The following is a 56795-nucleotide window of genomic DNA, read 5'->3' as shown; positions in this document are numbered from 1 at the left end:
TTCATTCTTAGTTACTATTGTAATTGCTATTTTTGGCTCAAAAATGTTTAAATTAGTTCCTATTTTAATAGGTGCTATTTGTGGATATATTTTAGCCTTTATTTTAGGCTATGTTGATACTAGTGCAATTAAAGCTGCACCTTGGTTTGCAATACCACATTTTGAAACACCTAGCATTAATTTTAGTGCAGCAATTTTTATGATACCTGTTGCAATTGCTCCTGTAATTGAGCATATTGGTGCAGTTATGGCAATAGGTGCAGTAACTAAAAAAGATTACACAAAAGACCCAGGTCTTCATAGAACTTTAAGCGGAGATGGTGTTGGAGTTTGTGTTGCAGGTTTAATAGGTGGTCCTCCAGTTACAACTTATTCAGAAGTTACAGGTGCAATAATGATTACAAAAAACGCACAAGTTAAAATTATGACTTGGGCTGCAATATTTGCAATATTACTTGCATTTGTGGGTAAATTTAATGCTATTTTACAATCAATTCCATTGCCTGTAATGGGTGGAGTTATGATACTTTTATTTGGAACAATTGCTAGTCTTGGGATTAAAACCTTAGTTGATGCTAAAATAGATTTAACTAATAATAAAAACCTAGTAATTATTAGCTCTACTTTGATTGTAGGTGTTGGTGGGCTTAGTGCTAGTTTTGGAAGCGTTTCGTTTTCAGGAGTTGGACTTAGTGCCTTACTTGCAATTATTCTAAATCTAATCTTACCTAATAAACAAGATTAATTATTAATTCAAATTCTTTTTAGAATTTGAATTATTATTTTTTAATTTTTTCTTAAATTCTAAAATTTGTTACGAAACTTAACACTTTTTAAAAAAATTATCCATTTTCAATTATTTCAAATTGTAACTTTGTTAAAATCTAACATTTTTTTATGGAGGTTAAAAATGGATTTATTTTTATCACTTACAGGCTTTATTGGGCTTGGATTTATTGTATGGCTACTCTTAAAAGATAAAACCACTCCTGCGATAGCATTTATTTTAGTTAGCTTTGTAGTTGCTGCAATGCTTATGATAATGGATTATTGTGGGTTAGAAGTCGGAAAAGCTTTAGGAGTTAAAGGAGATGTTTTAAACTTTAAAGCAATGAAAGGTTTTATAAAAGATGGTGTAAACACCGTTAGCGATACAGCGGCTTTATTTGTATTTTCTATTCTTTTTTTTAGTGTGCTTAGTGCTAGTGGATTTTTTAATAAAATTATTAATTTCTTACTTAGCAAAGTTACACCAAATGTATTTGTAATCACAATTCTTACTTCACTTATGGCAATGTTTGTTCATCTTGATGGTAGTGGAGCAGCTACATTTTTAATAGTTATTCCAGCTATGCTTCCAATTTATGAAAGACTTGGAATGAGAAAATCATCGCTTTTATTAATTTGTGCTAGTGCAATGGGTGTTATGAATGTTCTTCCTTGGGGAGGTCCAACTCTAAGAGCTGCAACGGTTATTAAAGCTGACGCGAATGATTTATGGCATCAATTAATCCCTATGCAAGTTTTAGGTCTTGTTTTAGCACTAGCTTTAGCTATTTTTATCGGTTATCAAGAAAAAAGGCGTGGTGCTGGTGGTAATCTTGAAGGAATTAAACTTGAAATTGAAAAAAGCGAATTTCAAAACGATAAATTTTTCTTAGTAAATGTATTTTTACTAATAGCTGTTATTGCTGCTTTAGTAATTAATGTATTACCTTCTTATGTTTGCTTTATGATAGGTTTTGCAATTGCGTTGCCACTAAATTATCCTAATTTAAAAATAGCTAAAAAAGTTTTAGATAAAGCAAGTGGTGGAGCAATAATGATGTATATTACTTTAATTGGTGCAGGAATTTTAATCGGTGTATTTGATAAAAGTGGAATTATGAATAAAATGGGAGCTTCAATTCTAACTCTTGTGCCTAATGAATATGGTAATTTAATTCCTTTAGTAGTAGGCTTGCTTGCTGTTCCTATGGCATTAATCTTTTGCACGGATTCTTATTTTTATGGCGTTATGCCTGTGGTTTTAAGCGTTACAAATGCTTTTGGAATTGACCCAATGAACCTTGCTATTATTATGGTTTTAGCTAGAAATTGTGCTACATTTATAAGCCCTGTTGTTCCTGCTACATTACTTGGATGTGGTCTTGCTGATGTATCTATAAAAGACCATATTAAACGCTCATTCTTTTATATTTGGGCAATTAGTATTATTTGCTTGATTTTTGGATATATTGCAGGAATAATCCCACACTTATTTTAATATCTCTCCTAAGAGAGATATTAGATATTTGCTAGTATATTTTGAGCTTTCTTAATTACTGGCAAATCTATCATATTGCCTTTATAATTAAATACAATATCATCAGTATTTTTTGCCAATTCTACTATTTCTTTAGCCCATAGAATTTGTTCTTTAGTAGGACTAAATACTTGATTGATTATTGGAATTTGATTTGGATGAATGCTTAAAGACCCGCCAAAACCCATAGAAGATACAAATTCTAATTCAGATTTTAAACCAATTTCATCTTTAATATCAGGATATACTCCATTAATTGGTGGTAATAATTTATATTTTGCACTTTTTATCACTATTTGATTTCTTATGTGATTTAATAAATTTTCTCTTCCACTGCCTTCTTTTAATCCTAATTCTAAAGAAATATCTAAAGCACCAAAACTTAATAATTTAATTAATTTTGAACTTGCAATATCATCTAAATTATCAACGCCCAAAGCACTTTCAATAATTGGAATTATTATTAAATCTTTAAAATCTTTAAATAATTCAAATTCTTTTGAACTCTCACTCTTAGGCAATACAATTGCATATAATTTTTTCATTTTATTTAATTCATCTAATAATTTCATATCATCATTAAAATATTCACTCTTAGTATCATTAATTCTTATAAAAAAATTAGCATCTGTATTGTTTGCAAATTCTAAAATATTAGCCCTGCCTTTATCTTTTTGATTAGGGCTAATTGAATCTTCTAAATCAATAATAATATAATCAGCTCCGCTATTTAAAGCCTTATTAAATCTATCATTTTTAATTGATGGAACAAACAAAAAACTCTTAGTTTTCATCTCTTACCTTTATTATGTTTTTTGATTGTAATTGAGAAATCTCATCTTTAAATCCAAATTCTTTTAAGATTTTATAAGTATGTTCTCCTAACGCTGGGATTTTATCCATTCTAGGCTCATAATTATTATTTGTAGCCGGTGGCAATAATGCTGGGATTTTACCTACTTCAGTATCAACTTCTCTCCATCTATTTCTACTTTTTAATTGAGAGTGATTCCACACATCTTTTAATTCATTTACATTACCATTTGCAATTTTTGCTTTTTCTAATCTATCCACAACATCTTTTGCCGTTAGATTTTTAAATTTATTTTCTATTATTTCTTTAATCTTTTGTGCGTTTTTTGTTCTTAATGTGTTATTTTTAAATTCTTCATCATTAATTAAGCTTTCATCTTCTAATACAATCTTACAAAAATTACTCCATTCTCTTTCATTTTGAAGACCAAACATAACAACATTACCATCACCAGCCTTATAAGGACCATAAGGGGTAATACTAGCGTGAAAAGCACCTTTTTTAATAGGCGGATTAGCACCCTTATAAGTATAATATATTGGATACCCCATCCATTCAGCCATACATTCTAACATTGATATTTCTATTCTTGAACCTTTATTTGTTTTTTCAAGATATAAAAGTGCTTGTAAAATTCCACTATAAGCATACATTCCAGCAGATATATCAGCTATACTAATTGGCACTTTTACACACTCATCACCATTTCCTGTTATAGATACTAAGCCACTTTCTGATTGAATTAATAAATCATAAGCTTTTTTGTGTTCGTATTCTCCACCTTCTCCATAGCCAGAAATATCACAAACAATCATTTTTGGATTATATTTAATTAAATTTTCATAATCTAATCCTAGTCTTTTTGCAGCCCCAAATGCTAGATTTTGAACGAAAATATCCACCTTAGGTAAAATTGATTTTATTATTTTCATACCTTCTTCGGTTTTTAAATCAATAGCTAAACTCTCCTTACTTCTATTAGTCCATACAAAATGACTTGCAAGTCCATCTACTCTAGTATCATATCCTCTTGCCAAATCCCCTACATCAGGGCGTTCTATCTTAATAACTCTAGCACCTAAATCAGCTAATTGTCTAGTGCAAAATGGTGCTGCTATTGCTTGTTCTATACTTAATACTAATTTTCCTTCTAATGGCAACATTTTTTCTCCTTTATTTATAATTTATAACGCCTTGATGAGCTATAAAGCCATCTTTATTTATCCACACATTTGCTTCGTTTTCACTAATTATTTTTGACTCAACGCAAAAACTACTAGGAGTGCAAACTGCGTGTAATCCTCTATAACTATATTTTATGATTTTTTTATCTTTATGATTTTTTGCAAAACAACTAATCATCTTAGTAGCTAATAAAGGTCCGTGAATTACTAAGCCACTATATCCTTCAACCATAGTAGCGTAAGGATAATCATAATGAATTTTATGCCCATTAAAAGTAAGTGCTGAATATCTAAATAATAAAGTAGAATCAGGGCAAAAACTTTCAGAAAAATCAGCTTCGCTTACAGGTTTATTGCTAGTTAATTTTGGTGGAGTTGGCTCTTTATAAACTATATCTTGTTCTTCAATAATTTTTAAATCTTCATCTTGATAATATTTATGCTCTAAAGTAACAAAAATTAATTTTCCTGTATTTCCAACTTTTTCTTGAATATCTTTTATAGTAGTAATTTTAGTAGCGATTTTGCCTATAATCAACGCTGAATTAAAAGTAAATCTACCACCAGCCCACATACGATTAACATTTCCAAAACTAGGTAAAAAACTATCATCGCTTCCGCCTAATTTAGGGTGTCCGTCTTTGCCTAATTTATCTTTACTTAAAGCCTTATTAAAAAAGCACCATTGCCATAAATAAGGTAATTCATCACCTAATTTTAAATCTTTATAATCAAGTGTTGCGACTATTTTTTCAACTTGAGTAAGACTTATTTCTTCTTTTATAATTTCTTGTTTGCCTATATAATTTTTAAATTCCATAATTTTCCCTTTCATAAATTAATTAATAACACCTAAAAACAATAACAAAAACCCAAATAACACAAGCAAAATAGGTAATATTAATAACCTAATAAATAAATATTTTCTTTCTTGCTCATCTTGTGTCCCTGCTAAAACCAATGCTCCACCTGATGAAAAACTTGAATATCCCGTAAATGTTGCAAATGTTGCAATAATAGAAAATGCCAAAGATGGCTCTAATACGCTAAGACTTGGAACAATAGGAAAAAATGTCGGCATTACAACGCCCATACTAGAAGCAAACGCACTCATTGAAGAAGATAAAACGCCTAATAAATAATATATCCAGCTACTATCATTGCCACCTTGAGCACTTAAAAAATTGCTTATTATTTGCATAGCACCAGTAGATTTTCCAAGTGCTATTAGCATAGTTAATGCACCAATCATAAAAATTAAATTCCAAGGTATATTTTTAAAAGCTTGTGTTTCATCTCCTATCTTAAATACAATAGCTAAAATAATTCCTAAGAATGAAACAAAAGTAGGATTAAAAAATATAGTCATTTTATTCATCAATAAATTTTCAGGTTGAAAAGATAAATAAATTGATGGAACCATAACCAAAGAAAATACAAATGTAACTATTAAAATCGTTTTAATTTGTATAGAATTTAGTTTTTCAGGTTTATCAATATTTGATGAATATACAACCTTATACCCCTTTAATAACACATATCCTAAAATAAAAATTAAAGTATGTGCTATAAACATATTTTTTCCAAGATTTAATTGCATAATTGCTGATTGTTCAGGTGTAAAACCTAAATTCTCAATTAGATTATAAGTAACCCTACCACCTAAAGTAAAAGGATTAAATCCCCCAGCACAAGAACCTGAATAAATTATAATAGCAGCTAAAATTTTATTCATTTTAATCTTATTAGCTATGTATAAAACTAATGGGCTCATAAAGGCAAATCCAGCATAATGCCCTGGTCCAATACCGACAAAAATTACAACAACAATATATAAAACTATAGGAATACTCCAAGGATAGTTTCTTACCCCATAAACTGCTTTTGAAGCTAGATTATTTAAAGTTCCATTATTTATGACAAAGCCATAAAAATAAGTAATAGAAACTAAGATAAAAAATAAATCAAGCCCCCATAATTTTACAATTTCACTAGGTTTTAAGCCATAAATATAAGCAGCAATAAAGCATAAAACAATTGCAAAAATACCAATATTTGCTTTAAATAAATAGCCTAAAACTATTGACAATAATAAAAAAAATAAAATGATTAAGTTAATTTGTTCAATCATAAATCCTCCTTACTTAAATGTTATAAGAAAAGAAAATCATTAAGATTAATATAAGAATAAAATATAATAAAAATAAAAATCATTGTTACAATTTTACACAATTAATAATAATTTTTATCCTTTAATATATTTTCTTAAAAAATTATAATTATTTTATTAATTTGATATTTTGATTTTTTATTTAATTGAAAGAATTTATTTAAAAGAATTTAAAACTAACTCGTTTTAAATTCTTAAAAGGTTATTTTTTTAATTCGTTAGCTTTATCGCAACCAATTGCTAAGCCAAAAGAACAAGCTAATTGATAGTAATAACCTGCTGCTTGAATGTTTTGAGAAGTTGAAGTGCCTTGTAATAAAACATTTGCAATATTTAAACAAGAGCTTGCATTTTTGTTAGTAATGCAGTTAGTTTGCTCGTCTTTTAAGCTAGGATTTAAAGCAGTTTGTAATGCAAGATTCATTAAATTGCTTTTTACAACTTCATTTTCTTGACTAACACAAGCACTAAAAATAAATAAAGAACTTGTAATTAAAATTAATTTTTTCATATAATCTCCTTAAAAAATCGCTAATTATATGCAAAATAACATAAATTTATATTAATTTTGTATGATAAATAAAATTTATTTTAAAGGCTTTTAAATGACATTTTCAGAAATTATTTTAAACTTACAAAAGTATTGGTGCGAGCAAGGTTGTGCTTTAATTCAGCCTTATGATTTTCCTGCAGGTGCAGGGACTTTTCATCCACAAACATTCTTAAAATCACTTGGAACAAAACCACATAATGTTTGTTATGTTGCTCCATCTCGCCGTCCAACTGATGGAAGATACGGAGAAAATCCAAATCGTTTAGGTGCTTACTATCAATTTCAAGTATTAATGAAACCAAGTCCAGCGAATATTCAAGATTTATATTTAAATAGCTTAAAAGTTTTAGGAATTGATTTAAATAAACACGATGTAAGATTTATAGAAGATAACTGGGAAAGCCCATCTTTAGGAGCTTGGGGGCTTGGCTGGGAAGTATGGCTTGATGGAATGGAAGTTACTCAATTTACTTATTTTCAACAAGTTGGTGGATTTTCTTGTGATTTAATTAGTGCAGAGATTACTTACGGACTTGAACGCTTGGCAATGTATATTCAAGATATTGATAATGTTTATGATATTAATTGGGGCGGTGGGCTAACTTATGCTGATGTTCATAAGCAAGGTGAGTTTGAATACTCTAAGTTTAATTTTGAATTAGCAAATGCTTCAAGACTTAAAGAAATGTTTGATATTTCATATAATGAAGCAAGAAGTGTGCTTGATAGTGGTTACTCACTACCTGCGTATGATTATTGTCTAATGTGTGCGCATTTATTTAATACCCTTGATGCTAGGGGTGCAATTAGCGTTACTCAAAGACAAGATTTTATGCTAAAAATAAGAGAACTTAGCAAAGATTGTGCTAGTGTGTATTTAAAAAGCCAAGAGAATTTAAAATAAATTATAATTTGCTTATTTTGGTTTATATTGATTTTTCAATATAAACCAAGTAAAAATATTAAAATCAAATTCCATAAACTAAAAAATTGAATATTTAATTTTGTTACTTTTAGTAACAAATAAATGGTTAAAACAAACGCAAACTCATCTTTTTCAATCTAAAATATTAAAATAAAATCACTATTTAAAATTAGGAGTTTAAAGGTGATTAGTAAGGTTTTAATAGCAAATAGGGGAGAAATTGCTGTTCGTATCATAAGAGCTTGTAGGGATTTGCATATTCAAAGTGTAGCTATCTATACAAAGCCTGATGAAAATTGTCTGCATGTAAAAATCGCAAGTGAAGCAAAATGTATAGGTGAAGATGCCATTAAGGGCTATTTAGACGCAAAAATAATAATTCAAACTGCAAAAGAATGTGGTGCTGATGCAATCCATCCTGGATATGGGTTTTTAAGTGAAAATTATGAATTCGCAAAAATGGTAGAAGATGCAGGATTAATTTTCGTTGGACCAAAATCTCAAGTTATTAAAAATATGGGAAATAAAAATATAGCAAGAGAATTAATGCAACAAAACGGCATTCCAGTAGTTCCAGGAACAAAAGTATTAAATGAATGCAAAGAAGAAGAAATAAAAGAATTTGCCAAAAAAATTGGCTATCCTGTAATATTAAAAGCTAGTGGAGGTGGAGGTGGTCGTGGGATTAAAGAAGTCTGGAATGAAGATGAATTAATACCTGCATTTAATACTTGCAAAAGAGAAGCTAAAGCATATTTTAATAATGATGATGTCTTTATGGAAAAACTCATAGAAAATCCACGCCACATAGAATTTCAAATATTAGGCGATAATTATGGCAATATAATTCATTTATGCGAAAGAGATTGTTCTATTCAAAGACGCCATCAAAAAATAATAGAAATCGCACCTTGTCCATCAATAAGCGAGCATTTAAGAAAAAGTATGGGAGCTACTGCAGTAGCAGCCGCAAAAGCGGCTGGATATACTAATGCAGGAACGGTTGAGTTTTTATTAGATGATTACAATAGATTTTATTTTATGGAGATGAATACTAGAATACAAGTTGAACACGGCGTTACAGAAGAGATAACAGGGGTTGATTTAATAGTAAGGCAATTAAGATATGCAGCAGGACAAATTCAAGAATTAGAACAAAGTGATATTAAATCAAATGGTTTTGCTATTGAAGCTAGAATTACTGCAGAAGATGCTAATAAGAATTTCATACCAACACCAGGAATGGTTACAGAATATTATCCTGCTTTAGGACCTTCAGTTAGGGTTGATAGCCATCTTTATAAAGGTTATAAAATCCCGCCATTTTACGATTCTTTAGTCGCAAAATTAGTTGTAAAAGCGTCTAGTTATGATTTAGCGGTAAATAAATTAGAAAGAGCTTTAGAAGAATTTACAATAGAAGGCGTAAAAACAACAATTTCATTTTTAAAAACTATTGCAAAAAGTAAAGAATTTAGAAAAGGTATTTTTGATACGAGTTATATAAAAACAAATTTAGAAAAAATTCTAAGCAATATTGATGATAAAAATAAAAAAGATAAAGATGAAATAATCGCTTCAATTTGTGCGGCATTAAAAGATAAATTAAATTAAAGGAGAGAAAAATGGCTAAAAAATATATAGATATTATGGATACAAGTTTTCGTGATGGCTTTCAATCAGTTTATGGAGCTAGAGTTTTAATGAATGATTTTTTCCCAGCATTACAAGCTGCAAAAGAAGCTGGGATAAGACATTTTGAATTTGGTGGCGGGGCAAGATTTCAAAGCCTTTATTTTTATACAAACGAAGACGCATTTACTATGATGGATAAATTCCGTGAAATTGTAGGAGATGGTATTAATCTTCAAACCCTTGCTCGTGGAGTAAATACCGTTACACTTGATACTGGTAGTCGTGAAATAATAGATTTACACGCAAAATTATTCGCAAAACACGGAACTACTACGATTAGAAATTTTGACGCTTTAAATGATGTTGAGAATTTAAAATATAGTGGCGAAAGAATAGTGCATTATGGTTTAAAACACGAAATTGTAATAACTATGATGGATTTACCAATAGGTTGCAAAGGCGCTCACGATACTAAGTTTTATGAAAAAACCCTAAAAGAAATTTTAAAAGCTAATATCCCATTTCATAGCATTTGTTTTAAAGACGCATCAGGGACAAGTAATCCACAAAAAGTATATGAAACAATAAAAATGGCTAGAAAACTTTTACCTGCAAATACTCATATTAGACTTCATACTCACGAAAGTGCAGGTGTTAGTGTAGCTTGTTATTTAGCAGCACTTGAAGCTGGTGTTGATGGAATTGACCTTGCAGCAGCTCCTGTTAGTGGTGGAACAAGTCAGCCTGATATTCTTACAATGTTACACGCTGTAAAAGGTAAAAATTATGATTTAGGTGGGCTTGAAGTTGAAAAAATCTTAAAATATGAAGAAGTATTTAAAGATTGTATGAAAGATTATTTTATGCCACCTGAAGCTATACAAGTTAGTCCATTAATACCGATTTCACCTATGCCAGGTGGAGCATTAACAGCGAATACTCAAATGATGAGAGATAATAATGTATTAGATAAATTCCCTGATACTATAAAAGCGATGAGCGAAGTGGTAAAAAAAGGTGGCTTTGGAACTAGCGTAACTCCTGTTAGTCAATTTTATTTCCAACAAGCATTTAATAATGTAATGTTTGGCGAATGGAAAAAAATCGCAGAAGGCTATGGCAAAATGGTTTTAGGCTATTTTGGAAAAACTCCTGTAGCACCAGATCCAAAAATAGTAAAACTTGCAAGTGAGCAATTAAATCTAAAACCAACAAAAGAAAAAGCAATAGATTTAGCCGACCTTGATGAAACCAAATCACTTAAATACATTGAAAAAATACTTAAAAAAGAAGGTATTTTAGTAACTGATGAAAATCTATTCATAGTTGCAGCTTGTAAAGAAAAAGGATTAGCATTTTTAAAAGGTGAAGCAAAAGTCAATGTTAGAAAAATTTCTCAAAATACTAAATCAAATTCTAACAATCTTTATTCAGTGCAAGTCAATGATAAAACCTATGATGTAGAAATTGAAAAAGACAAAATTTTCGTAAATGGCAATAGCTACGAAGTAAAAGTAAAAGAAAAAGAAAATACTTCAAAAATTATTGAAAAACAAGAAATTTCACAATCAATAGCTAATGATAAAAGCATTTTAGCCTCAATGTCAGGAAATGTGTTTAAAGTGCTTGTAAAAGCAGGAGATAAAGTAAAAGCAGGGCAAGAATTATTCATTCTTGAAGCTATGAAAATGGAAGTTCCAATTGAAGCAACGAGTGATGGAATAATAGATAAAATACTTGTAAAACAAGGAGATAATGTAGAAGCTATGCAAATTTTAGCTAGTTTAAAATAAATTTTAGAATCTGTTTTTACAGATTCTAATATATCTTTAAGTTAATATTTTAAGTATTTTTTATATAAAAACTATGAGTTAATGCAACCGCCATTGCGTCGGTTATATCAAGTGGTTTTATTTCTTTATTGATTTTTAAAAGCTTTTTAACCATAAAAGCTACTTGTTCTTTCTCTGCTTTTGCTTTGCCTGTGATTGTTTTTTTAACTTGTAAAGCTGTATATTCACTAAAATTCCCATAAGTTTGTAAGATTTTAAGCAACATTGCTCCACGAAATTGTGCGAGTTTTAAAACACTTTGCGGATTATAAGCAAAAAATATATTTTCAACTGCCACACTAGCATTTGGAACTTTTTTAAAAATCATTTCTAAAGCTTCGTTTAATTCTAAAATATTATCTATTAATTCTTTACTCTTAAATCTTATTAGACCTGCTTCTAAAAGAGTATTTGTGCTGCCATTTTTTTCTAAAAGGCAATATCCACAAAATCTAGTTCCTGGGTCAAATCCTAAAATTTTCATATGTGAAATCCTTGTGAAATTTAAAATTATTTTTTTATGAAATGCTTATTATTACGATAAATTTCTTAATGAAATAGAATTTCACATAAACTGATTTTTATAGAATTTCACGAAAATTTATAAGAATTTTAAAAATTACAATAAAAATTCATAAAAAAATTTCACTAAATTAAAGAATTTTTTAAAGAGCTTGTGAAATTTATGATGAAATATTGTAAATTGTTTGTATATTTTTGGTATATTTTTTCACTATTAAAAGCATTGATATATAGGTGTTTTAAATATTTTTAAACAAATATTACTAGATTTTCACATCATCAAAGGTAATAACAAAAAAGAGGAATAAATGTTAAATAAAATTCTAGAAGAATTAAAAGTATTAATTGGAGAAAATCAATATAAAAATTATTTTGAAATTTTACAAATTAATGAAAGCAAAAATAATGAAATAATTCTAAATGCACCTAATCAATTCATAGCTAAACATATTCAAACAAAATACCAAAGTATATTAGAAAAAATAGCAGAAAAAACAAATAGTAAAAAATATAAAATTACAATTCAAGTAAATAATGAAAAAATAAACAAACCACAAGAAACTCAACCAATAGTAGCTAAAAAACAAATTTCAATATTAAATCAAAGCCTTACTTTTGATAATTTCATAGTAGGACAAAGTAATGAGTTTGCTTATAGAATTTGTAAAGCAATAACAGATGAAAATAAATTTGGAAAAGACTTTAATCCAATTTTTATATATTCAAATACAGGTTTAGGAAAAACTCACTTATTACAAGCTAGTGGGCATGAATGTTTAGAACTTGGAAAAAAAGTAATATATAAAACTTCAAAAGGTTTTATGAAAGACTATCAAAATGCAATATTAGCAAATAAATTTGATAGTTTTAATAGTGAATATAAAGATTGTGATTTATTATTAATTGATGATATTCAGTTCTTAGGCACTACTGATAAAATACAAGAAGAATTCTTTCATATCTTTAATGATATAGTAGAAAGAAATGGTCAAATAATAATGACTTCAGATGTAGCTCCTATAAATTTAAATGGAATTGAAGATAGATTAAAATCAAGATTTAACAAAGGAGTTCTTGCAAATATTAGTGTCCCTGATATAGAAACCAAAAAAGCAATTATTAAGAAAAAAAGCCTTGTATATGATATAGAATTAAATGATGAAATGATTAATACTATTGCTAATTATATAGGTGAAAATGTAAGGGATTTAGAAGGAATTATAAATTATATTTACGCTTTTCAAAGTATAAGAAAACAAAAAATAACCTTAGATGATTTAAAAAATCAAATAAAAGAATACATTAAAGAAAATCAATCAAATATTGAAATTGAAGATATTTTTGATATAGTAAGTTCAGAATTAAATGTAAAAATAAGCGAAATAAAATCAAGTTCTAAAAAACAAGAAATAGTAAAAGCTAAAAGAATAGTTATATTTTTAACTAAAGAATTAATTTCAAATTCAGTAAGCCAAATAGCAACTCATTTTCAAATGAAAGACCATAGTGCTATTTCAAAACATATTAAAAAAATAAATGAAATGATATGTCTTGATGATGATTTTAGAAGCCTAGTAGAACATTTAAAAAATAAAATAATAAACTCAAAAAATAAAGATTATTAAATATAATAAAGCGAAAAAGGAAGAATATGGAAATACAAATAGACAAAAAGAGATTAGAAAATATAGCTTTAATAGTTAGCAATTATGTTGAGAAAAAAGATAATACAAGTTTAAATTCTAATATTTTATTATTAGCTTATAACAATGAATTAATTTTAAGAGCAAGTGATAGTGAAATAGGAATTGAATATAAAATCCAAGAATGTAATATCATAAATGAAGGGCAAATTTTTATCAATGCTAAAAAATTAATTGATATTTTAAAAAGCCTTGATAATAGCGATATTAAAATCAAAAAATTAGAAAAATCTATCAAAATTACCCAAAATAAAACTAATTTTTCATTGCCAATAAATAGTGAAAATAATTTTTCTTTCTTAGAAGATGAAAATAGCAAAACACCTATTTTAATAAGTGCAAAAGAACTAAATATCGGCTTTAAAATGATTTTACCTGCTGTTGATAATAATGGTATTTCTTTTCAATTTAATTGCTGTTATATAGATATTTTAAAAGATAGCATTGTTTTTGTAGGAAGCGATTCTAAAAGAATTCACAAATATTCATTCATAGCTCAAAATGAATACGAACAAAGATTAATAATTACAAAAAAATCAGCTCAAGAACTACAAAAATTATTAAATGAAGAAGTAAGGGTTTATAAAACAAATAATTATTTAATCATTGAAAATGATAATTTTAAATTCTTTACAAAATTAGCAACTATTGATTTTTTAAGATATGTTGAAGTAATGCCACATAAATTACCTACAAATGAAATTATCATTAAAAACGAAGACTTTTTAAATGAAATAAAAAAACTAAGTGCAGTTTGCACAAAATGTCAAATAGAATTTGAAACTGGTAAAATCACATTTAAAAATAATGCTTTAAGTGATGATTTTAACGAAACAAATGCTACAAGTGAGCTAGAAACAAATATTACTATAGAAGATAAATTTGAAATAAATCTTACAAACAAACATATGATGGATTTTTTACATTTAAATGAAAATGAATATTTCACATTTAAATTCTATTCATCAGCAGCTCCTGTTGTGTTAGAAAGTAAAAATTTCTTATCACTAATATCAGCAAATAAAAACTAAGGATAAATAATGCAAGAAAATTATGCAGAAAGTAAAATTAAAGTATTAAAAGGACTAGAAGCAGTTAGAAAACGCCCTGGAATGTATATTGGCGATACTAACTTTAATGGTCTTCATCATATGGTTTATGAAGTAGTTGATAACTCTATTGATGAAGCTATGGCTGGCTTTTGTAATACTATTGATATTGAAATTACCAAAGAAGGTTCTTGTATAGTTACTGATAATGGTCGTGGAATTCCTGTTGGAATTCACCCAACTGAAAATATCTCAACTCTAACCGTTGTTTTAACCGTTCTTCACGCTGGTGGAAAATTTGATAAAGATACTTATAAGGTTAGTGGTGGTTTGCACGGCGTTGGTGTATCGGTTGTAAATGCACTTTCATCTAAATTAATTGCAACCGTTAAAAGAGATGGAAATACTCATAGACAAGAATTTTCTAAAGGTATTCCAACAAGTGAGCTAGAAATAATTAAAACAACTAATCGCACAGGAACTAGCATAGAGTTTTTCCCTGACCCTGAGATATTTGAAGTAGTTGAGTTTGATTATGATACTTTAGCTAAGAGATTTCGTGAATTAGCATATTTAAATCCACAAATTACTATTAATTTTAAAGACCAAAGAAATGGTAAAAGCGAAACTTATCATTATGATGGTGGTATTTCTCAATTTGTAACTGATTTAAATAAAAAAGAAGCTGTTACAAATGTAATTGCATTTAATGATGAAGCAGAAGATGTAGTTGTAGATATTGCACTAATGTATAATGATACTTATAGTGAGACTTTATTTTCATTCGTAAATAACATTAAAACTGCAGATGGTGGAACTCACGAAGCAGGCTTTAGAATGGGTCTTACAAAGGTAATTACAAGTTATATTGAAGCAAATGCAGCCGCTAGAGAAAAAGATATAAAAATAACAGGAGAAGATACTAAAGAAGGGCTTATTGCAATAGTTAGTGTAAAAGTTCCTGAACCACAATTTGAAGGACAAACTAAAGGTAAATTAGGTAGTTCTTATGTTCGTGGTATAGTAAATAAAATTACAAACGATGCTTTAACTAAATTCTTTGAAGAAAATCCAAACGATGCTCGTGCTATTATGAATAAAGCTTTAATGGCTGCAAGAGGTCGTGAAGCAGCAAAAAAAGCAAGAGAATTAACTCGTAAAAAAGAAAGCATAAGTGTAGGGACTTTACCTGGAAAATTAGCTGATTGTTCTTCAAAAGACCCTGAAATTAGAGAAATATATTTAGTAGAGGGTGATAGTGCGGGTGGTTCTGCTAAACAAGGAAGAAATAGGGAATTTCAAGCGATTTTACCTTTAAAAGGAAAAATCTTAAATGTTGAAAAATCACACCTTGATAAAATCTTAAAATCTGATGAAATTAAAAATATGATTACAGCATTTGGTTGTGGAATAGGCGATGATTTTGATATAGAAAAATTAAGATACCATAAAATTATCATTATGACAGATGCTGATGTTGATGGTTCTCATATTCAAACTCTAATTCTTACATTTTTCTTTAGATTTATGCAAGAATTAATTAGAAATGGACATGTATATTTAGCTCAACCACCATTATATCGCTATAAAAAAGGTCAAAGAAAAGAAATATATTTAAAAGATGAAAAAGCTTTAAATGATTATTTGATTGAAACTGGAGTTGAGAATTTAGAATTTAGTGGAATTGGGACAAATGATTTAAAAGATTTCTTAAAAGTTGTAGCAGCTTATAGAAGTATTTTAAATGAGCTTAAAAAACGCTTTAATGTGATTGAATTAATTAGACATTATGTTGAAAATCCTGATATTTTAGCTCTTAATATGCAAGAGATTTTTAAAGTATCAAAAGAATTTTTAGAAGCAAAAGGATTTAATATATTAAATCATTATCTTAGTGAAGATGAGATTAAAATCTATGTTCAAACTCAAAATGGTTTAGAAGAAATAGTTGTAAATAATGATTTATTTTATAGTCCATATTTTGAAGAAGCTTCTTATATTTATAAAAAAATTGAAGAAAGAAATATTTTTAATGATAAAGATTTCTTAGAAGTTCTTGATGAAGTTGAAAAAAATGCTAAAAAAGGAACTTATATTCAGCGTTATAAAGGTCTTGGTGAGATGAACCCAGAACAATTATGGGAAACTACAATGGACCCTGAAAATCGCCGTTTAATTCAAATTAGTGTTGATGATTTTGATAGGGCTAGTGGAGTGTTTAATTTATTTATGGGAGATGAAGTTGAACCTCGCCGTGAATATATTCAAGCACACGCTAAAGATGTAAAACACTTAGATATATGACAATTAGTAAAAAAATTGAAAGAAAAAATAGGCAAGATGCAGCTATTAAGCTCATTATGCCTTTATTACTATTAGTTTTTGCTTTTGTATATTTGCAAGAATTTAACGAAATAGTTTTTAAACCATTAGATATATTAGTAATTTTATGTTTTATATTTTTGTATTTTTATTATTTTGTTTTTGTAATTTATAAATCAGTAAAGCATAATGTAATTGATGAAAAAACTGGGACTTTATTACAAAGTGAATTTACAAAATATCTAAATAATGATGATTTTATAGTGTTTTTTACAATTTCTAATATAAACGAAATTAAATTAATGCTAGGGTTTAATAAAAGTGATAGATTATTGAAAAAATTAATTGATAAATTCTATGCGTGGGATGAAAATCTAATAATAGGTAGGATTACTACTGCTGATTTTATGATTTTAAGTAGTTCAAAGCATAAAACCTTGCAACACGAAATTAAAAAAATATTTTTAGAAATTAAAAGAGAAAGAATAGATGGAGTTGATTTTAAGTGCTATTATTCTATTATAAAATCAAGTATTAATTTTAATAAACTTTATTTAGAAGCACAAAATAGATTAAAAGATGATGTAGATGTAGCTACTGAAAATATCATTACTAATAGTGTTGTAAGCTCTATAAATAAGAGTGATTTTTTCTTAAAAATCCAAAGGCTAGAAGGCGAAGAAGAAATATATTATTTAAATTATAGGATTAATTCAGATTATCCAGAGAAAATATCTCAAGCAAAATTAGAAGAAATAATTATTAAAAATAATTTAGAATTTAATTATTATAAAAATCTTTTAGAACTTTTAGCGAAAGAATATCATTTTGATAATAGGATTATTATTAAAATATCTCCTGATTTTTTAAGGAATTTAAATTTCTTATTTTATTTAGGAGAATATTTTATTAAGCACCCTAATACAAATGGGAAAATTATTTTTGAATTTTTTGAAAATGATGTTTATTATGATATGCCAAGATTTGAAGAAATAATAAAAGAATATAGAGAAATTAATATCAATTTTGCCCTAAATCGTATAGGTTCGCCTAGTTCTTTAGAATATTTAAAACGATTAGAATTTGAATTTGGTATTTTTGATATTGAGTTTAATAAAAATGTAAAAAATGAAAAATATTTTATAATTTATGAAAATTTATTTAATTTATGTAAAAGCCTAAATATCAAAACTATTATGAGATTTATTGATAATAAAAATCTACTTGATTTAACAAAAGATATTAAATTTGATTATTATCAAGGCTTTTTATTTTATAAGGACAAAAATCTTAAGGAGATGAAATGAAAGAAAAATTAAAATACGGACAAAAAGAAATAAAAAAAATTAAAGGTAAAAAATTAGAGCGTTGGGAAAATAAGCAAAAAAATGATTATGTTATTAAAATAACTCTACCTGAATTTGCTTGTCTTTGCCCAAGAAGTGGTTATCCTGATTTTGCAACATTATATTTAGAATATATACCTAATAAATGGGTAGTTGAACTTAAAGCAATTAAACTTTATGTTAATTCATTTTATAACAAAAACATAAGCCACGAAGATAGTATAAATAAGATTTATAATACTCTTAAAAAGCGTTTAAAACCAAAATATATCAAATTAGTTGGAGATTTTAATCCTCGTGGTAATGTTCATACGGTGATTGAGTGTTGCTCTGATACGGAAATTAAAAAAGAAAAGAAAAAAGATAAAAAGGATAAATAATGATTAGTCCAGAGCTTGTTTTACATATTTTTAAGGCTGCTTCAATTTCAAGATGGAATGATTTTCCTAGAATTTGTAATTTAGTTGAACTTGATAAACAAGCTCATAAGGCTATTATTGCTTATTTTTTAGCAAAAAGTGAAAAAGACATTGATATGAGATTTTTACTTGATGCTATTGTTGTTGAGTTTATTTCTCGTGTAATAGTTACTGATATTCGTCCTGATGTATTAAATGAAATCAAAAAAACAAAACAAAAAGAATTAGATGAATGGATACAAAAACAATTTAGTTTAATCAATAAAAACGATGATTTTTTAAAAATTTTTAATGATTATTATAATGATAAAACTCACGAAAAAGAAAAATTTATTTTAAAAGCAGCAGGGTATTTATCAACTAGATATGAGTTTTCATTCATATATCCAAATGTTAGTAATTATGAAGAAATCAAAGCTAAATTAGATGAAGAATTAGAAGATTATTTAGAAATTTTAGCAGTTCAAAAAATATCATTAAATCAAAAATTAGCTAAGGTAATTGATTTAAGTGGTCGTTTAAGATTTCAAAAGCGTTGGGCTCAAACTCCTAGAATTCCTGAAACAAGTGTTTTAGGACATATGTTAGTAGTAGCTGTTTTAAGCTATTTTTATTGTCTTAAAATAAAAGCTTGTGATACTAGATTTATTAGCAACTTCTTTTGTGCGATTTTTCACGATTTACCAGAAAGTCTTACAAGAGATATTATTACACCTGTTAAATACGGAATTGATGGGCTTAGTGAGATAATAAGTGATTATGAACTTAAATTAATTGATGAAAAGATTTTACCTTTTGTGCCTAATAATATAAGAGCTGAATTTGCTTATCTTTTAGGAATTTATAATGAAGATGGTAAGATTAAAAAAGATGAATTTAAAAATAGAATAAATAAAGAAAATGTAAAAATTATTCAAAATCCAAACGATTATAATGAAGATTGTTTTAATACAATTGATGGAAAAATGCTTAAAGCTTGTGATAAAACTGGAGCTTTTTTAGAAGCAATTATTTCTAATTATTACGGCGTTAAATCTAAGGATTTAAAAAATGGTTATTCAAAGATTTTAAATGATTTTAAAGAAAATCCTAAAATTGGTGAAGTAAATTTTTATGAAATGTTAAAAGAATTTGAAGAGTTTTTTACAAACCCAAGCCAAGAGACTTGCGGCACACACTCATAAAAAGTGCTCTGCTATGTTCCCATCCTGAAGCTCTGCTTTTTACAAACATTGCACAAGGCTTGACTTGAGAAAACGCATTTTAAGATAAAATGACTTAATAGAGGGTAAATGAAATTAGATTTAATTTATATTTTTTTAGCGAATTTAAGAATTACTTTTATAGGAGTTAATAATTCTTTTGATTTAAGAGCTAAATTAATTTCTTGTATTGCAGGAGTTGTTAAAGATGAAAGACAAGATTTAAAGCGAAAAATAGAACAACTCTCAAAAGAAATCTATAAAAAAGAAATTAAAAGAAGAATATTTTTAGCGACCATTTATCAATATATAAAATATATTAAACAAGATACAATGGGAGTTGATAATATACTTAAAGGAATTAAAAAATTAACTAAACAAAATCCAAAACTAAAGCGAAAAATTAATTTCGTTCAACTTGATAGATTAGTATTGAAAAAATCAATTAAAGAAGGCGAAGAAGAAATTGAAGATTTCGCACAAATTAGGGTTTTAGAATTTTTAAAAAACGAAGTTATTTGATTGGTTATTAAAATTATATACAATAAAAAAAACTGATAGGAAAAAGTATGGCTAAATTTATATTTGTAACAGGTGGAGTTTTAAGCTCACTTGGTAAAGGAATTGCAGCAGCTAGCATTGCAAGTTTATTAAAACAAAGTGGATTAAAGGTAAGTATTTTAAAGGCTGACCCTTATATAAATATTGACCCAGGAACTATGAGCCCACTTGAACACGGAGAAGTTTTTGTTACAAAAGATGGTGCAGAAACTGACCTTGATTTAGGACATTATGAAAGATTTTTAGATGAAGATTTAACTCATCTTAATAACTTTACTACAGGAAAAGTATATCAAAGCGTAATTGAAAAAGAACGCCGTGGAGAATATCTAGGTAAAACTATTCAAGTAATTCCACACATTGTAGGCGAAATTGCTAGTAGAATGGAAGCAGCAGCTTTAAATCAAGATGTTTTAGTAGTAGAAATTGGTGGAACGGTTGGAGATATTGAAGGCTTACCATTTCTTGAAGCAATTCGTTCTTTAGGACTTAAATACGGAAAAAATAATGTATTTTACGCACATTTAACTCTTGTTCCTTTTATAAAAGTAGCAGGAGAATTAAAAACTAAACCAACCCAACATTCAGTTGGAGAATTAAGAAGAATAGGTATTAGTCCTGATATGATAATAGCTCGTAGTGAAATCCCACTAGGCGATGAAATAAAAGAAAAAATTGCAAAGAGTTGTGGTGTAGAAATTGATTGTGTAATAGAAAGTATTGATGCAAAAAGCATATATCAAATTCCACTTAAATTTTTAGAGCAAAATATACTTTTACCTATTGCAAAACATTTAAATCTAAAGCTAAAAACTCCTAATTTAAAAGAGTATGAAGCATTAACAGAAAAAATAATTAATCCAAGCAAAAAAGTTAAAATTGCTTTCGTAGGAAAATATATAGATTTAAAAGAAAGTTATAAATCTTTAACAGAAGCACTAATTCACGCAGGTGCAAATCTTGATACAAAAGTAGAGATTAATTGGATAGATAGCGAAGAATTAAAAGATGAAAATGATTTAGCTGGAAATGATGGAATACTTGTAGCTGGTGGATTTGGACAGCGTGGTGTTGAAGGTAAAATCAAGGCTATTAAATATGCTCGTGAAAATAATATTCCATTTTTAGGAATTTGTCTTGGAATGCAGCTTAGTTTAATTGAATTTGCTAGAAATGTTATAAAACTTGATGATGCTAACTCAACTGAATTTGATGAGAATACTAAAAATCCTATTGTTTATTTAATTGATGAATTTATTAATCAATCAGGTTCAAAAGAAATCAGAACAATAAAAACTCCATTAGGTGGGACTTTAAGACTTGGCGAATATGTTTGTAATATAAAAGAAGGCACACTTTTAAGTAAATTATATAATTCTAAAGTAGCTTATGAAAGACATCGCCATCGCTATGAAGCTAACTCAAAATATCGTGATTTATACGAGCAAAATGGACTTATTATTAGTGGGGAATCAAATGGACTTATTGAAGCTATTGAAAATACAAATAATGATTTCTTCGTAGCCGTTCAATATCATCCTGAATTTACTTCAAGGCTAACTAAAGCAAATCCTGTCATCTTAGGCTTTATTAGACAATGCTTGCACTAAATAAAACTAAAATTAAGCAGGTTTTAGAAGATAGATTTAAAAACGATTTTCATAAAAGCCTTAGCACTATTCCAAAACCTCATACCTTTAAGGATATGAATAAAGCAGCAATTAGAATAGCTAAGGCAATAAAAAATAAAGAAAAAATAGCAGTAGTAGGAGATTATGATGTAGATGGCATAGTATCTTCTACTATTATGAGTGAATTTTTTGCTAATTTAGGTGTAGAAATAATTGTTAAAATTCCAAATCGTTTTAGCGATGGATACGGAATTAGCGAAGATATAGTGAGTAATTTAGACGCTAGTCTAATAATCACGGTTGATAATGGAATAGTAGCGTATGAAGCTGCAAATAAATGTAAAGAATTAGGTATAGATTTAATAATAAGCGATCATCACACCCCAGGAGATACTTTACCAAATGCTTATGCTGTAATTAATCCAAAAAGAGATGATTGTGAGTTTTCTAAGCATATTAATTGTGAGATTTGCGGGGCACAAGTAGCTTGGTGGCTATGTGGGGCTATTAAAAAAGAATTAGATATAGAATACAATATGGCTAGTTTTTTAGATTTATTGTGTATTGCAATTGTTGCTGATATGATGAATTTAAATGATTTAAATCATATATTAGTTCGTTATGGCTTAAAAGAGTTAAATAAATTAAATCGTCCTGCTTTTGTAGTTTTAAAAGAAAAATACAAAAAGAAATTCTTTGATTATGAGAGTATTCCGTTTTTAATAGCACCATTATTAAATGCTAGTGGAAGAATGGATGATGCTAGTATTTCTTATAAATTTTTAAGAGCAAAAAGCCTTAATGAAGCTAAGAATTTATTAGAAATAATAGAAAAATTAAACCAAGATAGAAAAGAACAAGAAAAGCAAAGTTTTTTAGAAAGCATAGAATTTGCAAACGAAAATGATAAAGTAATCATAGCTTATTCTAAGAATTGGCATAAGGGTATTTTAGGCATAGTTGCAGGTCGTTTAGCTAAACAATTTAATAAACCTAGTTTTGTTTTTAATATTGAAGATGACTTAGCAAAAGGAAGTGCTAGAAGCGTAGCAGAGCTTGATATTTTAGAGCTTTTATCAAATGTTAGCGATATTTTGACTAATTACGGTGGACATAAAGGAGCTGCTGGACTTGCTTTAAAGGTTGAACATTTAAAAGAATTTAAAACAAGGCTAAATAATTTAGAACTTAATTATAATGATATTGATTTTTGTGATACTACTAATACTTTAGGCGAGTTAGAATTTAGCGAAATTGATATGGAATTATTAGATATTTTAAGTGATTTTGAGCCTTTTGGGCAAGGTAATGAAAAGCCATTTTTTATAAGTAAAGGCGTAATTATTAAAAATCTAGTTTTATTAAACGAAAAGCACTTAAAATGCACTTTTACTCAAAATAATTTAACTTTTGAAGCGATTTGTTTTAATTGTGATTTTATCCCATTTGAAAATGAATGCGTCAATATTCATTATAGTTTGCAAAAAAATTATTTCAAACCTAGCCCTACAATTCAGCTAAATATTTCTAATATTTATATTTAATATTTTAAAATAACTTAATTTTATTTTATTGTTTTAAAAAAGGTTTAAAATGAAAAAATCAATAATTTTAATAAATATATTATTTTTTACCAGCTTTTGCTGATGGTTTTATAAACTTACCAAAAGGAGAAGATATTAGTAATAATAATGCTGATATTACAGGAACTAGTGAAGCTTTAAATAAGTCTAGAGCTTTAATAATTAATAATAATTTAAATATAACATTGAAAAATAATGCAAAAAATAATGCAATTGTTTATACCCCAATTACTTTTAATAATGCTACATTTGTAACAAATAGTTTCTTAAATAAAGATTATCACTTACATTTTTATGACAAAATAACTTTAAATAGTGGTAATTTTATAGATTATGGTTCTACTTTTATTGGAAAAGGTGGAATAATCATTAAACCTTTTCAAGAGATTGATAACGAATATGCTATTGAATTACAAGGTGGAAAAGCAAAATTATATAATTCATATTTAGAAAATGGTCAAGCAACTCCAGGTGGTTATGGAGGATATAAAGCAGCTTCGGCTATTAATATTAAAAAAGGAGAATTACATTTAATTAGTAGTACTATTAAGGCTAATAAACAAGGAGATAGTTTTTCTGCTCCACTTACTAGTGTTACTTTTGGATATGATAAGTCAAAAATTACTCTTACTTCAACAAATATAATCAGCAATTCTAGTGCAGGTGCAATTTCATCAAATGATGAAGTTATAATTGATGATACTATTTTTGATACGGAATGGGCTAATATTTCTAATAAACCAATTAATAATGGAACACATATTATAGGGACAATTAATTCAAAAAATTTAACAATTAAAGGAATTACTAATAAAGATTTTATAGCCTTAAATAATATAAATTTATTAAAAAATACTTATAATGATCCAAATACTAAAAATGATACACCTTTTAATACTTGGATATATACTACTGCTTCAAATATTGAAAATAGTGAAAATATTAATATAGATAAAGTTTATTTAATAGGTAATTTATCTTCAAATATAAAAGCTTTAGGAAATAAGAAATTTGATATAAATAATTCTTTTATTACAGGTAATATTATAAATGGTAAAGAAATTGATATATTAAATTCTAAAGGTGTTACAGATATTAAAATAAGTAATTCTTTAATAGGTGGAAAAGTTACTAATGAGTATGGTGGTATATATACTACTAAGTCATATTTGAATAATTATTTAGAAGCAAAAGGTTTAAATAATAATTTAACTGATTTTGATTCATCAGTATTTAAAAATGGTTTTAAAGCTAAAGATATCAATTTAACTAATTCAACTTTGTTAAATTCTATAAATAATTATGAAGGTAATTCATTTGTTTTAAATGGAGCTAAATTAGGTGAAAAATATGATAATAAGGCAAATGTAATTATTAATAATGGTTATTTAAAAGCTACAAATTCTTTAATAAATATGGGTATTAAAAGTTCAAATAATATTAATATTGAATTAGTAGGGACTACTTTAATAGGTAATACTTATGATTTAAATAATAATAAAAAAATTATTAATAATCTTACAGCTAATAATTCAAGAATATTAGGTGCATTTAGTGTAAATAATTTAAATGTTAGTAATTCTACTTTTTATTTAAGTAACAATAATTATGATGGAGCAATTATTTCAAAAATTAGTACAAGTGGGATTGATAATAATTTTGGTATCTTAACAGCTTTAACTAAAGATAGTAATGGAACTTATAAAGTTAATAATTTAAATTCTAATTTACCTTTAGCTATTTTAAAAGTTGGAAATGGTAATGCGAATATTAATAGCTTTATTAAAGATTTGAAATTTTATTCAGGTATTAGTGAATTTGCTTTAGCTAATAGTTATTTGAGTAAAAAGGAAATAATAAATGGTAATGATAGATATTTAGTATATGCTTTAACAAATAATAAAAATATGAATTTTGATGATTTAGAATTTAATTCAAAGAAATTAGATATATCAGCTATTAATAATTTAATTACTGATACATCTAAAATTAATGAATATGCAGATATTAAAGATACTATAAAAACTAGTGTAGAAGCTAATCAATTATCAAATGAAACAACTAATAAAGATAAAAGTCAAAATAATATTGGAATTTTAGTAGCTAATTTTGACAATAAAAGCATTCCTTGGATAGATTTAAAACCTGCAAATCCTATTAAGCCAACAACCCCGCCAAATATTGAAGATACTAAACCAAGTGAGCCAGAAATAAAACCTGATATTAAGCCAGAAGTTACACCAGAAACTCCTATAAATCCTAATGAAAATATTAAACCTAATCCTAACGAAGAAGCAAAACCTGAAATCAAACCAAGCATTCCTTGGATAGATTTAAAACCTGCAAATCCTATTAAACCAAGTGAGCCTAAGACTGATGAAGAAAAATTTGAAATAGCATTAGAAGAACAAAAAGAAGCTATCAAATTAATGGTAACAGATAAAAATGAAAAAGCTTTAGAATCAGCTAAATTAATGACTTCGCAATTTTATTTTTCTCAAGTGTTTGAATACAATAACCTTAATAAGCGTTTAGGAGAATTAAGAAGTTTTACTAATAACAATGCAGGAATTTGGATTCGTGGATATATAAATAAAGGTAGTAAAAAAATACTTCTATAAAAGCCAATGAAATACAATTAGGTGCTGACAAAATCATAAATAATAATGATTTTGATACTTATGCAGGAATTATGCTAAATATCGGTAAAACAACTACTGATAATACTACTAATTCAAAAATTAATAATTATGGTTTTGGAGTGTATGTTAGTAATGTTTATAATAATGGATTTTTCTTAGATGCTACTCTTAAAACAAATCATTATAAAAGCGAGTTTAAAAACGATACATTTTTAGGCAATTCTACAAGTAAAGGAACAGGTATAATAGCAAGTGCTGAATTAGGTTATAGATTTGGTGATGAATTTTATTTAGAGCCTAGCGTAGAATTGATTGCAAATTATATCCCAAAAACTGATATTAAAGGTGAAAAAGTAATTCAATTTGGCAATTTATCTCAAGTATCAAATGTCAATATTACATCTTCTTCAAAAGTTTTAATGGTATCAAAAGCAGTAGTTTATACTGGAGTAGATATTAATAATACAACATTAAGAGCTGGAATTGGTGGAATATTTGATTTAACTAATAATCCTGATTTTTTAGTTAGTGATGGGATTAGCTCTTTTGCTTTTAGTGGAGCGAAGAAAGATAAAAGAGGTTTTGCAAGTATAGGACTTAATAAAAATATTAGTAAAAAATTAGGATTAAATATAGAAGCTGAAAAGACTTTTAGTGGGAATTTAAATATTGATTATAATATTAATGCAAGTATTAGATTTGAGTTTTAAACATTGAATTTTCTTATTTTAAATTCTAATTTATAGGATTTAAAATAAGGTTTTCAAATATTATTAGCTTTTAAGTAATTTCATAAAAATAAATATACTCACAAACTTAGTATAAATAATAAATTTATTAAAGAATTTAATATGACTTTGGTTATTCAAATATAGTTTTATTTCTTCCTGTTTGTTTAGCTTTATAAAGTCTATTATCAGCAGTTTCAAACGCTCCAAATTTAGAGTTTGTAACCAAACTAACACCTATACTAATAGTTAGTTTTATTTCGTGATTTTTAGCCTTAAAAGTATGATTTTGCACTTCGTTTCTAAGGTTTTCAAGTAAGCTAACACACTTATAAAAATCATATTCTTTAAAAATTAAAACAAATTCTTCTCCACCATAACGATAAGTTTTTGAATATTGTTTCAAAATACTTGCAAGACTTCTTAAAATAATATCTCCTACATCATGCCCGTAAGTATCATTAATCTTTTTAAAAAAATCTATATCAACTACAGCAATTACATCTTTATTTTTTACTTCAGTAGTGTCATAAGCTCTTCTATTATAAACATTAGTTAGTGAATCATAAAACGCTAGTTTATATCCTTGATAACCAATAGCAGCTAAGAATATAAATGAGCCTAATTCAAAATAACTTAAATTATAAAATTGAAGGCTATTGTAGAATATAAATTGAAAATAGGCTGCAATATATGCACCTTGCAAGAAACATTCAAAATTTTTAATTTTTCTAAGAATTACAACATAAATCATTAAAACTAAAAATAAGCAAAAAGAAAAATCTGAATAAACATAAGTAAGATTTATAAAGTTTAAATTATGTAAATACGATATAAACTGGTAATCTTTAATAAATATACCAATTAAGATATAAAATAATACTACTAAATAAGCAGGAATTAATCTTTTTGTAGAAAGATAATCTTTTTTAAGCGTTAATAATATTGCAAATACAATCGGTGAAAATAGTGAAATATATGCGTGGGCTTGTTGAAAATCCATAAAAATAAATAATATCCTACTAGCTAAAAATAACAATGTTATAAAAGTGATATTTAGTTTTTTAAAATATATTGAACCTAAAAATACTAAAAGTTCAAAACCAAGTGTTGCTGCAGGAAGTGGATAGATTAATTCTAATAGAAGTGATTGCTTCATAATTTACCTTTATATTTAGTTACTGATTATACTAATATATCGGTAATTAAATTTATATTTTAATATGTTTTTAAAGTTTAACCCTATTTATAAAATAGGGTTTGTGAATTTATAAAGAAAGTTCTTTTAAAAATTCATCTTTTAAATAAATTTTCATATCTTCAAAATTAATAATAATTTGATTTTTAAAATCCTTTGATAAGAATACAAAACCATTACTACTAATATAGAATTTGTCTAATTCTATATTTTTATCAAGATTTTTTGAATTAAAATACACCTTAAAAGTATCAAAATCTTTTATAATATCTTTTAATAAATATTCCTTTTTTGTGTTTTCGTTATATGTTTTTATTTCTATTTTTGAATTGGTTTTATTATCTATATTTTGTGAAGTTTGTTTCATATAAGATATGATATTGTTGATTTGAAAATAACTTGAGTAATTAGAATTTGATTTGTAGTTTTTAAAATCATCTTCCATTGATTTTTTGATTTCATTTAAAGCTTTTATATGTTGTTTATTGATTGCATCAAAACTTTTAAAAAAATCATCAAACGGGTCATAGAATTTATTTTCTAAAGCATCAATTCTTTGTTTTAGAATTTCATTTTCTTGTTTTAATTTTTCAATTTCACTGATTGAACTAGCATTTAATGCACCTATACAAAATAAAGAAATTAATATCTTTTTCATATTTTCTCCTTCAATAAAATTTATAAAATATTTTATATTTATATTTATAACAAAGTTTTAGAATAAAATTTTTGTTTAATGAATTTATTTTGTATGTAAATAATTTTAATTTTATTATAAGTTTAATGTTCCACGTGAAACATTAAAATAATCTAATGATAAAAAGTTTCACGTGAAACATTATTTTTTCTTTTCATTGATTATGATAAAAATCATTCCAATAATTCCACCAATACAAACAACACCCATAAATAAATATTGAAATATATCTAATCCATTCATTTAATTGCTCCTAAAAATTCATTTTCTATATCATAATTAAAAAAATCATAATCTTGATTTTTATAAGTAAATTTTAATCTTGCAGAATGAAGACAAAGCCTACTTGCGCCACAAAGTTCTTTTATATTTGATATTTTCTTATCTAAAATATCTCTTGCTTGTTTGTTAGTAAGTCCATACAAATTATCCCCTGCAATTTTATTTCCTACATAATGCAAATGCACCCTTAATTGATGTTGTCTTCCTGTTAGTGGAATTGCTTTTAAAAGTGTATATTTAGGATAATTTTTGATAACTATAAATTCAGATTGTGAAATTTTGCCATCTATACAAACTTGCATTTTATTTTTTAAATCATCATCATTTTTAAGTCTTGCACTAACACAAAAATCATTTTTAATATTACCACATACTAATGCTAAATATTCTTTGTGTATTTTTTGTTTTGCAAAAAGTTCTTTTAATTCTTTATTGGCAGTTTTTGTTTTAGCTACCATTATAAGACCACTTGTAGCAGCGTCAAGTCTATGAGCTACACTTGCATTTTCTCCATATTTTTGCCAAATTTCATCATTTAAAGAATACTCACAATTTCTTCCATTAGGATGTGATAAAACTCCGCTTGGTTTATTAAAAATTGCAAAATATTCATTTTCAAAAATTGGTTTTAAATTATTGCTAACGCATTCATAAATTAGTAAATAATATTCTCCATAAATAATAGAATTCTTTTTACATATTTCAATATCAGTTAAATTTATTTCTTCTATATTTAAAGTATTTTCTAGCTTTTTACTAACATTGTTTTTAAAAATAATAACACGATTTTTATCACAAAATCTTTGTGCTTTTTTCAAATCGTAGTTTAAATTTTGCATAACTAATTGATAAGCTTTTTTATTTTCTGTAGTAAAAAATTTTTTATATAAATATCCCACTCTTTTTAACCTTTATTATATATCTACTTATTATAATACATTCTTTTTTAAAATTCACAAAGGAAAAATAATCAATCATGAAGGTAGTAAAAAGAACAGGTAGAGTAGAAGAATTAGACATATCTAAGATTAAAAAATATACAACTTTAGCAACTGAAGGGCTTGATAATGTAAGCCAAAGTGAGCTAGAAGTTGATGCTAAAATACAATTTAGAGATATGATAACTTCTGAAGAAATACAAAATACTTTAATAAAAACAGCAGTTGATAAAATAGATATAGATAGACCTAATTGGACTTTTGTAGCTGCGAGATTATTTTTATATGATTTATATCACAAAGTTAATCCACAAAAAGAATATGTGCATTTAAGAGAATATTTTGAGCGCGGAGAAAAAGCAGGAAGATTATTTTTAGGTCTTAAAGAAAAATATGACTTAGATGATTTAAATTCTTATATCAAACCTGAAAGAGATTTACAATTTACTTATTTAGGTATTAAAACCCTTTATGATAGATATTTAATTAAAGATAGCAAAGGTAATCCTATTGAATTACCACAACATATGTTTATGGCAATAGCTATGTTTTTAGCTCAAAACGAATTAAATAGGCAAGAATGGGCTAAGAAATTCTATGATTTAATAAGCAAATTTGAAGTTATGTGTGCAACTCCAACTTTAAGTAACGCAAGAACAACAAGACACCAATTAAGTTCGTGTTATATCGGCTCAACCCCTGATAATATAGAAGGTATTTTTGATTCTTATAAAGAAATGGCTTTATTATCTAAATTTGGCGGTGGAATAGGCTGGGATTGGAGTAAGGTTCGTGCTATGGGTGGTAGTATAGACGGACATAAAAATGCAGCTGGTGGAATTATTCCATTTTTAAAAATCACAAATGACATTGCTGTAGCGGTTGATCAATTAGGCACAAGAAAAGGTGCAATATCTGTTTATATTGAGCCTTGGCATATGGATGTTTGTGATTTTATTGACCTTAGAAAAAATAGCGGAGAAGAAAGAAGAAGAGCTCACGAATTATTCCCTGCTTTATGGATAAATGATTTATTTATGAAAAGAATTGCTGAAAATGGAAAATGGACTTTATTTGATCCATTTGATACTCCACAACTTTGTGATTTATACGGAAAAGAATTTGAATTAGAGTATGAAAGACTTGAAAAAGATGAAAATATAGTAAAAGAAGTAATGGATGCAAAAGAGCTTTGGAAAAAGATTTTAACAAATTATTTTGAAAGTGGAATGCCGTTTTTATGCTTTAAAGATAATGCTAATAAAGCTAATCCAAATTCTCATTCAGGTCTTATTAGAAGTTCTAATTTATGCACAGAAATTTTTCAAAATACAGACCCAAATCATTATAAAATAAAAGCTACTTTTGAAGATGGTAGTATAAAGATTTATGAAGAAAATGATATTTTAACTCTTGATAATTCACAAGTAAAAACTGCAAAAAAATTAAGTAGCCTTGATACTTTAAATGGTAAAAAAGTTTATATAGTAGAAAAAGAATATGATGAAGGAAGAACCGCAGTTTGTAATCTAGCTAGTATAAATTTAAGTAAAATTAATAGTATAGAAGATATTAAAAGAGTAGTTCCAATAGCAATTAGAATGCTTGATAATGTAATTGAACTTAATTTTTATCCACATGCAAAAGTAAAAAACACTAACCTTAAATCTCGTGCAATAGGTTTAGGTGTTATGGGTGAATCACAAATGTTAGCAGAAAAAGGAATAATGTTTGGGACTAACGACCACTTTGAATTAATTGATAAAATTATGGAAAATATATCTTATGAAGCTATAAGTGCAAGTAGTGATTTAGCAGTTGAAAAAGGTGTATATCCTGAATATGAAGGAAGTAATTGGAGTAAGGGAATTTTCCCTATTGATGTCGCTAACGATAATGCAAAAATGCTAACACTAGGAGATAATTTATTTAATCAATCAAATTGTGATTGGAATAATTTAAGAAAGAAAGTTAGCAAACAAGGTATGAGAAATGGCTATTTAATGGCAATAGCTCCAACTTCTAGTATATCAATTCTAGTTGGAACTACTCAAACAATTGAACCTGTGTATAAAAGAAAATGGTTTGAACAAAACTTAAGTGGAATGATACCTAATGTTGTACCAAATCTAAGTCTTGATACCTGGCAATATTATGTTACAGCTTATGAGCTTGACCAAAGAGATTTAGTTCGTGCTGCTGCAATTCGCCAAAAATGGATAGACCAAGGACAAAGCTTAAATATATTTGTTAGTCTTGACAAAGCAAGTGGTGGGTATTTAAATAGTATTTACACATTAGCTCACTCACTAGGACTTAAATCTTGTTATTATCTAAGAAGTGAAAGTCCAGCAAGCGAACATCTGGATAATAAACCTGTTGATAGAAGCATTGAATGCGAAGGTTGTCAATGAAAATAAGTGTTTGCATTATCGCTAAAAATGAAGAAAAAAATTAAAGCGTTGTTTAAATGCTTTAGCAGATTTTGATGAAATTGTGTTAGTAGATAATGAAAGCACTGATAACAGCGTTGGTATTGCAAAAGAATTTAAAAATGTAAAAGTTTTTAGCTCACCTTTTATAGGGTTTGGCAAATTAAAACAATTTGCTGTAAATTTAGCTAGTAATGACTGGGTCTTTTGTATTGATGCTGATGAAGTAATAGATTTTAATAGTTTAGAGCTTTTAAAAAATCTTGATTTTAGCGATATTACAAAAATCTATGCAAAATAAATAGAAAAAATTATTATAAAAACGAATGGATAAAAACTTGTGGGTTTTATCCTGATTATATAGTTAGGATTTTTAATAAAACTCATACTAATTATGATGACGCTAATGTTCATGAAAGCGTTAGTATTAAAGATAATTCTAAGTTAATTAAAACAAATATTCATATTCATCACTATTCATTTTATAATCTTTTACAATTTATAAATAAGCTAGATAAATATACAGAAATTTATGCGAATACGACTAATAAAAAGCCTAATTCTTTCTCGTGCTTTTCTCACGGAATATTTTCATTTTTTAAATTTTATATATTAAAAAAAGGTTTTTTAGATGGTTTTAAAGGTTTCGTTATTAGTGTTTATGGTGGATTAAATTCTTTTTATAAATATGCAAAAGCTTATGAAAAAAATTTAAAAGATTTCAATCTACACTTATTCGGAAGTGATGATAATATTAAAGAATGTCTAATAAGTTTATATAAAAGCAAGATTTTACCTAATAAAATCTTTATATATTCAGATAACTTAAATTTACAAAAATATTCAATAACAAATGTAGAGATTTGTGGTAAAAAAGAATTTACAAAATTAAACGACTATGATATTTTTATACAAGCAAAAAAATTAGATAAAAATGAATTAAAAAATATTAATGCTAAAAATATTCACAACTATTAAATATTTACAAAGAAAAAATTAATATATTATATAAAATTTATTTAAATGAAAAAATGAAAAAAAGTATTTTTTATGTTAAGTGCTACATTATTTTTGGTAGCTTGTGGTGGAGATAATTCTAAAGATATAGTTAAAAATTTTATTGAAAGTGCTTATAATGGTAAAGTTGAAAAATATGATGAAATATTTAGATATCCCAGATAATCAAAAAGAAACTGCTAAAGGTAAATTATCTATGATGGTTTTAATGGCAGTTGAAGCCACAAATAAAAAAGTTAGTATAGGCAGTATTGCTATTATTGATATAACTAAAAATAATGAAAACGCAAATGTTATATAAAAATATCATTTAAAGATAAAAGTGAAACAAATGAAAATGTAAGATTATACAAAAAGATAAAAGAAGGTATGTAAAAATGTAAATTTTAATTTTTTTTAAAATAATAAATAAAGTTCCACGTGAAACAAAATTAATTAAAATTTTTAAGTGTTATTAACTTAGGATAAAATACTATTTTTATTTAAGGAGTATAAAATGAAAAAAGTATTAATTTCAAGTATTTTGGCACTTAGTTTAAATTCTGCTGGGTTTTTAATGATAGATAAAGATAAAACCGCATATTTTACAATTAACGACCATAAAGATAAAGTTGAGTTTGTTAGCGGTATGAATATAATGCAAGATAATGTATGTTTTGCATGTAACGATACGATAACAAATAATATAGATTATGAGGCTTCAAAATCAATTGGGGTTAAATATGATAGTATTAGTATCAGTACAAGCGATGATAATTTTAAGATTAGATATTTATCTGGAAATAATAAAGAAGAACTTAATTTAAATGAATTTTTTGCTCAAAGCTTAACTCATTTTGGAACTTTAGAAATATTAGAAGATGTAATATTTGCTAAGAATGATTTAACGAGTATAAGTTTTAGTTTAGTAGAAGACAATAAAGGTGCCCATCCTTTACATTTTAAAAAATATGCAATTTTAGATAAAACAGGTAAAATTATTTCATCAAACGAAGCTTTTCAAGATACAGATAAGTTAAAAGAAAAAATCACTAAAAAAATAAGAGATTTTCAAAATACAACTAAACATCCAGAAAAAGATAATAAATTTTTTAGTCCTTTAGAATTAAATAATTTTTATTTTGATAATTTAGGAATAGTATTTTCATATAGTCCTTATGAATTATTTTCATACGCTAGTGGATATATAAAAGTTCGTTTAACATATAAAGAAATAGAACCATTTTTAAAAGAAGAATTTAAAAAACTATTACAAGATAATAAAGTATTGTAAAAATTTATGATTTAATTTTTTCCGAATTTAAAATAAAATTCGGAAAAAATTATTATTCAATAAATTATATATAGTTTTAACAAGTATTAAAATTTTTATTAATTTTTTGAGATTTAATACTTTTTGCTTATATCAGCAAATAGGTTTTATACAAAATACTATTTTATTGATTATTAATTTTATTAGTGATTTTGTTTCATACTGAGTATTATTAATAATTTTCTAATTTTTGCTTTTTTACATATATTTTTCTATATATCTTATCAGAATGAGTAAAAATTTATAATTAGTATATTTTAAAATAAATTTAGTATTTTATAGTTCATAATTTTTATTTTTATCTTTTTAAAAAAGACAAAAAATATGAAAAAATTTATTTTTTCTTGACAAATAAACTTATATTAAATACACTTGCGAACCTATTTTAGTTTTTGTGATACTTATCACATGTTCTTTAATGGGTTGGCTTAAATGCCAACGAGTTCTTTTAAAAGGAAAAATTATGGAAAGAATTAGGTTAAAGTTAAAAGCTTATGACCATAGGGTTCTAGATCGTACAGTTGCGGCAATTGTTGAAGCCGTTAAGAGAACTGGTGCTGAAATTAGAGGTCCAGTGCCAATGCCTACAAAAATAAAGCGTTATACCGTTTTAAGATCTCCGCACATCAATAAAGATTCAAGAGAACAATTTGAAATGAGAATTCACGCTCGTATGATTGATATTTTGGCTGCTACTACTGACACCGTTGATAGCTTAACAAAGCTTGATTTGGCACCAGAAGTTAATGTTGAAGTTCGTGCAATGGGCAAGTAAGGATAGAGTATGGAATATATTGTTGAAAAAATCGGAATGAGTAGAACAATTAACACATCTAGCACTCCTGTAACATTACTTAAGTTAGTAAAAACAAAAGTTTGCGAACTTAAAGATGGTAAAGCTATCGTTGCTTACGCACAAGGTAAACATCAAAACAAGTGCATAGCAGGTCAGCAAAAAAAATACAGCCTAAGTGCAGAGTTTAACAAATTTGCTAGTTTAGAAGTAGCAAATAAAGAAGCAGGTGACATTGACACTACACCTTTAGCTGAAGCAAAAGTTTTAAAAGTAAGCTTTAATTCAAAAGGTAGAGGTTTTGCAGGTGTTATTAAAAGACACGGATTTGCAGGTGGTCCAGCAAGTCATGGTAGCCGTTTTCACAGACGCTCAGGTTCTATAGGTAACCGCGAGTGGCCAGGTCGTGTTCAAAAAGGACGCAAAATGGCGGGTCATTTTGGTAATGAATTAGTTACTGTTAAAAATGAAGTTGTTTCATTTGACGCTGAAAATGGTGTTTTAGTATTAAAAGGTAGCGTTGCAGGTTATAATGGTGCAATGGGTAAAGTAAGGATTGTAAAATGAAAGTATGCGTATTAAACGATAAATTTGAAAAAGCTAGCGAGCTTGATTTACCAGCAAGATACGCTGAAGTAAATCCTCATAACCTTTATTTATATGTAAAATCATATCAAGCTAGCATGAGAGCAAATACAGCTCATACTAAAGGTAGAAGTGATGTTAGCGGTGGTGGTAAAAAACCATGGAGACAAAAAGGTCGTGGCGGTGCTCGTGCAGGTTCAACTAGAACTAACGTATGGGTAGGTGGTGCAGTTGCATTTGGTCCAACAAATAATAGAAACTATTTTCAAAAAGTAAATAAAAAGCAAAAGAGATTAGCATTTGAAAGAGCTTTAGCTGATAAAGCAAATGCAAACGCAATATTTGCAGTAGATAATATAGTTATTGAAAGTGGTAAAACAAAAGATGCAAGAGCTATGATTAATAAAATAGGTGTTAAAGATGCTTTAATAGTTAAATCATTATTAGATGAAAAAACATTATTAGCATTTAGAAATCTTGCAAATTGTTATGTTGTTGATATTACTGAAGTAAATGCTTATTTATTAAGTATATTTAACTCAGTTATTATTGAAAAAGATGCTTTAGCATCAATTACGAAAGAGGGCTAAGATGGCTGATATCACAGATATAAAAAATATAGTTTATACAGAAAAAACTTTAGGCCTTCAAGAAAGTGGCGTAGTAGTTATTCAAGCTAGCCCTAAAATGACAAAAAATGGTCTAAAGCAAGTGTTAAGAGAATATTTTGGTATCGTTCCTTTAAAAATAAATTCATTAAGAATGGATGGAAAAGTTAAAAGATTTAGAGGAATTGAAGGCCAAAGAAGTGACTTTAAAAAGTTTTATGTAAAGCTACCTGAGGGTGCTAGTTTAGAGAATAAGGAAGGCTAAGATGGCTATTAAAACTTATAAACCATATACCCCAAGCAGAAGATATATTACAGGTGTAAGTAGCGATGATATTACAGCAAAAGCTAGTGTTCGCTCATTACTTGTAAAACTTCCAGCTGCAGCAGGTAGAAATAACAACGGAAGAATAACAAGTCGCCATAAAGAAGCAGGTGCTAAAAAACTATATCGTATCATTGATTTCAAAAGAAATAAATTTGGAATTGAAGGTCGTGTAGAAGCTATTGAGTATGACCCATACAGAAATTGCCGTATTGCATTAATTGCTTATAAAGATGGTGAAAAAAGATATATTATCCAACCTCGTGGTTTAGCAGTAAATGACATTGTTTGTTCAGCTGCTGAAGGTTTAGATATTAAACCAGGAAATGCTATGAAATTAAAATCAATTCCTGTAGGTACAATTATCCATAACCTTGAGTTAAAACCAGGTAAAGGTGGACAAATGATTCGTTCAGCAGGTTCTTTTGCTCAATTAATGGGTAAAGAAGAAAAATATGTAATCGTTCGCTTACAATCAGGTGAAATGAGAAGAGTATTAGCTGAATGTATGGCTAGTATTGGTGAAGTTGGTAATGAAGATTGGGCTAACGTTACAATCGGTAAAGCAGGACGCAATAGACATAGAGGTATTCGCCCACAAACTCGTGGTAGTGCAATGAACCCAGTAGATCACCCACATGGTGGTGGTGAGGGTAAAAAGAACTCAGGTCGTCACCCAGTTACACCTTGGGGTAAACCAACTAAAGGTGCTAAGACTCGCCGTAAAAAGGCTAGCGATAAGCTAATAATATCAAGAAGAAAAGGAAAATAAGATGGCTAGATCATTAAAAAAAGGTCCTTTTGTTGATTCTCATGTTATGAAAAAAGTTATCGCAGCAAAAAAAGCTAACGATAATAAACCAATTAAAACTTGGTCAAGAAGAAGCACTATAACTCCTGATATGATCGGTCTTACTTTTAACGTTCATAATGGTAAAAGCTTTATTCCAGTATATGTAACTGAAAATCACATAGGTTATAAATTAGGTGAATTTGCACCAACTCGCACATTTAAAGGCCACAAAGGTTCTGTGCAGAAGAAAATTGGAAAATAAGGGGTAGTAGATGAGTAAAGCATTAATTAAATTCATAAGACTATCACCAACTAAGGCAAGATTGTTAGCAAGAGAAGTTCAAGGAATGAATGCTGAATTAGCAATGGCTAGTTTAAAATTTATGCCAAATAAAGCAGCAAAATACATTTCTAATGCAATTTCAAGTGCTGTTGCAAATGGTGGATATGAGCCAAGTGAAGTTGTAGTAAGTTCATGCCGTGTTGATGCAGGTGCAGTTCTAAAAAGAATTAGACCAAGAGCAAGAGGTAGTGCAAGTCGCATTAGAAAACCAACTGCTCATATTATGGTTGAAGTAAGCAGAGCAAAAACTGAAAGTAAGGAAAGCTAAAATGGGACAAAAAGTAAATCCGATCGGTCTTAGACTAGGAATTAATAGAAATTGGGAATCAAGATGGTTTCCAGCTAAAGCTAGTTTAGCACAAAGCATAGGCGAAGATTATAAAATCCGTGCTTTTCTTAAAAAAGAGCTATACTATGCAGGCGTTAGTCAAATAATAATAGAAAGAACTGCTAAGAAATTAAGAGTTACTGTAGTTGCAGCTCGTCCTGGAATTATCATTGGTAAAAAAGGTAGTGATGTTGAAGTAATTAAAACAAAACTACAAAAAATTATCAATAAAGAAGTAAATCTTAATATTAAAGAAGAGCGTCGTGCTAATGCATCAGCTCAATTAGCAGCAGAAAGTGTTGCAACTCAACTTGAAAAGCGTGTTGCTTTCCGCCGTGCTATGAAAAAAGTTATTCAAAATGCACAAAAAGCAGGAGCAAAAGGTATTAAAGTTAGCGTTGCAGGTCGTTTAGGTGGTGCTGAAATGGCTAGAACAGAGTGGTATCTTGAAGGTCGTGTGCCTTTACATACTTTAAGAGCAAAAATTGATTATGGTTTTGCTGAAGCTCATACAACTTATGGAAACATAGGTATTAAAGTATGGATATTCAAAGGTGAGGTATTACATAAAGGTGTTCAAGCTGATAAAACTGAAGAGCCAGCAGCAAAGAAGACAAGAAGAACCAGAAGAGGTAAATAATTATGTTGATGCCAAAAAGAACAAAATTTAGAAAAATGATGAAAGGCCGCAATCGTGGCTATGCTTGCCGTGGCACAAAACTTGCTCTAGGTGATTATGCTTTAAAAGCTACTGAGGGTGGTAGAGTTAATTCACGCCAAATTGAAGCAGCTCGTATTGCTCTAACTCGTCATGTTAAAAGACAAGGTAAATCATGGATAAGAGTATTCCCAGATAAACCTTTAACTAAAAAACCACTTGAAACAAGGATGGGTAAAGGTAAAGGTAGTGTTGAAGAATGGGTAATGAATATTCAACCAGGCAGAATTCTTTTTGAAATGACAGGCGTTAGTGAAGATATGGCTAGAGAAGCTCTTGCACTTGCTATGAGTAAATTACCATTTAAAACTAAGTTCGTTACAAGAGAGAGTGAAAATGAAATATACTGAGCTAAAAGATAAAACAGCAGAAGAATTAAATGCTATGTTAAAAGAGAAAAAGGTGCTTTTATTTACACTAAAACAAAAGCTTAAAACGATGCAGCTTACAAATACAAATGAGCTTCGCGTAGTAAGAAAAGATATTGCTAAAATCAATACTGCAATATCAGCTATGAAATAAGGGGCTAATTATGAGTTTTAAAAGAGAAATACAAGGCGTAATCGTTGCAAAATCAGGTGATAAAACAGTTAGCGTTCTAGTTGAGCGTAAAGTTGTTCACCCAAGATATAGAAAGATTGTAAAACGCTTTAAAAAATATTTAGTTCATGATGAAAAAAATACTGCTAATGTTGGCGATACAGTTGTGGCAATTGAATGCAGACCATTGTCAAAACGCAAATCTTTTCGTCTTAAAACAATCTTAGCAGCAGGAGTTGAGTAATGATTCAAAGTTTTACAAGGCTTGTAGTTGCTGATAATAGCGGCGCAAAAGAAATTATGTGTATAAAAGTATTAGGTGGTAGCAAGAGAAGATATGCTACTGTAGGTGATGTTATAGTTGCATCTGTTAAAAAAGCTTTACCAAATGGTAAAATTAAAAAAGGTCAAGTAGTTAAAGCTGTAATCGTAAGAACTAAAAAAGAAGTTCAAAGAGAAAATGGCTCATTAATTCGTTTTGATGAAAATGCAGCAGTTATTTTAGATGCTAAAAGAGAGCCAGTTGGAACTCGTATTTTCGGGCCAGTTGGTAGAGAAGTAAGATATGGTGGCTTTATGAAAATTGTTTCACTAGCTCCGGAGGTTTTATAATGGCTGTTAAATTTAAAATTAAAAAAGGTGATAATGTAAAAATTATCGCAGGTGATGATAAAGGTAAAACAGGTGTTGTAAAGGCAGTTTTTCCTAAGAAAAATCAAGTAATCGTTGAAGGTTGCAAAATTGCTAAGAAAGCAGTTAAACCAAGCGAGCAAAATCCACAAGGTGGTTTTGTAAATAAGGAAATGCCTATGGATATTTCAAATGTAGCAAAGGTGGAGGCATAATATGAGATTAAAAGAAAAATATGTTAATAGCATTAAGCCTGCTATTGCTAAAGAATTTGATATTAAAAATCCTATGTTAATTCCTGCTATTGAAAAAATTGTAATTAGCGTTGGTTTAGGTGCTGAATTTACTAAAGATCAAAAAGTATTACAAAGTATTGTTGATACAATTAGTTTAATTTCAGGACAAAAAGCAGTTGTAACTAAAGCTAAAAAATCAGTTGCTGGTTTTAAAGTAAGAGATGGTTTCCCTGTTGGTGTAATGGTAACTTTAAGAAAAGACAATATGTATGCGTTTTTAGATAAGTTAATTTCTATTGCATTACCAAGAGTTAAAGACTTTAGAGGCCTAAGTAGAGATGGTTTTGATGGTCGTGGAAATTATAGCTTCGGTTTAAATGAACAATTAATGTTCCCTGAAGTTGTATATGACCAAATTTTAAGAACCCATGGTATGAATATAAATGTTGTAACAACAGCAAATAGCGATAAAGAGGCATTAAGATTATTAGAATTATTCGGTGTGCCTTTCACAAAAGGAAAGTAATATGGCAAAAAAATCAATGATAGCAAAAGCTGCTCGTCCAGCTAAGTTTAAAGTTAGAGCTTATACAAGATGCCAAATTTGTGGTCGTCCACACTCAGTATATAGAGATTTTGGAATTTGCCGTGTGTGCCTAAGAAAAATGGCTAATGAAGGATTAATTCCTGGTCTTAAGAAAGCTAGCTGGTAAGGAGAAGTTATGATTAACGATTTAATTTCAGATTCACTAACTCGTATTAGAAATGCAGCACTTCGTAAATTAGATACAACAAAATTACTACATTCAAAAGTTGTAGAATCTATTGTTGATATTTTTAAAGCGAAAGGTTATATTGAAGATTATAGCGTTGTTGAAGAAGATAAAAAGAAATTCATCAATGTAGTTTTAAAATATGATGAAAAAGGCAAAAGCGTTATTAATGAAATAAAGCGTGTTAGCAAACCTGGTCGTAGAGTTTACCGTGGTAAAGATGAAATCAAAAGATTTAAAAACGGTTATGGAACAATAGTTGTAAGTACAAGCAAAGGTGTTATTAGCAATGAAGTTGCTTATAAAGAAGGCATCGGTGGCGAAGTACTTTGCACTATTTGGTAATTAATGCTTTTTATGGCATTCGGAAAGCTTAAGCTTTCCCTAGACAAATAAAAAGGAAAAATATGTCAAGAATAGGAAAACAACCAATTGAAATTCCAGCTGGAATTTCAGCTAAAGTAGATGGTAATGTTCTTAGTTTTACTAAAGGAAATGTAAAAAAAGAACTTGATTTTAAAGGCCATGTAAATGTAGAAGTTAAAGACAATCAAGTAGTATTCACTCCAAAAAGTGATGATAGAAGTTCAAGAGCTTATTGGGGAACTTACAGAGCTTTAGCTAATAATATAGTAATAGGTCTTACTCAAGGATTTAAAAAAGTATTAGAAATAAATGGTGTTGGATATAAAGCTGCAATGAAAGGTAAAACTTTAGAAATGGCTTTAGGTTACTCACATCCAGTAATTTTTGATGCTCCAGAAGGCATTGAAATAGCAGTTGAGAAAAATACTATCGTAATTACAGGTGCTGATAAGCAAGTAGTAGGTCAAGTTGCAGCTAAAATTCGTGAATTTAGACCACCTGAGCCATATAAAGGTAAAGGTATTAAGTATTCAGATGAGCGTATTATTCGCAAAGCTGGTAAAACATCTAAGAAGTAAGGGATAAATAATGAGAGCAAATATCTTAAAAAGAAAATTATCTCTTAGAATTAAGAGAAAAAAGAGAATTCGTGCAAAAATTAGCGGTTGTGCAACTTTACCAAGAGTATCTATTTTTAAATCAAATAGAACGCTTTATGTTCAAGCAATTGATGATGTAAAAGCTCACACAATAGCTAGCGTAAATGGTAAAAAATTAGGCATTAAAGCAAATATTGAAGGTGCTAAGAAATTAGCAGCTGAATTTGCAAAAAGCTTAAAAGCAGCAAAAATTGAAGAAGCAGTTTTTGATAGAAATGGTTATTTATACCATGGTGTTGTAGCAGCTTTTGCTGATGCTTTAAGAGAAAACGGTATCAAACTATAAGGATAAATTATGGAAAAATATAATAGAGAAGAATTTGAAGAAGTAATTGTTGATATCGGTAGAGTTACAAAGGTTGTTAAAGGTGGTCGCCGCTTTAGATTTACAGCACTTGTAATTGTAGGTAATAAAAATGGCCTTGTAGGTGTTGGTTATGGTAAAGCTAAAGAAGTTCCTGATGCTATTAAAAAAGCAGTAGATGATGCGTTTAAAAATATCATTTCAGTTAAACTTCGTGGCCAAACAATCCCACACGATATTGAAGTAAAATACAATGCAAGCCGTATTTTATTAAAACCTGCTAGCGAAGGTACTGGAGTTATCGCAGGTGGTTCAAGCCGTCCAATTATTGAACTTGCAGGTATTAAAGATATTCTTACAAAATCACTTGGTTCATCAAATCCAGGCAACGTTGTAAGAGCTACAATCAAAGCTTTAAGTATGTTGAAAGGATAAAAAATGGGACTTGAAAATTTACAAAAAGCAGCAGGCTCTACTCATAAAACAAAAAGAATAGGCCGTGGTCAAGGTTCTGGCTGGGGAAAAACTGCTACAAAAGGTGGTAAGGGTCAAACAGCTAGAAAAGGTTATAATGAAAAAAGAGGTTTTGAAGGTGGTCAGCAACCACTTCAAAGAAGATTACCTAAAGTTGGTTTTACTTCTAAGTTTGAAAAACCTTATGTAATTAATGTTGAAAAAGTTACAGCTATTAAAGAATTAAAAGAAATTACTTTTGAAAGCTTAAAAAGTGTTCATAAATTTTCTTCAAGCGTTAAGAAAATAAAATTAATTGGCGCAAGTGCTAGTTCATTAGTAGCAAAAATCAAAGACGAAAACATTAAAACTAGCGGAAGTAAATAATGAATAAAAATCTTGCCAATAAAATTTTTATAACATTGGCGCTTTTATTTGCTTACAGGATACTGGCTTACGTGCCAGTTCCTGGCGTAAATGTAGATGTAATTAAAGAATTTTTTGAATCAAACACAAATAATGCTTTAGGTATGTTTAATATGTTTAGTGGAAAAGCTGCTGAGCGTTTATCAATCATATCTTTAGGTATAATGCCTTATATTACTTCATCAATTATTATGGAATTACTTGCAGCAACATTTCCAAATATCGGTCGTATGAAAAAAGAACGCGATGGAATGGTTAAATATATGCAAATTATTCGTGTAGCAACTATTGTAATTACTTTAATTCAAAGTGTTGGAGTTTCAGTAGGGCTTCAAAGCTTACACTCAAGAACAGGTGAAGCTGCTATTATGATTGATTTTAATACATTTATAGCTTTAAGCGCTGCTAGTATGTTAGCTGGAACTATGTTGCTTATGTGGTTAGGCGAGCAAATTACTCAAAGAGGTATTGGCAATGGTATTTCATTAATTATTTTTGCTGGTATCGTTTCGGGAATTCCTAGTGCGATTTCTAGCACAATTAACCTTGTAAATACTGGTGAATTAAATTTCTTAGTAGTAATTGGTATTGCCTTAGTTATTATTGCAGCTATTGGTGCTATTATTTATGTAGAATTGGGAGAAAGAAGAATTCCAATTTCTTATAGTAGAAAAGTTTTAATGCAAAATCAAAATAAAAGAATTATGAATTATATTCCTATTAAATTAAATTTAAGTGGTGTAATTCCTCCAATTTTTGCTAGTGCAATTTTGACATTTCCTGCTACTGTTTTACAATCAAGTACAAATGAATACATTATGAAAATTAATGATATTTTCAATCCAAATGGTTATGTATTTCATATTTTTACATTCTTTTTTGTAATCTTTTTTGCATATTTTTACGCATCAATTGCATTTAATGCAAAAGATATTTCAGAAAACCTAAAAAAACAAGGTGGTTTTATTCCAGGTATTCGTCCAGGAGAAGGAACAGCTTTATATTTAAATGAAATTGCAAGTCGCTTGACATTAAGTGGCTCAATATATTTAGCAATTATCGCTACGCTTCCTTGGCTTTTAGCTAAATTTATGGGAGTTCCATTTTATTTTGGTGGAACATCAGTTTTAATTGTTGTTCAAGTAGCGCTTGATACAATGAGAAAAATTGAAGCTCAAATGTATGTGAATAAATATCAAACCTTAAGTGCAGTAGGCTTATGATTATAAATAGGCAAATATTTTTGCCGATTATTTTGGCTATATTTTTTGTGGCTTGTTCACAAAATATAGCCAACAATAACTATGAAAACTATCAAAATAAAATCAATGGTGTAGTATTAATTGATGATGTTTATTCTAATTATCCAGCACAAATGTTTACTCCTAATGCTATTTTTGATACTAAATTGGATATAGAAAAAGTACAACAAACAAATAAAATTGTAGAGCGTATTTTAAATTCTTCAAGTGAGTGGAGATATACTCCTTATAGACTTGGCGGCACTAATAAAAATAAAGGTGCGGATTGTTCTTTTTTTACTCAAGAGATTTATAAACAAGTATATGGATTTAATCTAAGTAGAAGCACAAAAGAACAAAGATTAGGTGGCAAAAAAGTTTCAAAATCTAAGCTTAAAGCAGGAGACTTAGTGTTCTTTAGAACAGATGGACCTTTTGGCTTACATGTTGGAATTTATCTTGAAAATAACAATTTTATACATTTATCTTCAAAAGGTGGAACAAGAATTCAAAGCCTTAATGTAAGATATTGGAATACAAGATATTTAGATGCAAGAAGGTATATAAATGCTAAATAAAATAGCAATTTTTGATAGTGGTGTAGGTGGGCTTGGAACTTTAAAATTATTAGTAAAAAGCCGTGTAGCAAAAGAAATAATTTATTATGCTGATAATAAAAATGTCCCATTTGGAACTAAAAGCAAAGAAGAAATTTTAAAAATCGGTCAAAATGCAATTGATTATTTAACAAGTTTAAATGTAGATTTGATTATTTTAGCTTGTAACACAGTTAGCTCAATTTTAAGCGAGCTAAATGTAGCTATTAAAGTTCTTCCTATAAGTGATTATGGTATTTTAGGGCTTAGTCAAATTGCTAATAATCAAAATTCTTTAGTAGTAGCTACAAAAGCAACTCTTAGCTCAGGGCTTTATCAAAACGCTTGTAAAAAATATAATATAAAAGCTGACTTTATAAGTCCTATTTCTTTTGTTCCTATTGTTGAGAGTATGGATTATTCTAAAGCGAGTGAAGATTTTGCAAATTATTTTAATAAAAATAATTATGATTACATTCTTTATGCTTGTACTCATTATCCATTTTTAGAGCAAGAATTTAAAACTTATTTTCCTAAAGCCACATTGATTGACCCAGCAAAAATTTTAGCACAAACTATGCAAGATGAATTTTTTAATAAAGATTTTAAATCAGAAATTATAATTGATTTTAGAGCTAGTAAAGATACTAAGATATTAAAAGATTTTTATGAAAGGATTAAAAATGTATGAGATTTTAGTAAGACCTTGTGGAGATTACGCTACAAATTGTTATATTGTAAAGCACGAATTAGGAGATATTGTAATAGACCCAGGCAAAGGTGCTTTAAGTTTTATTAAAGAAAACTCAAGCAAAGTTCTAGCAATTTTAAATACTCATGGACACCACGACCACATATGGGACAATAAATTAGTAGCACAAGAATTTAACGCTCTTTTATACACCCCAAAAGATGATATATTTATGTTAAAAAATCCTTTTTATGGTTTTTTGCCAAGTGATGATATAGCAATAGCCGTTGAAGACAAAGAAGAATTAGTATTTAATGGTTTAAAATTTACTTTTCATCATTTTGCAGGTCATACTCCAGGTTGTTCTATGATTGAATTTGATGATGTTTATTTTAGTGGGGATTTTTTATTTGAAAGAAGTATAGGCAGATGGGATTTTGAGTTCTCAAATGCTGATGATATGGTAAATAGTCTTGAAAAAGCAAAGAATTTAAAAGATGATTTTTATTTACTACCAGGTCATGGAAATCAAACAAAAGTTAGTTTAGAAAAACCACATTTTGATTCTTGGATAAGATACATTAAGCAATGTTAATAATAGAATTAATTTTAGTATTTTTTGGTTTGATGGCTTGGTTTTTTCAAAAAGCATCACCAAAAAATGAAAAAATAGAAAGACTTAGTAGAAAATGTCCTTGCACAAGAATGGCTAATACTGGGCTTTTAACTAAAATATTTCTTTATTCAGCCATTGGTATAATTATAATTAATGCTTCAATGTTAGACTATGTGGGTTTTAATAAAGATAATATCTCTCAATTTATAATAGCCTTAGTGCTTGTATTTTTGGGATATAAAGTAAGAAAGGATGAATATGATAGAAATTAAAAAACCAGCAGAAATAGAAAAATTAAGAGTAGCTAATAAAATGGTTGCAAAAACGCTAGATTATCTTGAAACTTTAATAAAACCAGGAATTTCTTTAAAAGAATTAGATAAAGCTGCAGAAGATTATATCTTAAGTCTTGGTGCAAAACCAGCTTTTAAAGGGCTTTATGGTTTTCCGGGTGCAATTTGTGTTAGTCTTAATGAAACTTGCATTCATGGAATTCCTGATGATAGAGTTTTAAAAGAAGGCGATATTGTAAGCTGTGATGTTGGAACTTTCATAGATGGATATTATGGCGACGCTGCTAGGACTTATGGTGTTGGCAAAATCTCTAAAAAAGATGAAGAATTAATTGCTTGTAGCAAGGATTGTTTGTTAAATGCAATAAGTCATATTAAAGATGGTATGAGATTTAAAGAGCTTAGCAAGATTTTAGAAGACTTTATTCGCTCTCGTGGTTTTGTTCCACTAGAAGGATTTTGCGGACACGGCATTGGTAGAAAACCACACGCAGAGCCTGAAATACCAAACTATCTACACCCAAATGATAGTATTAAAAATGGTCCAAAGATTAAAAATGGAATGGTATTTTGTATAGAGCCTATGATTTGTCAAAAAGATGGAAGACCTAAAAATCTAAAAGGTATGTGGGAAACTGCTTCAGCAGATGGGTTAAATACTGCTCATTATGAACACTGCGTAGCTATTGTAAATGGAAGAGCCGAGATTTTATCAATTAATGAGTAAATTATGGATGCGAAAATAATTAAATCTAAATTAGATTTTAGCAGTGTTTTGTATTTTGTATTTATTTATTTGATTATTGCAATAACACAAGGAGCTTTTAAAGCAGGTTTTGTTTATTTAGGCATATTTTTCTCAATTTTGCTTGTGATTTATATTTATGATATGCCTATAATTAAAGTGATTTTGTATAAAGATAGAATTGGAGTTAGATTTATATTTTTTACAAAATACATAAAACTAAGCGATATTAAAAGCTATAAAAGAAAAAAGAGATTTTTAAAAATCAAAACCAATGGCTTACTTTATTCAAATATAAAATTAAGAAATTTTCATACAAATAGCCTTGATGAAATAGAACAGCACTTAAATGCTATAAATGAATAAAAATTATGGAATTTAAATTAGGAAATTATCCTAATTTAAATTCTTTATTCAACCGTTACGCTTTTTGCTAGATTTCTTGGCATATCTACATTTGCACCAACACGATTTGTAATTTCTAGTGCAAATAATTGCATAATTACCATCATTTCAAAAAACTCGCTTAGATAATGTTCTTGTTCGCTTGTTTTTATAAAATCATCAGCCTCGCTAAACTCAATAGGAGAAATTGCTAAAATATTTGCATCTCTTGCGCTTAATTCTAAGACATTTGAGCGAGTTTTATCATATAAAATATTTTTTGGCATAAATGCAATTGTAAATAATTCGCTATCAGCAAGTGCGATAGGACCATGCTTCATCTCTCCTGCTGCATAGCCTTCTGCGTGCATATAGCTTATTTCTTTTAATTTTAATGCCGCTTCAAGTGCTAAAGGATAAAATAAATCTCTACCTATAAAGAAAAATCCGTGTCCGTGTAAGTATCGCTTGCTTAGGCGTTTTAGTTTATCGTGAGTATTTTTATTTACTTTTAATACATTAGATAAATCCTTAATAGCAAGTAATTCTTTTTTAATATCTAAATTAGGATTTTTATTTAAATACAATGCTAGTAGCCATAGATTTAGCATTTGAGCGCAAAATGCTTTAGTGCTTGCTACACTTTTTTCAATCCCTGCACGAATTAAAATACAATAATCAGCTTCTCTTGCTATGCTTGAATTATCAACATTGCATAATGCTAAAGTTTTAAGCCCAGCATTTTTTGCTATTTTTAAAGCTTCAAGAGTATCAGCTGTCTCGCCGCTTTGAGATATACAAACGAATAAAGCATTTTTATCTAAAAAGCCATTTTTATATCTAAACTCACTTGCTATTTCTACACGGCATTCAATATTAGCACTTCTTTCATAGATATAACTAGCTGCCAACGCTGCGTGATAGCTAGTGCCACAAGCACAAATTATGATTTTACTAAAGTCTTGATTTAAATTCTTTAGCTCATCAAAACATACTTTATCATTAATAATTCTTCCTATTAATATATTTTGAACGATTTGGCTTTGCTCGTAGATTTCTTTTTCCATAAAAGTATCAAATCCATCTTTTAAAGCACTTTCTTTATCACAATTTAATTCTTTAAACTCAACAACACCATTTAATAAATGAATTCCATTTTTATCTAAAAAGCCAAAATCTCCATCGTTTAAATAAGCAACTTGTTTGCAAATTCCAACCAATGGAGCATCACAAGATGCCATATAAAACTCACTATTATTTGAGCCTTTTCCTATTATTAGTGGTGCGTTTTTCTTAGCAAAAAATATAGTATTTGGAGCTTTTTTTGTGATTAATAATATTGCATAAGCTCCATCAATTTTTTTAATAACTTCACTAAAAGCTTTTTCAGGGCTTAAAGTATTTGCGTATTTTTCAAATAAATGAACAATTACTTCTGTATCTGTTTGCGAATTAAAATGTGTGGTTTTTAGTTCTTCTTTTATTTCTTTATAATTTTCTATAATTCCATTATGTATTACGCAAGAATATTCGCCGTAATGTGGATGAGAATTTGTATCATCAGGTTTTCCGTGAGTTGCCCAGCGAGTATGACCTATAGCTACACCTTCATCATTAAAGTTTAAATTTTTCATAAAATTTGCTAGGTTCTCTAATTTTCCCGCCTTTTTAAAAAAGCTTAATTCATTATTTTTTAACACAGCCATACCAGCACTATCATATCCACGATATTCAAGCTCTTTTAATCCTTTTAATATAATTTCTTTTTTTTCTAATTGTCCTAAATACCCAACAATTCCGCACATTTTTAATCCTTTAATAATAAAAATTACGCTAATTTATAGTAAGTTGTTAAACAAAGATAAATATAATCACTTTTCTTTTTTAAGGATGGTAAATGGATATTTTAGAAGCGTTAGACGAAGGTAAAAGATTAAGCGAAGAAGATTGTTATAAGTTATACGATTTAGATTTGCAAGTCTTAGGGTTTTACGCTAATAAAAAGAGATTAAAACTTCACGGAAAAAAAGTTTATTTTAATTGTAATCGTCACATAAATCCTACAAATATGTGCGTTGATACTTGTGCTTTTTGTGCATTTTCAGCTCATAGGCACAATCCAAATCCATATCATCTAACACACGAAGAAATCTTAAAAATAGTTGATGATACCGTTACTCGTGGGACAAAAGAAATACACATTGTTTCAGCTCACAATAAAAAAGGTGGTTGGGAATGGTATTTTGAGATTTTTAGAAAAATTAAAGATAAATACCCACATTTACATATTAAAGCAATGACAGCTGCTGAAATTAATTTTATTGCAAAGAGTTTTTTTGATGGAGATTATTCTGCAGTAATTGACAAAATGCTTGAATATGGAGTTGATTCTATGCCGGGTGGCGGTGCTGAAATTTTTGATGAAAAAGTTAGAAATGAGCTTTGTGCTAGCAAAGTTAGTTCTGATAATTGGCTTAAGATTCATGGGCTATGGCATCAAAAAGGAAAACAAAGTAATGCAACTATGCTTTTTGGACACATTGAAAGTCGTGGGAACAGAATTGACCATATGCTAAGACTAAGAAAACAACAAGATATTAGCAAAGGTTTTAATGCTTTTATTCCGTTAGTATGGCAAAAAGACAATTCGTTTTTAAAGGATTTAAAACCGCTTGGAAGTATAGAAATTCTAAAAACTATTGCAATAGCAAGGCTTGTTTTAGACAATATTTCTCATATTAAAGCTTATTGGGCGACTTTAGGATTAAACCTAGCAATGGTGGCTCAAGAATACGGAGCAAATGACCTTGATGGAACAATAGAAAAAGAAAATATCCAAAGTGCAGGTGGTGCAAAAAGTGCGAATGGCATTACGCTACAAGACTTCATAGACAATATCAAAACATCAAATTTAATTCCAATAGAAAGAGATAGTTTATACAATGAGATTAAGGAATATTGATTGAATTCTTTATATGTTTTTAGCTCCATTTTAAAAACATCATTCAAACTCATTATGCAATTAATATATGATTGCAAAAAATATACTTTCAAACATTTTAATCTAATAATTTCTTACTACAAACAAAAGGATACTGCTATGAGCTAGAATTTTTAATCTTATTGTGTTTAATCTTAGGTGCTTTACGCTAAATATTTTTTTATAAGGGAAAAAAATGGACTTTTTTAAGTTAAAAGAAAACAATACAAGTGTTAAAAATGAGTTTAATGGTGCTTTAGCAACATTTTTATCAATGCTTTATATTATTCCAACTAATGCTTTTATAGTAAGCAATACAGGGCTTAGTGTAGAAGCTTTAATGCTAGCAACTGCTTTAGTAACTATAATAGCAACTGCATTTACAGGACTTTTTGCAAATTCTCCAATAGCAATGAGTACAGGTATGGGACTTAATGTATTTTTTACATTTTCAATGTGCAAAGGTCAAGGAATTCCTGTTGAAACTGCTTTAGGTGCTGTTTTTATAAGTGGTTTTATATTTTTAGTTCTTTCTTTTACAAATTTTCGTATTTTTATTTTAAAAAGTATTCCTGAAGATTTTCGCCGTGCTATAAGTGCTGGTATTGGGTGCTTTCTAGCGTTTATGGGGATGAATCAGGCTCATATTGTTACGGCTGATCCTGTAACTCTTTTAAAAATAGGTAATTTTGCAGACCCGAATGTGTTATTTTGTTTATTTGTATTATTTTTAATTGTTTGTTTTTGGGCTTGGAAGATTAAAGCAGGTTTTATTTTAGCGGTTTTAATAGGTAGTATTATCGCTTGGACTTTTGGAATAGGTGGAGCAAAATTACCAAGTGAATTTGTGGCAATTCCAAATTTTAGTGAAAAAGATGGGCTTATGAGTATTTTTGCAAAACTTGATATTATGAGTGCTTTAAGTTTATCGGTATTACCTGCAGTAATGACACTTTTTGTAACTCAATTATTTGATAGTATAGGCACGATTACTGGTGCTGGAATTAGGGGCGGAATATTTAAAAATAAAACAAAATCAGACGGAACTCTTGATGATAGTGGAGATAAAAAATTAGGTAAAACTATGATAGCTGATGCGGCAGGAACTTGTATCGGAGCAGTTATTGGCACATCAACTGCAACTGCATTTGTAGAAAGTAGTGCTGGTATAGAAAGTGGTGCTAGAACAGGACTTAGCAATATATTTTTAGCGGGAATGTTTTGTCTTTGCATATTCTTTTTACCATTTTTCCAAGCAATTCCTGTTAATGCTATTTATCCTATCTTGATAATGGTTGGAATTTTAATGTTTATGGAAGTTAGCAATATTGATTTTAAAGACCCTGCAAATAGTGTTGCTACATTTTTTACGGTAATTATGATGCCATTTACTTACTCAATTACTACAGGTATTGCTTTTGGATTTATTTCTTATGTATTAGTTAGATTATTAAGAAAAGAATTTAATAAGCTAAGTAGTGGTATAATCGTTATCTCTATTATTTGTATGGCAGTGTTCTTGCTACAATTTATGAAATTTAATTAAAAGGTAAAACTATGTATAAATATACTTACGATGAATTTAAAAATGACTTTGAGCCGTTTGCAAAACGCATTCAAGATGAGTTCAACCCAGACGCTTTTGTAGGTGTTGCTCGTGGTGGTCTTACACTTACTCACGCATTATCAACTGCACTTAAAAGCAGAAATGCTTTTGTATTAAATAGTATTCATTATGATGGGCAAAAAAAATTAGATACTATTGAAATTACTAATATTCCTGATTTAAGTAAAGCTAAAAAAGTTTTAATCATTGATGATATCGTAGATAGTGGTGAAAGTCTTGATGCAATTCGTAAAAAAATATTAGAAATTTACCCACATTTAGAAGTTAAACTTGCTGTTATTTTTTATAAGCCAAGCGCTATTATAAAACCTGAATTTTGTGTAAAAGAAGCTAAAGAATGGATTAGTTTTTTTTGGGATTTTGAAGTATGATTTATGAAAATAGTTTTTGCTATATTAAACGCCACGAGAGTTCTATCCCGTGGCTAGAAATCCATGCAAAAGACGAATACAAAGAACTTAGTAATGATGAAGAAACAAGCCTAAAAATTTTTAAAATTGCTATGCTTATAGAAAAAGAAATGATTAGTTTTTATAAGCCAACTAAGATTAATCACGCTTCATTTGCTAACTACTTGCCTAAAGCCCATTGGCATATAATGGCTAGATTTAGTGATGATGGATTTTATCCTGAATGTATGTGGGGTAAGCAATTAGGGGATTTAAAAGATTATAGAGCTAGTTTTGATGAATTTTGCGATATTTTAGTAGCTAAGTTAAAGAATTTTAAATAAGTAGAAATCATATTTAATTTTTACTTATTTAAAACATATTACTTTCTTAAATCTTTTAATAAAATCTTATTCTCTGCTGATATTTTTGCACTATAACTTATCTTTTGAAACATCATTGATAAAGTTTCATTATCTAATTTTTTAATTTTTAAAAAATTAAAAGTTTCATCAAAATTATTACTTAAAAGTTCTGTAAAATACCAAGCTCTAGCCATATTTACATAATATTCTTGACTTTTTATATTAAATATTTTTTCTAATTTTGTGGTATCACTGCTAAAATATCTTATAAAACATAAAATCCCAAATCTTTTTTCATATATTGCGCTAGATTCAATCCATTCGCATATGATTTGCTCTACCTTATCAAGATTATTATCAAAGCACTTAGGTCTTATAGTATCGCAACTACACCAATTATCTATGATTTTTAATATTATTTTTAAATTCTTAACTACTAAATCATAATCATCTAACTCATTTAATACGTGTATGTAAAGTTGCATTTCATCAAAACTTTTAAAATTAGTATTTAATAAATAATCATTTAAATCATACTTTTTAATTATAGTTTTTGCATACCTTTTAAGCTTATTGTTTCTAACTCCTATTATTTTATAGTTAGTAAATACTGATTTTTTGCAATAACTTTTATATATTTTATCTATATGTTTTTGTAAATATTCTTTAATTTTCATTATAGCTCTTTCGTTTTGTTTAAAAAAATAATCTTACTATAAATACTTTTACTAAGTATTAACCTAGCTTCTTTAAAATCATCGCAACTTAGACTAGTTTTTTACTCCTTGAGAGACTTAAACCCCTTGAGAAATCAAGGGGTTTTCCTTTTTTAAGAATAATTCAAATTACATTTTTTTAAAAATTTATATAACTTTAAGCTTAATTTTCAAAATTTATGCTACTATTCCCTTACATTTTTACAAAAAAAGGAGAAAAAATGAAATTAGTTAAATTAAGTTTAGCAGCAGTTGTTGCTGCAGGTTCGTTCTCATTCGCGAACGCAGTTGCTTTAGATGAAGCTATTCAAAATGTAGACCTATCAGGAATGTTAAGATACAGATACGATACAAATTCTGAAAAAATAAAAAACAATTCAGTTACTACGAAAATAGATAGATCAGAAGATAACGGACATTTATATAAAGTTCAATTAAAATTTGGTGCTGATATCGCTGATAATTTCAAAGCTACAGCATTATTCCAATATTCAAACACTGATGGTTCTTTTGGTGATTCAGCATATTTAAATGATAAAAAAACTTTCAATGTAAGAGATGCTTATTTAACTTATACAAATTATGATACTTCATTCATATTCGGTAGAATGGAAATTGGCTCAATTTGGACTGATGATTTACTAGGAACAGGGTTAAAAATAGTAAATAACAGTATTGAAAATGTAACTTTAGCAGCTTATGCTTTTGATAACTATAACAATGATGGAGATTTAAGTAGCGTTTTATTTGTTACAGATGAAGCAGGTAATAAATATGCTACAAGTAAGAACCTTTATGGTATAGCAGCTATTGCTAATTTTGACCCAGTAGCAGCTCAACTATGGGTTTCAAATATGGCTAGTTGGGGCACATTCTATGCAGTAGATTTCAATGTTGCTCTAGGTGACAAAGATGACTTTGCATATAATGTACATGCTCAATACGCAGGCAACAGCCTTAAAAAAGATAGAAAAGGTGAAGTAGCAGCTAATGGTAACTTCTATGCAGCAGAAGCTGGCTTTGACGCATTCGGCTTAGACTTCAATGTAGGTTATGCTGGTTATGGTAAAAAAGATAAATTAACTCTTAATACTGTAGAAGATGAAGGTCAATTAATCAACTACGGCGAAATCGTAATGAAAGACTACCAAGGTGGTTTTGGTAAAAAAGATTTCGTATTCGGAACAATTGGCTATACATTTGAAGATGTAAGATTTGGTGTTGATATTATTAGCGGAACAAATAAAATTGTTAACAATAAAGAAAAATTATTTGAAGTTAAGCCACAACTATCTTACAAATACAGCGACAAACTAAACTTCTCAGCATTCTATGCTTACGCAGAAACTAAAGATGCTACTGAAGTAAGTATTACTAAAGATAACAAATTAAGTCTTGATAAGTCTGATAAGAAAAAAGAAAGTTTAATCAGATTCCAAGCTAAATATACATTTTAATTAATTGCTAGGCTTTAAGCCTAGCTTTTTAAAGACTTAGAATGAAAAAAATTTTATTATTTTTATGTATTATAAATTCTATAAATGCAGTGACTACAGATGATTTATTAAATTATACTTTTAGTGATAATTTAGATATTAATTTAGGTAAAGAACTTTTTATAAATATTCATAAATGTAATTCTTGTCATGGAGATTTAGGAGATAAATCAAGCACTACATTTAAATCCTTAAACACTCATTCAGCATCTACTTTAAAATCAATGTTAAAATCTTACAAAAACGATAAAGATTTTGGAGGCAAAACAAGATTTGTTATGCAAAGATATGCAAATAAATTGTCAAATAAGGATATTGATAATATTATAGCTTATATAAAAGGCAAAGATAATTTAGAATTACCTAATTCAAAAAATATTGAACCTGCTAAAAAAACTAAAGATAATTTATATTTGGAATAAAATCTAAATATAAATTCCTATTTTAAAACTTAGATATTTTATTATAATTTAGCTATATAACTTAATAATCTTATAAAATATATAATGCCATTAAGTTATGCTAAACATATAAAATTAACCTATCTAAAATATTTTATACAAATAATTCAAGTAATGTTTTTTATATTATTCAAAATTATTATTTATTTTCTTACTAAATTTCAAACTTCTCAAACCTAACTCTCACTACATAACCACCAAAACTACAAACTATCTTCACTAATTTTAGTTTTTAATGTTTTTAAATTCTCCCAACTTTCCCTACTTTTCCAAATAATTTTCATTTTTTTCAATTTTTTTAAAAAATATTTTC

The 56795-nt window shown here is 28.0% G+C and carries 63 protein-coding genes, 1 other RNA gene and 3 pseudogenes (1 of these 67 running past the window's edge); 55 read left to right on the top strand and 12 right to left on the bottom strand.

What is annotated here, in order from left to right:
• Window positions 1-745, top strand: partial view of a uracil-xanthine permease family protein gene (locus tag AVBRAN12637_RS02410; RefSeq protein ID WP_214116193.1) — the 3' portion only. 458 nt of this gene lie to the left of the window's left edge; the window shows 745 of its 1203 coding nt (coding positions 459-1203); the start codon falls outside the window, past its left edge; it ends in the stop codon at window positions 743-745.
• Window positions 746-910: 165 nt separating this feature from the next.
• Window positions 911-2266, top strand: coding sequence for a CitMHS family transporter (locus AVBRAN12637_RS02405; protein ID WP_214149941.1), 1356 nt, complete (start codon window positions 911-913; stop codon window positions 2264-2266).
• A 20-nt stretch (window positions 2267-2286) separates the two neighbouring features.
• On the opposite strand, the gene AVBRAN12637_RS02400 is transcribed toward AVBRAN12637_RS02405, so the two are convergent.
• The 5 genes from AVBRAN12637_RS02400 to AVBRAN12637_RS02380 form a co-directional block, all read right to left on the bottom strand.
• A complete protein-coding gene (locus tag AVBRAN12637_RS02400; protein WP_214116190.1) occupies window positions 2287-3099 on the bottom strand; it encodes an HpcH/HpaI aldolase/citrate lyase family protein in 813 nt (270 codons plus the stop codon).
• The gene (locus AVBRAN12637_RS02395; RefSeq protein ID WP_336607955.1) at window positions 3089-4282 is read right to left on the bottom strand and encodes a CaiB/BaiF CoA transferase family protein; all 1194 of its coding nucleotides are present in this window, start codon (window positions 4280-4282) and stop codon (window positions 3089-3091) included. The genes AVBRAN12637_RS02400 and AVBRAN12637_RS02395 overlap by 11 nt, the downstream gene beginning before the upstream one ends.
• A gap of 10 nt (window positions 4283-4292) precedes the next feature.
• Entirely contained in the window at window positions 4293-5123 is an 831-nt protein-coding gene (locus tag AVBRAN12637_RS02390) for a hypothetical protein (RefSeq protein WP_336615245.1), read from the bottom strand.
• Between the two features lie 18 nt (window positions 5124-5141).
• On the bottom strand, window positions 5142-6431 hold the full coding sequence (locus AVBRAN12637_RS02385; protein ID WP_336615287.1) for an SLC13 family permease: 1290 nt from the start codon (window positions 6429-6431) through the stop codon (window positions 5142-5144).
• A 244-nt stretch (window positions 6432-6675) separates the two neighbouring features.
• Window positions 6676-6984, bottom strand: a complete 309-nt coding sequence (locus tag AVBRAN12637_RS02380; RefSeq protein WP_336608622.1) for an SEL1-like repeat protein — start codon at window positions 6982-6984, stop codon at window positions 6676-6678.
• A 94-nt stretch (window positions 6985-7078) separates the two neighbouring features.
• Between AVBRAN12637_RS02380 and glyQ the strand changes: the two genes are divergently transcribed.
• From glyQ to AVBRAN12637_RS09775, 4 genes and pseudogenes are all read left to right on the top strand, one after another.
• Window positions 7079-7930 carry a glycine--tRNA ligase subunit alpha gene (glyQ, locus tag AVBRAN12637_RS02375; protein WP_214116180.1) on the top strand — a complete coding sequence of 284 codons (852 nt, stop codon included), beginning with the start codon at window positions 7079-7081 and terminating at the stop codon, window positions 7928-7930.
• 204 nt (window positions 7931-8134) lie between these two features.
• Window positions 8135-9565 carry an acetyl-CoA carboxylase subunit A gene (locus tag AVBRAN12637_RS02370; RefSeq protein ID WP_214116178.1) on the top strand — a complete coding sequence of 477 codons (1431 nt, stop codon included), beginning with the start codon at window positions 8135-8137 and terminating at the stop codon, window positions 9563-9565.
• Window positions 9566-9576: 11 nt separating this feature from the next.
• Window positions 9577-11059 (top strand): annotated as a pseudogene (locus AVBRAN12637_RS02365) (biotin attachment protein); the annotation flags it as partial.
• Window positions 11060-11187: 128 nt separating this feature from the next.
• Window positions 11188-11379: an acetyl-CoA carboxylase biotin carboxyl carrier protein subunit gene (locus AVBRAN12637_RS09775; protein WP_442862219.1), complete on the top strand. Its 192-nt coding sequence runs from the start codon at window positions 11188-11190 to the stop codon at window positions 11377-11379.
• 49 nt (window positions 11380-11428) lie between these two features.
• Here AVBRAN12637_RS09775 and ruvC read toward each other — a convergent pair whose 3' ends face one another.
• A complete protein-coding gene (gene ruvC, locus AVBRAN12637_RS02360; RefSeq protein ID WP_214116175.1) occupies window positions 11429-11902 on the bottom strand; it encodes a crossover junction endodeoxyribonuclease RuvC in 474 nt (157 codons plus the stop codon).
• A gap of 346 nt (window positions 11903-12248) precedes the next feature.
• Between ruvC and dnaA the strand changes: the two genes are divergently transcribed.
• The 6 genes and pseudogenes from dnaA to AVBRAN12637_RS02330 form a co-directional block, all read left to right on the top strand.
• Window positions 12249-13565, top strand: coding sequence for a chromosomal replication initiator protein DnaA (gene dnaA, locus AVBRAN12637_RS02355; protein ID WP_214116173.1), 1317 nt, complete (start codon window positions 12249-12251; stop codon window positions 13563-13565).
• Between the two features lie 26 nt (window positions 13566-13591).
• Window positions 13592-14674: a DNA polymerase III subunit beta gene (dnaN, locus tag AVBRAN12637_RS02350; protein ID WP_214116171.1), complete on the top strand. Its 1083-nt coding sequence runs from the start codon at window positions 13592-13594 to the stop codon at window positions 14672-14674.
• Window positions 14675-14683: 9 nt separating this feature from the next.
• Window positions 14684-16996 carry a DNA topoisomerase (ATP-hydrolyzing) subunit B gene (gene gyrB / locus AVBRAN12637_RS02345; protein WP_214116169.1) on the top strand — a complete coding sequence of 771 codons (2313 nt, stop codon included), beginning with the start codon at window positions 14684-14686 and terminating at the stop codon, window positions 16994-16996.
• Window positions 16993-18321, top strand: coding sequence for an EAL domain-containing protein (locus AVBRAN12637_RS02340; RefSeq protein ID WP_239803231.1), 1329 nt, complete (start codon window positions 16993-16995; stop codon window positions 18319-18321). The genes gyrB and AVBRAN12637_RS02340 overlap by 4 nt, the downstream gene beginning before the upstream one ends.
• Window positions 18318-18740 (top strand): preQ(1) synthase, encoded by a 423-nt coding sequence (queF, locus tag AVBRAN12637_RS02335; protein WP_214119961.1) that lies wholly within the window; start codon window positions 18318-18320, stop codon window positions 18738-18740. Before AVBRAN12637_RS02340 ends, queF begins: the two co-directional genes overlap by 4 nt.
• Window positions 18740-19930: pseudogene (locus AVBRAN12637_RS02330) on the top strand (HD domain-containing protein); the annotation flags it as partial. The gene queF and the pseudogene AVBRAN12637_RS02330, both read left to right, overlap by 1 nt.
• Here AVBRAN12637_RS02330 and ffs read toward each other — a convergent pair.
• Window positions 19931-20028: signal recognition particle sRNA small type (gene ffs / locus AVBRAN12637_RS09770), an RNA gene on the bottom strand.
• A 43-nt stretch (window positions 20029-20071) separates the two neighbouring features.
• Between ffs and AVBRAN12637_RS02325 the strand changes: the two genes are divergently transcribed.
• The 5 genes from AVBRAN12637_RS02325 (at window position 20072) to AVBRAN12637_RS02305 (ending at window position 27108) form a co-directional block, all read left to right on the top strand.
• Window positions 20072-20503: a hypothetical protein gene (locus AVBRAN12637_RS02325; protein WP_214116160.1), complete on the top strand. Its 432-nt coding sequence runs from the start codon at window positions 20072-20074 to the stop codon at window positions 20501-20503.
• Window positions 20504-20550: 47 nt separating this feature from the next.
• Entirely contained in the window at window positions 20551-22152 is a 1602-nt protein-coding gene (locus AVBRAN12637_RS02320; RefSeq protein ID WP_214116158.1) for a CTP synthase, read from the top strand.
• Window positions 22140-23717 (top strand): single-stranded-DNA-specific exonuclease RecJ, encoded by a 1578-nt coding sequence (gene recJ / locus AVBRAN12637_RS02315; RefSeq protein ID WP_214116155.1) that lies wholly within the window; start codon window positions 22140-22142, stop codon window positions 23715-23717. The genes AVBRAN12637_RS02320 and recJ overlap by 13 nt, the downstream gene beginning before the upstream one ends.
• 224 nt (window positions 23718-23941) lie before the next feature.
• A complete protein-coding gene (locus AVBRAN12637_RS02310; RefSeq protein WP_336615243.1) occupies window positions 23942-26377 on the top strand; it encodes a hypothetical protein in 2436 nt (811 codons plus the stop codon).
• Window positions 26374-27108 carry an autotransporter outer membrane beta-barrel domain-containing protein gene (locus tag AVBRAN12637_RS02305; protein WP_336615286.1) on the top strand — a complete coding sequence of 245 codons (735 nt, stop codon included), beginning with the start codon at window positions 26374-26376 and terminating at the stop codon, window positions 27106-27108. Before AVBRAN12637_RS02310 ends, AVBRAN12637_RS02305 begins: the two co-directional genes overlap by 4 nt.
• Before the next feature lie 151 nt (window positions 27109-27259).
• On the opposite strand, the gene AVBRAN12637_RS02300 is transcribed toward AVBRAN12637_RS02305, so the two are convergent.
• From AVBRAN12637_RS02300 to AVBRAN12637_RS02290, 3 genes are all read right to left on the bottom strand, one after another.
• A complete protein-coding gene (locus tag AVBRAN12637_RS02300; RefSeq protein ID WP_336607248.1) occupies window positions 27260-28285 on the bottom strand; it encodes a GGDEF domain-containing protein in 1026 nt (341 codons plus the stop codon).
• A 109-nt stretch (window positions 28286-28394) separates the two neighbouring features.
• The gene (locus tag AVBRAN12637_RS02295; protein ID WP_214116145.1) at window positions 28395-28982 is read right to left on the bottom strand and encodes a hypothetical protein; all 588 of its coding nucleotides are present in this window, start codon (window positions 28980-28982) and stop codon (window positions 28395-28397) included.
• A gap of 278 nt (window positions 28983-29260) precedes the next feature.
• On the bottom strand, window positions 29261-30142 hold the full coding sequence (locus tag AVBRAN12637_RS02290) for an RluA family pseudouridine synthase (RefSeq protein ID WP_442862427.1): 882 nt from the start codon (window positions 30140-30142) through the stop codon (window positions 29261-29263).
• A 137-nt stretch (window positions 30143-30279) separates the two neighbouring features.
• On the opposite strand from AVBRAN12637_RS02290, the gene AVBRAN12637_RS02285 reads away from it, so the two are divergent.
• From AVBRAN12637_RS02285 to AVBRAN12637_RS02130, 32 genes and pseudogenes are all read left to right on the top strand, one after another.
• On the top strand, window positions 30280-32655 hold the full coding sequence (locus tag AVBRAN12637_RS02285) for a ribonucleoside-diphosphate reductase subunit alpha (RefSeq protein ID WP_336615241.1): 2376 nt from the start codon (window positions 30280-30282) through the stop codon (window positions 32653-32655).
• A gap of 46 nt (window positions 32656-32701) precedes the next feature.
• Window positions 32702-32974, top strand: a pseudogene (locus AVBRAN12637_RS02280) (glycosyltransferase); the annotation flags it as partial.
• Window positions 32975-33723: 749 nt separating this feature from the next.
• A complete protein-coding gene (locus AVBRAN12637_RS02275) occupies window positions 33724-33855 on the top strand; it encodes a hypothetical protein (RefSeq protein WP_336615240.1) in 132 nt (43 codons plus the stop codon).
• Window positions 33827-33991 (top strand): hypothetical protein, encoded by a 165-nt coding sequence (locus AVBRAN12637_RS02270; RefSeq protein ID WP_336615239.1) that lies wholly within the window; start codon window positions 33827-33829, stop codon window positions 33989-33991. The genes AVBRAN12637_RS02275 and AVBRAN12637_RS02270 overlap by 29 nt, the downstream gene beginning before the upstream one ends.
• Window positions 33992-34186: 195 nt before the next feature.
• A complete protein-coding gene (locus tag AVBRAN12637_RS02265; RefSeq protein ID WP_336615238.1) occupies window positions 34187-34963 on the top strand; it encodes an RsiV family protein in 777 nt (258 codons plus the stop codon).
• Between the two features lie 502 nt (window positions 34964-35465).
• Window positions 35466-35777 carry a 30S ribosomal protein S10 gene (rpsJ, locus tag AVBRAN12637_RS02260; RefSeq protein WP_214116107.1) on the top strand — a complete coding sequence of 104 codons (312 nt, stop codon included), beginning with the start codon at window positions 35466-35468 and terminating at the stop codon, window positions 35775-35777.
• Between the two features lie 9 nt (window positions 35778-35786).
• Window positions 35787-36362 carry a 50S ribosomal protein L3 gene (gene rplC, locus AVBRAN12637_RS02255; RefSeq protein ID WP_214116105.1) on the top strand — a complete coding sequence of 192 codons (576 nt, stop codon included), beginning with the start codon at window positions 35787-35789 and terminating at the stop codon, window positions 36360-36362.
• Entirely contained in the window at window positions 36359-36970 is a 612-nt protein-coding gene (gene rplD, locus AVBRAN12637_RS02250) for a 50S ribosomal protein L4 (protein ID WP_214116103.1), read from the top strand. The genes rplC and rplD overlap by 4 nt, the downstream gene beginning before the upstream one ends.
• 1 nt (window position 36971) lies before the next feature.
• Window positions 36972-37253, top strand: a complete 282-nt coding sequence (locus AVBRAN12637_RS02245) for a 50S ribosomal protein L23 (protein ID WP_214116101.1) — start codon at window positions 36972-36974, stop codon at window positions 37251-37253.
• Between the two features lies 1 nt (window position 37254).
• Window positions 37255-38085, top strand: a complete 831-nt coding sequence (gene rplB / locus AVBRAN12637_RS02240) for a 50S ribosomal protein L2 (protein ID WP_214116098.1) — start codon at window positions 37255-37257, stop codon at window positions 38083-38085.
• Between the two features lies 1 nt (window position 38086).
• Window positions 38087-38368 carry a 30S ribosomal protein S19 gene (rpsS, locus tag AVBRAN12637_RS02235; RefSeq protein ID WP_214116097.1) on the top strand — a complete coding sequence of 94 codons (282 nt, stop codon included), beginning with the start codon at window positions 38087-38089 and terminating at the stop codon, window positions 38366-38368.
• 10 nt (window positions 38369-38378) lie between these two features.
• Window positions 38379-38717: a 50S ribosomal protein L22 gene (rplV, locus tag AVBRAN12637_RS02230; RefSeq protein ID WP_214116095.1), complete on the top strand. Its 339-nt coding sequence runs from the start codon at window positions 38379-38381 to the stop codon at window positions 38715-38717.
• 1 nt (window position 38718) lies between these two features.
• Window positions 38719-39417 carry a 30S ribosomal protein S3 gene (rpsC, locus tag AVBRAN12637_RS02225; protein ID WP_214116093.1) on the top strand — a complete coding sequence of 233 codons (699 nt, stop codon included), beginning with the start codon at window positions 38719-38721 and terminating at the stop codon, window positions 39415-39417.
• 2 nt (window positions 39418-39419) lie between these two features.
• The gene (gene rplP, locus AVBRAN12637_RS02220) at window positions 39420-39845 is read left to right on the top strand and encodes a 50S ribosomal protein L16 (RefSeq protein WP_214116091.1); all 426 of its coding nucleotides are present in this window, start codon (window positions 39420-39422) and stop codon (window positions 39843-39845) included.
• Window positions 39832-40017 (top strand): 50S ribosomal protein L29, encoded by a 186-nt coding sequence (gene rpmC / locus AVBRAN12637_RS02215; RefSeq protein ID WP_214116089.1) that lies wholly within the window; start codon window positions 39832-39834, stop codon window positions 40015-40017. The genes rplP and rpmC overlap by 14 nt, the downstream gene beginning before the upstream one ends.
• Before the next feature lie 10 nt (window positions 40018-40027).
• On the top strand, window positions 40028-40279 hold the full coding sequence (gene rpsQ / locus AVBRAN12637_RS02210) for a 30S ribosomal protein S17 (protein ID WP_214116088.1): 252 nt from the start codon (window positions 40028-40030) through the stop codon (window positions 40277-40279).
• Window positions 40279-40647 (top strand): 50S ribosomal protein L14, encoded by a 369-nt coding sequence (rplN, locus tag AVBRAN12637_RS02205; RefSeq protein WP_214116086.1) that lies wholly within the window; start codon window positions 40279-40281, stop codon window positions 40645-40647. The genes rpsQ and rplN overlap by 1 nt, the downstream gene beginning before the upstream one ends.
• The gene (gene rplX / locus AVBRAN12637_RS02200) at window positions 40647-40880 is read left to right on the top strand and encodes a 50S ribosomal protein L24 (RefSeq protein ID WP_214116077.1); all 234 of its coding nucleotides are present in this window, start codon (window positions 40647-40649) and stop codon (window positions 40878-40880) included. Before rplN ends, rplX begins: the two co-directional genes overlap by 1 nt.
• A 1-nt stretch (window position 40881) precedes the next feature.
• Window positions 40882-41427, top strand: a complete 546-nt coding sequence (gene rplE, locus AVBRAN12637_RS02195) for a 50S ribosomal protein L5 (RefSeq protein ID WP_214116075.1) — start codon at window positions 40882-40884, stop codon at window positions 41425-41427.
• Window position 41428: 1 nt separating this feature from the next.
• The gene (locus AVBRAN12637_RS02190) at window positions 41429-41614 is read left to right on the top strand and encodes a type Z 30S ribosomal protein S14 (protein ID WP_172234194.1); all 186 of its coding nucleotides are present in this window, start codon (window positions 41429-41431) and stop codon (window positions 41612-41614) included.
• A 9-nt stretch (window positions 41615-41623) separates the two neighbouring features.
• A complete protein-coding gene (gene rpsH / locus AVBRAN12637_RS02185; protein WP_214116073.1) occupies window positions 41624-42019 on the top strand; it encodes a 30S ribosomal protein S8 in 396 nt (131 codons plus the stop codon).
• Between the two features lie 62 nt (window positions 42020-42081).
• Window positions 42082-42618: a 50S ribosomal protein L6 gene (gene rplF, locus AVBRAN12637_RS02180; RefSeq protein ID WP_214116071.1), complete on the top strand. Its 537-nt coding sequence runs from the start codon at window positions 42082-42084 to the stop codon at window positions 42616-42618.
• A 10-nt stretch (window positions 42619-42628) separates the two neighbouring features.
• Window positions 42629-42985, top strand: a complete 357-nt coding sequence (gene rplR, locus AVBRAN12637_RS02175; RefSeq protein ID WP_214116069.1) for a 50S ribosomal protein L18 — start codon at window positions 42629-42631, stop codon at window positions 42983-42985.
• Window positions 42986-42994: 9 nt separating this feature from the next.
• Window positions 42995-43438 carry a 30S ribosomal protein S5 gene (rpsE, locus tag AVBRAN12637_RS02170; RefSeq protein WP_214116067.1) on the top strand — a complete coding sequence of 148 codons (444 nt, stop codon included), beginning with the start codon at window positions 42995-42997 and terminating at the stop codon, window positions 43436-43438.
• A 3-nt stretch (window positions 43439-43441) separates the two neighbouring features.
• Window positions 43442-43843, top strand: coding sequence for a 50S ribosomal protein L15 (gene rplO / locus AVBRAN12637_RS02165; protein ID WP_214116065.1), 402 nt, complete (start codon window positions 43442-43444; stop codon window positions 43841-43843).
• Entirely contained in the window at window positions 43843-45105 is a 1263-nt protein-coding gene (gene secY / locus AVBRAN12637_RS02160) for a preprotein translocase subunit SecY (protein WP_214116056.1), read from the top strand. Before rplO ends, secY begins: the two co-directional genes overlap by 1 nt.
• Complete coding sequence (locus AVBRAN12637_RS02155; protein ID WP_214150166.1) at window positions 45102-45701, top strand: NlpC/P60 family protein; 600 nt, start codon at window positions 45102-45104, stop codon at window positions 45699-45701. The genes secY and AVBRAN12637_RS02155 overlap by 4 nt, the downstream gene beginning before the upstream one ends.
• Entirely contained in the window at window positions 45691-46410 is a 720-nt protein-coding gene (locus tag AVBRAN12637_RS02150) for a glutamate racemase (protein WP_239803237.1), read from the top strand. Before AVBRAN12637_RS02155 ends, AVBRAN12637_RS02150 begins: the two co-directional genes overlap by 11 nt.
• Complete coding sequence (locus AVBRAN12637_RS02145; RefSeq protein ID WP_336615237.1) at window positions 46403-47005, top strand: MBL fold metallo-hydrolase; 603 nt, start codon at window positions 46403-46405, stop codon at window positions 47003-47005. Before AVBRAN12637_RS02150 ends, AVBRAN12637_RS02145 begins: the two co-directional genes overlap by 8 nt.
• Window positions 46999-47298 carry a hypothetical protein gene (locus AVBRAN12637_RS02140; RefSeq protein ID WP_214120231.1) on the top strand — a complete coding sequence of 100 codons (300 nt, stop codon included), beginning with the start codon at window positions 46999-47001 and terminating at the stop codon, window positions 47296-47298. Before AVBRAN12637_RS02145 ends, AVBRAN12637_RS02140 begins: the two co-directional genes overlap by 7 nt.
• Window positions 47285-48046 carry a type I methionyl aminopeptidase gene (gene map / locus AVBRAN12637_RS02135; RefSeq protein WP_214120232.1) on the top strand — a complete coding sequence of 254 codons (762 nt, stop codon included), beginning with the start codon at window positions 47285-47287 and terminating at the stop codon, window positions 48044-48046. The genes AVBRAN12637_RS02140 and map overlap by 14 nt, the downstream gene beginning before the upstream one ends.
• Before the next feature lie 3 nt (window positions 48047-48049).
• Window positions 48050-48430, top strand: coding sequence for a hypothetical protein (locus AVBRAN12637_RS02130; RefSeq protein WP_336609285.1), 381 nt, complete (start codon window positions 48050-48052; stop codon window positions 48428-48430).
• A gap of 44 nt (window positions 48431-48474) precedes the next feature.
• On the opposite strand, the gene glmS is transcribed toward AVBRAN12637_RS02130, so the two are convergent.
• Window positions 48475-50253: a glutamine--fructose-6-phosphate transaminase (isomerizing) gene (gene glmS, locus AVBRAN12637_RS02125; RefSeq protein ID WP_336615236.1), complete on the bottom strand. Its 1779-nt coding sequence runs from the start codon at window positions 50251-50253 to the stop codon at window positions 48475-48477.
• Between the two features lie 92 nt (window positions 50254-50345).
• Between glmS and mqnE the strand changes: the two genes are divergently transcribed.
• The 4 genes from mqnE (at window position 50346) to AVBRAN12637_RS02105 (ending at window position 53788) form a co-directional block, all read left to right on the top strand.
• Window positions 50346-51410, top strand: coding sequence for an aminofutalosine synthase MqnE (gene mqnE / locus AVBRAN12637_RS02120; protein WP_336615235.1), 1065 nt, complete (start codon window positions 50346-50348; stop codon window positions 51408-51410).
• A gap of 214 nt (window positions 51411-51624) precedes the next feature.
• A complete protein-coding gene (locus AVBRAN12637_RS02115; protein ID WP_214116030.1) occupies window positions 51625-52974 on the top strand; it encodes an NCS2 family permease in 1350 nt (449 codons plus the stop codon).
• An 11-nt stretch (window positions 52975-52985) separates the two neighbouring features.
• On the top strand, window positions 52986-53426 hold the full coding sequence (locus AVBRAN12637_RS02110; protein ID WP_214116028.1) for a phosphoribosyltransferase: 441 nt from the start codon (window positions 52986-52988) through the stop codon (window positions 53424-53426).
• On the top strand, window positions 53423-53788 hold the full coding sequence (locus tag AVBRAN12637_RS02105) for an HIT family protein (protein WP_336607263.1): 366 nt from the start codon (window positions 53423-53425) through the stop codon (window positions 53786-53788). The genes AVBRAN12637_RS02110 and AVBRAN12637_RS02105 overlap by 4 nt, the downstream gene beginning before the upstream one ends.
• Window positions 53789-53826: 38 nt before the next feature.
• On the opposite strand, the gene AVBRAN12637_RS02100 is transcribed toward AVBRAN12637_RS02105, so the two are convergent.
• Window positions 53827-54486, bottom strand: coding sequence for a DNA alkylation repair protein (locus AVBRAN12637_RS02100; protein ID WP_336615036.1), 660 nt, complete (start codon window positions 54484-54486; stop codon window positions 53827-53829).
• A gap of 260 nt (window positions 54487-54746) precedes the next feature.
• Here AVBRAN12637_RS02100 and AVBRAN12637_RS02095 point away from each other — a divergent pair, with 260 nt between their 5' ends.
• On the top strand, window positions 54747-55982 hold the full coding sequence (locus AVBRAN12637_RS02095; RefSeq protein ID WP_336615035.1) for a major outer membrane protein: 1236 nt from the start codon (window positions 54747-54749) through the stop codon (window positions 55980-55982).
• Between the two features lie 41 nt (window positions 55983-56023).
• Window positions 56024-56443: a c-type cytochrome gene (locus AVBRAN12637_RS02090; protein WP_214116020.1), complete on the top strand. Its 420-nt coding sequence runs from the start codon at window positions 56024-56026 to the stop codon at window positions 56441-56443.
• Window positions 56444-56795 lie beyond the last annotated feature (352 nt).

It is taken from the genome of Campylobacter sp. RM12637, from assembly GCF_020137645.1.
In the GTDB taxonomy this organism is placed as follows: domain Bacteria; phylum Campylobacterota; class Campylobacteria; order Campylobacterales; family Campylobacteraceae; genus Campylobacter_E.
This window is presented reverse-complemented; position numbering and strand designations above follow the sequence as displayed.

Bases quoted from the DNA above. Each gene is read 5' to 3' on its own strand.
- AVBRAN12637_RS02390 (WP_336615245.1), bottom strand. From the start codon at position 5,123: ATGGAATTTAAAAATTATATAGGCAAACAAGAAATTATAAAAGAAGAA.
- rplD (WP_214116103.1), top strand. From the start codon at position 36,359: ATGAAAGTATGCGTATTAAACGATAAATTTGAAAAAGCTAGCGAGCTT.
- AVBRAN12637_RS02100 (WP_336615036.1), bottom strand. From the start codon at position 54,486: ATGAAAATTAAAGAATATTTACAAAAACATATAGATAAAATATATAAA.
- rpsE (WP_214116067.1), top strand. From the start codon at position 42,995: ATGGAAAAATATAATAGAGAAGAATTTGAAGAAGTAATTGTTGATATC.
- AVBRAN12637_RS02140 (WP_214120231.1), top strand. From the start codon at position 46,999: ATGTTAATAATAGAATTAATTTTAGTATTTTTTGGTTTGATGGCTTGG.
- AVBRAN12637_RS02265 (WP_336615238.1), top strand. From the start codon at position 34,187: ATGAAAAAAGTATTAATTTCAAGTATTTTGGCACTTAGTTTAAATTCT.
- map (WP_214120232.1), top strand. From the start codon at position 47,285: ATGATAGAAATTAAAAAACCAGCAGAAATAGAAAAATTAAGAGTAGCT.
- mqnE (WP_336615235.1), top strand. From the start codon at position 50,346: ATGGATATTTTAGAAGCGTTAGACGAAGGTAAAAGATTAAGCGAAGAA.
- AVBRAN12637_RS02095 (WP_336615035.1), top strand. From the start codon at position 54,747: ATGAAATTAGTTAAATTAAGTTTAGCAGCAGTTGTTGCTGCAGGTTCG.
- secY (WP_214116056.1), top strand. From the start codon at position 43,843: ATGAATAAAAATCTTGCCAATAAAATTTTTATAACATTGGCGCTTTTA.
- rplO (WP_214116065.1), top strand. From the start codon at position 43,442: ATGGGACTTGAAAATTTACAAAAAGCAGCAGGCTCTACTCATAAAACA.
- rplF (WP_214116071.1), top strand. From the start codon at position 42,082: ATGTCAAGAATAGGAAAACAACCAATTGAAATTCCAGCTGGAATTTCA.
- AVBRAN12637_RS02090 (WP_214116020.1), top strand. From the start codon at position 56,024: ATGAAAAAAATTTTATTATTTTTATGTATTATAAATTCTATAAATGCA.
- AVBRAN12637_RS02190 (WP_172234194.1), top strand. From the start codon at position 41,429: ATGGCAAAAAAATCAATGATAGCAAAAGCTGCTCGTCCAGCTAAGTTT.
- AVBRAN12637_RS09775 (WP_442862219.1), top strand. From the start codon at position 11,188: ATGTCAGGAAATGTGTTTAAAGTGCTTGTAAAAGCAGGAGATAAAGTA.
- glmS (WP_336615236.1), bottom strand. From the start codon at position 50,253: ATGTGCGGAATTGTTGGGTATTTAGGACAATTAGAAAAAAAAGAAATT.
- AVBRAN12637_RS02290 (WP_442862427.1), bottom strand. From the start codon at position 30,142: ATGCAAAATTTAAACTACGATTTGAAAAAAGCACAAAGATTTTGTGAT.
- AVBRAN12637_RS02405 (WP_214149941.1), top strand. From the start codon at position 911: ATGGATTTATTTTTATCACTTACAGGCTTTATTGGGCTTGGATTTATT.
- AVBRAN12637_RS02245 (WP_214116101.1), top strand. From the start codon at position 36,972: ATGGCTGATATCACAGATATAAAAAATATAGTTTATACAGAAAAAACT.
- rplN (WP_214116086.1), top strand. From the start codon at position 40,279: ATGATTCAAAGTTTTACAAGGCTTGTAGTTGCTGATAATAGCGGCGCA.
- AVBRAN12637_RS02145 (WP_336615237.1), top strand. From the start codon at position 46,403: ATGTATGAGATTTTAGTAAGACCTTGTGGAGATTACGCTACAAATTGT.
- rplP (WP_214116091.1), top strand. From the start codon at position 39,420: ATGTTGATGCCAAAAAGAACAAAATTTAGAAAAATGATGAAAGGCCGC.
- AVBRAN12637_RS02110 (WP_214116028.1), top strand. From the start codon at position 52,986: ATGTATAAATATACTTACGATGAATTTAAAAATGACTTTGAGCCGTTT.
- AVBRAN12637_RS02155 (WP_214150166.1), top strand. From the start codon at position 45,102: ATGATTATAAATAGGCAAATATTTTTGCCGATTATTTTGGCTATATTT.
- recJ (WP_214116155.1), top strand. From the start codon at position 22,140: ATGCTTGCACTAAATAAAACTAAAATTAAGCAGGTTTTAGAAGATAGA.
- AVBRAN12637_RS02270 (WP_336615239.1), top strand. From the start codon at position 33,827: ATGATGAAATATTTAGATATCCCAGATAATCAAAAAGAAACTGCTAAA.
- AVBRAN12637_RS02400 (WP_214116190.1), bottom strand. From the start codon at position 3,099: ATGAAAACTAAGAGTTTTTTGTTTGTTCCATCAATTAAAAATGATAGA.
- rpsJ (WP_214116107.1), top strand. From the start codon at position 35,466: ATGGAAAGAATTAGGTTAAAGTTAAAAGCTTATGACCATAGGGTTCTA.
- ruvC (WP_214116175.1), bottom strand. From the start codon at position 11,902: ATGAAAATTTTAGGATTTGACCCAGGAACTAGATTTTGTGGATATTGC.
- AVBRAN12637_RS02300 (WP_336607248.1), bottom strand. From the start codon at position 28,285: ATGAAGCAATCACTTCTATTAGAATTAATCTATCCACTTCCTGCAGCA.
- dnaN (WP_214116171.1), top strand. From the start codon at position 13,592: ATGGAAATACAAATAGACAAAAAGAGATTAGAAAATATAGCTTTAATA.
- AVBRAN12637_RS02115 (WP_214116030.1), top strand. From the start codon at position 51,625: ATGGACTTTTTTAAGTTAAAAGAAAACAATACAAGTGTTAAAAATGAG.
- AVBRAN12637_RS02285 (WP_336615241.1), top strand. From the start codon at position 30,280: ATGAAGGTAGTAAAAAGAACAGGTAGAGTAGAAGAATTAGACATATCT.
- rplE (WP_214116075.1), top strand. From the start codon at position 40,882: ATGAGATTAAAAGAAAAATATGTTAATAGCATTAAGCCTGCTATTGCT.
- rpsH (WP_214116073.1), top strand. From the start codon at position 41,624: ATGATTAACGATTTAATTTCAGATTCACTAACTCGTATTAGAAATGCA.
- AVBRAN12637_RS02105 (WP_336607263.1), top strand. From the start codon at position 53,423: ATGATTTATGAAAATAGTTTTTGCTATATTAAACGCCACGAGAGTTCT.
- rplX (WP_214116077.1), top strand. From the start codon at position 40,647: ATGGCTGTTAAATTTAAAATTAAAAAAGGTGATAATGTAAAAATTATC.
- rplB (WP_214116098.1), top strand. From the start codon at position 37,255: ATGGCTATTAAAACTTATAAACCATATACCCCAAGCAGAAGATATATT.
- AVBRAN12637_RS02150 (WP_239803237.1), top strand. From the start codon at position 45,691: ATGCTAAATAAAATAGCAATTTTTGATAGTGGTGTAGGTGGGCTTGGA.
- AVBRAN12637_RS02320 (WP_214116158.1), top strand. From the start codon at position 20,551: ATGGCTAAATTTATATTTGTAACAGGTGGAGTTTTAAGCTCACTTGGT.
- AVBRAN12637_RS02340 (WP_239803231.1), top strand. From the start codon at position 16,993: ATGACAATTAGTAAAAAAATTGAAAGAAAAAATAGGCAAGATGCAGCT.
- queF (WP_214119961.1), top strand. From the start codon at position 18,318: ATGAAAGAAAAATTAAAATACGGACAAAAAGAAATAAAAAAAATTAAA.
- rpsQ (WP_214116088.1), top strand. From the start codon at position 40,028: ATGAGTTTTAAAAGAGAAATACAAGGCGTAATCGTTGCAAAATCAGGT.
- AVBRAN12637_RS02275 (WP_336615240.1), top strand. From the start codon at position 33,724: ATGTTAAGTGCTACATTATTTTTGGTAGCTTGTGGTGGAGATAATTCT.
- AVBRAN12637_RS02395 (WP_336607955.1), bottom strand. From the start codon at position 4,282: ATGTTGCCATTAGAAGGAAAATTAGTATTAAGTATAGAACAAGCAATA.
- AVBRAN12637_RS02325 (WP_214116160.1), top strand. From the start codon at position 20,072: ATGAAATTAGATTTAATTTATATTTTTTTAGCGAATTTAAGAATTACT.
- AVBRAN12637_RS02295 (WP_214116145.1), bottom strand. From the start codon at position 28,982: ATGAAAAAGATATTAATTTCTTTATTTTGTATAGGTGCATTAAATGCT.
- rpsS (WP_214116097.1), top strand. From the start codon at position 38,087: ATGGCTAGATCATTAAAAAAAGGTCCTTTTGTTGATTCTCATGTTATG.
- rplC (WP_214116105.1), top strand. From the start codon at position 35,787: ATGGAATATATTGTTGAAAAAATCGGAATGAGTAGAACAATTAACACA.
- AVBRAN12637_RS02380 (WP_336608622.1), bottom strand. From the start codon at position 6,984: ATGAAAAAATTAATTTTAATTACAAGTTCTTTATTTATTTTTAGTGCT.
- rplR (WP_214116069.1), top strand. From the start codon at position 42,629: ATGAGAGCAAATATCTTAAAAAGAAAATTATCTCTTAGAATTAAGAGA.
- rplV (WP_214116095.1), top strand. From the start codon at position 38,379: ATGAGTAAAGCATTAATTAAATTCATAAGACTATCACCAACTAAGGCA.
- glyQ (WP_214116180.1), top strand. From the start codon at position 7,079: ATGACATTTTCAGAAATTATTTTAAACTTACAAAAGTATTGGTGCGAG.
- rpsC (WP_214116093.1), top strand. From the start codon at position 38,719: ATGGGACAAAAAGTAAATCCGATCGGTCTTAGACTAGGAATTAATAGA.
- gyrB (WP_214116169.1), top strand. From the start codon at position 14,684: ATGCAAGAAAATTATGCAGAAAGTAAAATTAAAGTATTAAAAGGACTA.
- rpmC (WP_214116089.1), top strand. From the start codon at position 39,832: ATGAAATATACTGAGCTAAAAGATAAAACAGCAGAAGAATTAAATGCT.
- dnaA (WP_214116173.1), top strand. From the start codon at position 12,249: ATGTTAAATAAAATTCTAGAAGAATTAAAAGTATTAATTGGAGAAAAT.
- AVBRAN12637_RS02130 (WP_336609285.1), top strand. From the start codon at position 48,050: ATGGATGCGAAAATAATTAAATCTAAATTAGATTTTAGCAGTGTTTTG.